Source organism: Paenibacillus aceti (assembly GCF_003614185.1).
In the GTDB taxonomy this organism is placed as follows: domain Bacteria; phylum Bacillota; class Bacilli; order Paenibacillales; family Paenibacillaceae; genus Fontibacillus; species Fontibacillus aceti.
Genome location: NZ_KZ987724.1, coordinates 3,340,662 through 3,398,332 on the forward strand (window position 1 = coordinate 3,340,662; position 57,671 = coordinate 3,398,332).

At 49.0% G+C, this 57,671-nt stretch carries 56 protein-coding genes, 1 pseudogene, 1 riboswitch and 1 other annotated feature (2 of these 59 cut by a window edge); of the genes and pseudogenes, 17 read left to right on the forward strand and 40 right to left on the reverse strand.

The genetic code is table 11. The features are described from left to right. Positions 1–127: the 5' portion of a carbohydrate ABC transporter substrate-binding protein gene (locus BFJ94_RS14890; protein WP_120463371.1), read on the reverse strand. 1,313 nt of this gene lie to the left of the window's left edge; 127 of the gene's 1,440 nt are visible here — the first part of the coding sequence; the start codon lies at positions 125–127; its stop codon lies off the left edge, out of view. A gap of 323 nt (positions 128–450) precedes the next feature. On the opposite strand from BFJ94_RS14890, the gene BFJ94_RS14895 reads away from it, so the two are divergent. The 5 genes from BFJ94_RS14895 to gnpA all read left to right on the forward strand — a co-directional run bounded on the left by BFJ94_RS14895 (position 451) and on the right by gnpA (position 6,083). After that, entirely contained in the window at positions 451–1,818 is a 1,368-nt protein-coding gene (locus BFJ94_RS14895) for a carbohydrate ABC transporter substrate-binding protein (RefSeq protein ID WP_120463372.1), read from the forward strand. A gap of 96 nt (positions 1,819–1,914) precedes the next feature. Further along, positions 1,915–2,808 (forward strand): carbohydrate ABC transporter permease, encoded by an 894-nt coding sequence (locus BFJ94_RS14900; RefSeq protein WP_120463373.1) that lies wholly within the window; start codon positions 1,915–1,917, stop codon positions 2,806–2,808. 12 nt (positions 2,809–2,820) lie between these two features. Next, the gene (locus tag BFJ94_RS14905) at positions 2,821–3,705 is read left to right on the forward strand and encodes a carbohydrate ABC transporter permease (protein WP_120463374.1); all 885 of its coding nucleotides are present in this window, start codon (positions 2,821–2,823) and stop codon (positions 3,703–3,705) included. 6 nt (positions 3,706–3,711) lie between these two features. Next, positions 3,712–3,894: a DUF6903 family protein gene (locus tag BFJ94_RS14910; protein WP_205571030.1), complete on the forward strand. Its 183-nt coding sequence runs from the start codon at positions 3,712–3,714 to the stop codon at positions 3,892–3,894. 14 nt (positions 3,895–3,908) lie between these two features. Further along, complete coding sequence (gene gnpA / locus BFJ94_RS14915) at positions 3,909–6,083, forward strand: 1,3-beta-galactosyl-N-acetylhexosamine phosphorylase (protein ID WP_120463375.1); 2,175 nt, start codon at positions 3,909–3,911, stop codon at positions 6,081–6,083. Positions 6,084–6,208: 125 nt separating this feature from the next. On the opposite strand, the gene BFJ94_RS14920 is transcribed toward gnpA, so the two are convergent. The 6 genes from BFJ94_RS14920 to BFJ94_RS14945 form a co-directional block, all read right to left on the reverse strand. Beyond that, entirely contained in the window at positions 6,209–7,069 is an 861-nt protein-coding gene (locus BFJ94_RS14920) for a MetQ/NlpA family ABC transporter substrate-binding protein (protein WP_120463376.1), read from the reverse strand. A gap of 63 nt (positions 7,070–7,132) precedes the next feature. After that, the gene (locus BFJ94_RS14925) at positions 7,133–7,801 is read right to left on the reverse strand and encodes a methionine ABC transporter permease (RefSeq protein ID WP_120463377.1); all 669 of its coding nucleotides are present in this window, start codon (positions 7,799–7,801) and stop codon (positions 7,133–7,135) included. Then, the gene (locus tag BFJ94_RS14930) at positions 7,801–8,814 is read right to left on the reverse strand and encodes a methionine ABC transporter ATP-binding protein (RefSeq protein ID WP_120463378.1); all 1,014 of its coding nucleotides are present in this window, start codon (positions 8,812–8,814) and stop codon (positions 7,801–7,803) included. Before BFJ94_RS14930 ends, BFJ94_RS14925 begins: the two co-directional genes overlap by 1 nt. 141 nt (positions 8,815–8,955) lie before the next feature. Continuing rightward, positions 8,956–9,109, reverse strand: a riboswitch (SAM riboswitch). Positions 9,110–9,226: 117 nt separating this feature from the next. Further along, entirely contained in the window at positions 9,227–9,943 is a 717-nt protein-coding gene (locus tag BFJ94_RS14935) for a Cthe_2314 family HEPN domain-containing protein (RefSeq protein ID WP_120463379.1), read from the reverse strand. A 455-nt stretch (positions 9,944–10,398) separates the two neighbouring features. Further along, on the reverse strand, positions 10,399–11,346 hold the full coding sequence (locus tag BFJ94_RS14940) for a COX15/CtaA family protein (RefSeq protein ID WP_120463380.1): 948 nt from the start codon (positions 11,344–11,346) through the stop codon (positions 10,399–10,401). Positions 11,347–11,523: 177 nt separating this feature from the next. Continuing rightward, the gene (locus tag BFJ94_RS14945) at positions 11,524–11,880 is read right to left on the reverse strand and encodes a thioredoxin family protein (protein ID WP_120463381.1); all 357 of its coding nucleotides are present in this window, start codon (positions 11,878–11,880) and stop codon (positions 11,524–11,526) included. A gap of 169 nt (positions 11,881–12,049) precedes the next feature. On the opposite strand from BFJ94_RS14945, the gene BFJ94_RS14950 reads away from it, so the two are divergent. Then, positions 12,050–13,387 carry a DUF2515 family protein gene (locus tag BFJ94_RS14950; RefSeq protein ID WP_120463382.1) on the forward strand — a complete coding sequence of 446 codons (1,338 nt, stop codon included), beginning with the start codon at positions 12,050–12,052 and terminating at the stop codon, positions 13,385–13,387. Positions 13,388–13,399: 12 nt separating this feature from the next. Here BFJ94_RS14950 and BFJ94_RS14955 read toward each other — a convergent pair whose 3' ends face one another. From BFJ94_RS14955 to BFJ94_RS15005, 11 genes and pseudogenes are all read right to left on the reverse strand, one after another. Continuing rightward, on the reverse strand, positions 13,400–15,043 hold the full coding sequence (locus BFJ94_RS14955) for a putative polysaccharide biosynthesis protein (protein ID WP_120463383.1): 1,644 nt from the start codon (positions 15,041–15,043) through the stop codon (positions 13,400–13,402). 99 nt (positions 15,044–15,142) lie between these two features. Then, complete coding sequence (locus tag BFJ94_RS14960) at positions 15,143–15,622, reverse strand: DUF456 domain-containing protein (protein ID WP_120463384.1); 480 nt, start codon at positions 15,620–15,622, stop codon at positions 15,143–15,145. A gap of 7 nt (positions 15,623–15,629) precedes the next feature. Beyond that, the gene (locus BFJ94_RS14965) at positions 15,630–16,373 is read right to left on the reverse strand and encodes a Cof-type HAD-IIB family hydrolase (protein WP_268238218.1); all 744 of its coding nucleotides are present in this window, start codon (positions 16,371–16,373) and stop codon (positions 15,630–15,632) included. A 359-nt stretch (positions 16,374–16,732) separates the two neighbouring features. Then, complete coding sequence (locus BFJ94_RS14970; protein ID WP_120463386.1) at positions 16,733–17,626, reverse strand: metal ABC transporter permease; 894 nt, start codon at positions 17,624–17,626, stop codon at positions 16,733–16,735. Further along, on the reverse strand, positions 17,626–18,576 hold the full coding sequence (locus tag BFJ94_RS14975) for a metal ABC transporter permease (RefSeq protein ID WP_438803695.1): 951 nt from the start codon (positions 18,574–18,576) through the stop codon (positions 17,626–17,628). Before BFJ94_RS14975 ends, BFJ94_RS14970 begins: the two co-directional genes overlap by 1 nt. A 176-nt stretch (positions 18,577–18,752) precedes the next feature. After that, a pseudogene (locus BFJ94_RS14980) lies at positions 18,753–19,493 on the reverse strand (metal ABC transporter ATP-binding protein); the annotation flags it as partial. A 46-nt stretch (positions 19,494–19,539) separates the two neighbouring features. Continuing rightward, a complete protein-coding gene (locus BFJ94_RS14985) occupies positions 19,540–20,514 on the reverse strand; it encodes a metal ABC transporter solute-binding protein, Zn/Mn family (protein WP_120463389.1) in 975 nt (324 codons plus the stop codon). Between the two features lie 179 nt (positions 20,515–20,693). Beyond that, positions 20,694–22,703 carry a peptidoglycan D,D-transpeptidase FtsI family protein gene (locus tag BFJ94_RS14990; RefSeq protein ID WP_120463390.1) on the reverse strand — a complete coding sequence of 670 codons (2,010 nt, stop codon included), beginning with the start codon at positions 22,701–22,703 and terminating at the stop codon, positions 20,694–20,696. A gap of 104 nt (positions 22,704–22,807) precedes the next feature. After that, positions 22,808–24,874, reverse strand: a complete 2,067-nt coding sequence (locus BFJ94_RS14995; protein ID WP_120463391.1) for a peptidoglycan D,D-transpeptidase FtsI family protein — start codon at positions 24,872–24,874, stop codon at positions 22,808–22,810. Positions 24,875–24,970: 96 nt separating this feature from the next. Next, positions 24,971–26,122 carry a transglutaminase domain-containing protein gene (locus tag BFJ94_RS15000; RefSeq protein WP_120463392.1) on the reverse strand — a complete coding sequence of 384 codons (1,152 nt, stop codon included), beginning with the start codon at positions 26,120–26,122 and terminating at the stop codon, positions 24,971–24,973. 55 nt (positions 26,123–26,177) lie between these two features. Continuing rightward, positions 26,178–26,621, reverse strand: coding sequence for a hypothetical protein (locus BFJ94_RS15005; protein WP_438803693.1), 444 nt, complete (start codon positions 26,619–26,621; stop codon positions 26,178–26,180). A 276-nt stretch (positions 26,622–26,897) separates the two neighbouring features. Between BFJ94_RS15005 and BFJ94_RS15010 the strand changes: the two genes are divergently transcribed. Both BFJ94_RS15010 and BFJ94_RS15015 read left to right on the forward strand, forming a co-directional pair. Continuing rightward, positions 26,898–28,049, forward strand: coding sequence for an MFS transporter (locus tag BFJ94_RS15010; protein WP_120463393.1), 1,152 nt, complete (start codon positions 26,898–26,900; stop codon positions 28,047–28,049). A 397-nt stretch (positions 28,050–28,446) separates the two neighbouring features. Continuing rightward, positions 28,447–28,794, forward strand: coding sequence for a toprim domain-containing protein (locus tag BFJ94_RS15015; protein ID WP_120463394.1), 348 nt, complete (start codon positions 28,447–28,449; stop codon positions 28,792–28,794). 45 nt (positions 28,795–28,839) lie between these two features. Here the strand turns inward: BFJ94_RS15015 and BFJ94_RS15020 are convergent, their stop codons facing one another. The 3 genes from BFJ94_RS15020 to trpS all read right to left on the reverse strand — a co-directional run bounded on the left by BFJ94_RS15020 (position 28,840) and on the right by trpS (position 31,613). Further along, on the reverse strand, positions 28,840–29,439 hold the full coding sequence (locus tag BFJ94_RS15020; protein ID WP_120463395.1) for an SCO family protein: 600 nt from the start codon (positions 29,437–29,439) through the stop codon (positions 28,840–28,842). Between the two features lie 13 nt (positions 29,440–29,452). After that, positions 29,453–30,388 (reverse strand): heme o synthase, encoded by a 936-nt coding sequence (gene cyoE, locus BFJ94_RS15025; protein ID WP_120463396.1) that lies wholly within the window; start codon positions 30,386–30,388, stop codon positions 29,453–29,455. Between the two features lie 244 nt (positions 30,389–30,632). Continuing rightward, complete coding sequence (gene trpS, locus BFJ94_RS15030; RefSeq protein ID WP_120463397.1) at positions 30,633–31,613, reverse strand: tryptophan--tRNA ligase; 981 nt, start codon at positions 31,611–31,613, stop codon at positions 30,633–30,635. 111 nt (positions 31,614–31,724) lie between these two features. After that, positions 31,725–31,970: a binding site (T-box leader), on the reverse strand. 148 nt (positions 31,971–32,118) lie between these two features. Here trpS and BFJ94_RS15035 point away from each other — a divergent pair. Together BFJ94_RS15035 and BFJ94_RS15040 are read left to right on the forward strand one after the other, a co-directional pair. Continuing rightward, positions 32,119–33,087, forward strand: coding sequence for an aldose 1-epimerase (locus tag BFJ94_RS15035; protein WP_120463398.1), 969 nt, complete (start codon positions 32,119–32,121; stop codon positions 33,085–33,087). Between the two features lie 206 nt (positions 33,088–33,293). Continuing rightward, a complete protein-coding gene (locus tag BFJ94_RS15040) occupies positions 33,294–33,530 on the forward strand; it encodes an alpha/beta-type small acid-soluble spore protein (RefSeq protein ID WP_120463399.1) in 237 nt (78 codons plus the stop codon). Between the two features lie 83 nt (positions 33,531–33,613). On the opposite strand, the gene BFJ94_RS15045 is transcribed toward BFJ94_RS15040, so the two are convergent. Beyond that, complete coding sequence (locus BFJ94_RS15045; protein WP_120463400.1) at positions 33,614–34,033, reverse strand: O-methyltransferase; 420 nt, start codon at positions 34,031–34,033, stop codon at positions 33,614–33,616. Between the two features lie 239 nt (positions 34,034–34,272). Next, complete coding sequence (locus BFJ94_RS15050) at positions 34,273–36,081, reverse strand: M3 family oligoendopeptidase (protein ID WP_120463401.1); 1,809 nt, start codon at positions 36,079–36,081, stop codon at positions 34,273–34,275. A gap of 109 nt (positions 36,082–36,190) precedes the next feature. Between BFJ94_RS15050 and BFJ94_RS15055 the strand changes: the two genes are divergently transcribed. Next, positions 36,191–36,364 carry a YycC family protein gene (locus BFJ94_RS15055; protein WP_120463402.1) on the forward strand — a complete coding sequence of 58 codons (174 nt, stop codon included), beginning with the start codon at positions 36,191–36,193 and terminating at the stop codon, positions 36,362–36,364. Continuing rightward, positions 36,361–36,600, forward strand: a complete 240-nt coding sequence (locus tag BFJ94_RS15060; RefSeq protein ID WP_120463403.1) for a hypothetical protein — start codon at positions 36,361–36,363, stop codon at positions 36,598–36,600. Before BFJ94_RS15055 ends, BFJ94_RS15060 begins: the two co-directional genes overlap by 4 nt. A 92-nt stretch (positions 36,601–36,692) precedes the next feature. Here BFJ94_RS15060 and BFJ94_RS15065 read toward each other — a convergent pair whose 3' ends face one another. After that, a complete protein-coding gene (locus BFJ94_RS15065) occupies positions 36,693–37,391 on the reverse strand; it encodes a DUF2225 domain-containing protein (RefSeq protein ID WP_120463404.1) in 699 nt (232 codons plus the stop codon). A 26-nt stretch (positions 37,392–37,417) separates the two neighbouring features. Beyond that, entirely contained in the window at positions 37,418–37,816 is a 399-nt protein-coding gene (locus tag BFJ94_RS15070; protein ID WP_120463405.1) for a globin domain-containing protein, read from the reverse strand. Positions 37,817–38,169: 353 nt separating this feature from the next. On the opposite strand from BFJ94_RS15070, the gene spoVV reads away from it, so the two are divergent. From spoVV to BFJ94_RS15085, 3 genes are all read left to right on the forward strand, one after another. Continuing rightward, entirely contained in the window at positions 38,170–39,414 is a 1,245-nt protein-coding gene (gene spoVV, locus BFJ94_RS15075) for a dipicolinic acid transporter SpoVV (RefSeq protein ID WP_308424687.1), read from the forward strand. Positions 39,415–39,489: 75 nt separating this feature from the next. After that, positions 39,490–40,296, forward strand: coding sequence for an NAD kinase (locus tag BFJ94_RS15080; protein WP_120463406.1), 807 nt, complete (start codon positions 39,490–39,492; stop codon positions 40,294–40,296). Between the two features lie 26 nt (positions 40,297–40,322). Then, on the forward strand, positions 40,323–41,765 hold the full coding sequence (locus tag BFJ94_RS15085; protein ID WP_120463407.1) for a S41 family peptidase: 1,443 nt from the start codon (positions 40,323–40,325) through the stop codon (positions 41,763–41,765). A 56-nt stretch (positions 41,766–41,821) separates the two neighbouring features. On the opposite strand, the gene BFJ94_RS15090 is transcribed toward BFJ94_RS15085, so the two are convergent. Both BFJ94_RS15090 and lipA read right to left on the reverse strand, forming a co-directional pair. Then, positions 41,822–42,151, reverse strand: a complete 330-nt coding sequence (locus BFJ94_RS15090) for a YutD family protein (protein ID WP_120463408.1) — start codon at positions 42,149–42,151, stop codon at positions 41,822–41,824. 28 nt (positions 42,152–42,179) lie between these two features. Further along, a complete protein-coding gene (gene lipA / locus BFJ94_RS15095; RefSeq protein ID WP_120463409.1) occupies positions 42,180–43,079 on the reverse strand; it encodes a lipoyl synthase in 900 nt (299 codons plus the stop codon). Positions 43,080–43,276: 197 nt separating this feature from the next. Here lipA and BFJ94_RS15100 point away from each other — a divergent pair, with 197 nt between their 5' ends. Beyond that, positions 43,277–44,347 carry a M23 family metallopeptidase gene (locus BFJ94_RS15100; RefSeq protein ID WP_438803692.1) on the forward strand — a complete coding sequence of 357 codons (1,071 nt, stop codon included), beginning with the start codon at positions 43,277–43,279 and terminating at the stop codon, positions 44,345–44,347. A 49-nt stretch (positions 44,348–44,396) separates the two neighbouring features. Here the strand turns inward: BFJ94_RS15100 and yunB are convergent, their stop codons facing one another. The 4 genes from yunB to BFJ94_RS15120 form a co-directional block, all read right to left on the reverse strand. Beyond that, positions 44,397–45,251 (reverse strand): sporulation protein YunB, encoded by an 855-nt coding sequence (gene yunB / locus BFJ94_RS15105; RefSeq protein ID WP_120463410.1) that lies wholly within the window; start codon positions 45,249–45,251, stop codon positions 44,397–44,399. A gap of 151 nt (positions 45,252–45,402) precedes the next feature. After that, complete coding sequence (locus tag BFJ94_RS15110) at positions 45,403–46,740, reverse strand: ABC transporter substrate-binding protein (RefSeq protein ID WP_162944293.1); 1,338 nt, start codon at positions 46,738–46,740, stop codon at positions 45,403–45,405. A 731-nt stretch (positions 46,741–47,471) separates the two neighbouring features. After that, positions 47,472–48,278: a TrmH family RNA methyltransferase gene (locus BFJ94_RS15115; RefSeq protein ID WP_120463412.1), complete on the reverse strand. Its 807-nt coding sequence runs from the start codon at positions 48,276–48,278 to the stop codon at positions 47,472–47,474. Further along, positions 48,265–48,939, reverse strand: a complete 675-nt coding sequence (locus tag BFJ94_RS15120) for a potassium channel family protein (protein WP_120463413.1) — start codon at positions 48,937–48,939, stop codon at positions 48,265–48,267. Before BFJ94_RS15120 ends, BFJ94_RS15115 begins: the two co-directional genes overlap by 14 nt. Positions 48,940–49,069: 130 nt before the next feature. Between BFJ94_RS15120 and sspI the strand changes: the two genes are divergently transcribed. Continuing rightward, on the forward strand, positions 49,070–49,303 hold the full coding sequence (gene sspI, locus BFJ94_RS15125) for a small acid-soluble spore protein SspI (protein WP_120463414.1): 234 nt from the start codon (positions 49,070–49,072) through the stop codon (positions 49,301–49,303). Positions 49,304–49,374: 71 nt separating this feature from the next. Here sspI and BFJ94_RS15130 read toward each other — a convergent pair whose 3' ends face one another. From BFJ94_RS15130 to BFJ94_RS15170, 9 genes are all read right to left on the reverse strand, one after another. Further along, complete coding sequence (locus tag BFJ94_RS15130; RefSeq protein ID WP_120463415.1) at positions 49,375–50,955, reverse strand: peptide chain release factor 3; 1,581 nt, start codon at positions 50,953–50,955, stop codon at positions 49,375–49,377. 159 nt (positions 50,956–51,114) lie between these two features. Beyond that, positions 51,115–52,668, reverse strand: coding sequence for a glucose-6-phosphate dehydrogenase (zwf, locus tag BFJ94_RS15135; protein ID WP_120463416.1), 1,554 nt, complete (start codon positions 52,666–52,668; stop codon positions 51,115–51,117). A 211-nt stretch (positions 52,669–52,879) separates the two neighbouring features. Next, positions 52,880–53,698, reverse strand: a complete 819-nt coding sequence (locus tag BFJ94_RS15140) for a YwmB family TATA-box binding protein (RefSeq protein ID WP_120463417.1) — start codon at positions 53,696–53,698, stop codon at positions 52,880–52,882. A 209-nt stretch (positions 53,699–53,907) separates the two neighbouring features. Beyond that, the gene (locus tag BFJ94_RS15145; RefSeq protein ID WP_162944294.1) at positions 53,908–54,570 is read right to left on the reverse strand and encodes a response regulator transcription factor; all 663 of its coding nucleotides are present in this window, start codon (positions 54,568–54,570) and stop codon (positions 53,908–53,910) included. Continuing rightward, positions 54,560–55,627 (reverse strand): sensor histidine kinase, encoded by a 1,068-nt coding sequence (locus tag BFJ94_RS15150; RefSeq protein ID WP_120463418.1) that lies wholly within the window; start codon positions 55,625–55,627, stop codon positions 54,560–54,562. Before BFJ94_RS15150 ends, BFJ94_RS15145 begins: the two co-directional genes overlap by 11 nt. Before the next feature lie 20 nt (positions 55,628–55,647). Beyond that, a complete protein-coding gene (liaF, locus tag BFJ94_RS15155; RefSeq protein WP_120463419.1) occupies positions 55,648–56,298 on the reverse strand; it encodes a cell wall-active antibiotics response protein LiaF in 651 nt (216 codons plus the stop codon). Between the two features lie 106 nt (positions 56,299–56,404). Next, positions 56,405–57,106, reverse strand: coding sequence for a PspA/IM30 family protein (locus BFJ94_RS15160; protein ID WP_120463420.1), 702 nt, complete (start codon positions 57,104–57,106; stop codon positions 56,405–56,407). 1 nt (position 57,107) lies between these two features. After that, positions 57,108–57,623 carry a PspC domain-containing protein gene (locus BFJ94_RS15165; RefSeq protein ID WP_120463421.1) on the reverse strand — a complete coding sequence of 172 codons (516 nt, stop codon included), beginning with the start codon at positions 57,621–57,623 and terminating at the stop codon, positions 57,108–57,110. Positions 57,624–57,627: 4 nt separating this feature from the next. Then, positions 57,628–57,671, reverse strand: partial view of a PspA/IM30 family protein gene (locus tag BFJ94_RS15170; protein ID WP_120463422.1) — the end only. 619 nt of this gene lie beyond the right edge of the window; only the last 44 of its 663 coding nucleotides appear in the window; its start codon lies beyond the right edge, outside the window — the gene reads right to left on this strand; it ends in the stop codon at positions 57,628–57,630.

The following is a 57,671-nucleotide window of genomic DNA, read 5'->3' on the forward strand; positions in this document are numbered from 1 at the left end:
CTCCATTCGGAGCAATAGAAGACGAAGGCTGCTCCGCCCCGCGGCTGGTTATTAAGTCACTGCTGATATAGACGATACCGAAGATACAGATCAAGACAATCGCGATCATGCTGACTACTTTTTTCATAACGTCGGCTCCTAATTTCCATTCTGTCCTCTCAATTCTACTATAACATTCGTCCACTCACGGTAAATGCAAAAAATAATAAATCCATGTACAAAATTATCTTTAATCTCAGGCTGCAAACCGGCGTTGTATCGCTCATGGATTCCAAGTATAGATTATCTTTGCAGATGCATGGACGATTCTCTTCACATCGCTTGAACCCATTGAAAGCATCGATCAGGATGAGCTAACTTGAATATGCCGGAGGTCATTCCGGTGTACGCTCCAAGTTTCGTAAGCGTATGCAAGCTTCGATAAGAAAGACATATACAGGAGGGTTAATCATGAAAAAGCTACTTAGCCTGGCACTGGCAGCAACACTGACTCTAAGCCTGGCAGCATGCGGCGGCAATAACAGCGGATCAGGCTCCGACTCTGCAAATGCACCTGCTGCGAACAATACTGAAGCAGCCAGCGGCTCCACGCGGACTTTAAAGGTTGCCGCTTTGGAAACCGCTTACGGTGCTGATGTATGGCAGGAAATCGCCACCGCCTATGAGAAGGTGAAACCGGAGGTCAAGATCGAGCTAACCATCGACAAAAACCTGGAGGATGTGATCGGCCCGGGCATGAAGTCCGGTGATTTCCCGGATGTCATTCACCTTGGGGTCGGCCAGCCAAAGGGCCTGACGGAGACCTTCGTCAAGGACAACAATCTCACCGATTTAACGGAAGTGCTCTATATGACCGTTCCAGGTGAAAGCGCCACCGTGCGCGAAAAGCTGATTCCAGGCTTCACCGATACAACCATCACCAACCCATATGGAGAGGGCAACACTTATCTGATGCCTATGTTCTACAGTCCTTGTGGCTTGTTCTTTAACGCTGGACTCTTCGAAGAGAAGGGCTGGACAGTACCGCAGACTTGGGATGAAATGTGGGCGCTGGGCGACAAAGCCAAAGCCGAAGGCATCGCTCTGTTCTCCTATCCGACCACTGGCTACTTCGATGCTTTCTTCTATGCGCTGCTGAACGAGGCAGGCGGTCCTGAATTCTTCACCAGAGCGATGAATTATACGGAAGGCATCTGGAAGACGGAGGAAGCAGCCAAGGCCTTTGATGTTGTCGACAAGTTGGCTAACTATACAGAAAAAACCGTTCCGGCTAATGGCAACAAGGATAACTTCGTGAAGAACCAGCAGCTGATTCTCGATAACAAGGCTCTATTCATGCCGAACGGGACCTGGGTTGTCGGCGAGATGAGCAAGGCCCCTCGCGCTGACGGGTTCAAGTGGGGCTTCACCGCATTGCCAGCTCTGACCGATGGCGGGGATCGTTACTCTTATACCTTCTTCGAACAAATCTGGGTTCCGGCCAAGGCAAAGAACGCCGATCTGGCCAAAGAATTTATCGCTTATTTGTATTCCGATGAAGCAGCGTCCATCTTCGCCAAGGTTGGCGCGGTTCAACCGATCAAGGGCATGTCGGATAAGCTGGAAGGCGATAACAAGCTGTTCTACAGCGTATATGATTCCGGTGCTAAGGCAGCTATGGGCGCATTCGCAACCACCGACCCGGTCGAAGGCGTTAGCATTTCGGATACAGTATTCGGCACCGTTGATTCATTAGTAACCAAGTCCAAGACGAAGGATCAATGGATCGAAGCCATTACGAAAGCAAGCGACTCCCTGCGCGGCGCCCTAAAAAAATAAATAAGCCCGCTAACAGCGTTTCGCCCGCAACATGTAAATAATGGTGGTCAGCCCGGCTGTCCACCGTTATTTTTACCCTAGGAAGGAGATGAACCCATGGATAACAGAAAAGGACGGGGGCGGTTCATATTTTTCTGTCTTGCACCTGCAGTCATTCTCTTTATCATCTTTCTGATTATTCCTACGATCGATGTATTCCGCATGTCTCTCTATAAATGGGGCGGCTATACGGATCATAAAACCTTTGTAGGATTGCAAAATTTCACCAAGCTGTTCCAGAGTGAGAAGTTTTACCAGACCTTTCAGAACAGCGTTCTGTTGATCGTCGTGGTGTCGATCGTTACCTTTGCCTTTGCACTTCTATTTGCCTCTATGCTGTCCCGTGAAAAATTGATCGGACAAAATTTCTTTCGGATCATCTTTTATATTCCAAATATCTTGTCCATCGTCGTCATCAGTGCGATCTTCTCTGCCATCTACGACCCGAACAACGGATTGCTGAATGCGTTCCTGAACCTCTTCCGTTCAGCCAGCTCAGACCCAATCCTCTGGCTCGGCGATCAGAAGATCGTCATCTACAGCTTATGCGGGGCCATGGTCTGGCAGGCGATCGGCTACTACATGGTGATGTATATGGCCAGTATGGCCAATATTCCCGAGAGCTTGTATGAATCGGCCGAGCTCGAAGGCGCAAGCCGCAGACATCAATTCTTCGCGATCACCATTCCGCTGATCTGGACGAATATTCGCACCACATTGACCTTTTTTATCATCAGTACGATTAATATGAGCTTCCTGTTCGTGATGGCTATGACGGGCGGCGGGCCGGACGGAGCTACCGAGGTTTTCCTGAGCTATATGTACAAGGAAGCCTACACCAACTCTTCGTATGGATACGGAATGGCGATCGGTGTCGTGGTATTTCTGTTCTCCTTCGCGCTGGCGGCGGTTCTGAACGCAGTCACCAGGCGAGAGCATTTGGAATATTAAGGAGGGGACAAAATGAATACAGATCATCAGCATAGCAGCAACAGATTCTATAAATTCATCATTTACATCCTGCTGATTGCACTTGCGATCATCATTATCGTCCCTGTCGGCTGGGCATTCCTGGCTTCGATCAAGCAGGATGCTGAATTCTATGGCAGTCCATGGGCTCTGCCGGAGGGAATACATCTACAGAACTTCACCGATGCCTGGCAGAAGGCCAAAATGGGCAGCTACATGCTCAACTCAGTCATTACTACAGCGATCGCCCTCAGCTTGCTGCTGGTCATCGCCTTGCCGGCCGCCTATGTGCTGGCCAGATATAAATTCAAAGGCAGCACCTTCTGGAACATGCTGTTCATGGCGGGCTTATTCATCAACATCAACTATATCGTCGTTCCGATCTTCCTCATGCTGAACAATGGGGACAAATCGATGCGCAGCATCCTGGGCCAGCCTATTTTCCTCAACAATCTGTTCATTCTGGCACTCGTCTATGCTGCGATGGCTCTGCCTTTTACGATTTATCTGCTATCGGGCTATTTCAAGACCCTGCCTAAGGAATATGAGGAGGCCGCTTCGGTTGACGGGGCCGGATATTTCCGCACGATGGTCCAGGTGATTATGCCGATGGCCAAGCCCAGCATCGTCACTGTCATCCTGTTCAATTTCCTCTCCTTCTGGAATGAGTACATCATCTCGATGACGCTACTCACCAAGCCGGGGCTGAGGACGCTTCCGGTCGGGCTGATGAACCTGATGGCAGCTCAGAAATCCGCTGTTCAGTACGGCCAGATGTATGCAGGTCTGGTGCTGGTGATGCTGCCGACCCTGCTGCTCTATATTCTAGTACAAAAAAAGCTGACCCAAGGCATGACGATGGGCGGGCTGAAAGGTTAGGTGCTCATGATGAACGATTCTTCGAGAACTCGGCTGCATCACTTACTCATGCTGATCGTTTTTGTGATTGCGATCGCGTTGGTGATTACCGGCCAGAAAAATATTGGAGCAACCGGGCTCGGGACGATGCTGATCGGCCTTGCCCTGCTCATCGGCTTGCTCTGGTTCTATAATCGACAATATAAATAGGAAGGAGCTTCACCATTGCTAATAAGCAAGGTCGTGTTACTATTCCAACGGATCTGGACGTGATCTCACAAACCCGGGAGATCATGGAGCGCTGGGGCGCAGATGCGATCCGGGACTGCGATGGCACCGATTTTCCAACGGAGCTGAGCCAGACCGATGCCAAAATCTATTCTACGTATTATACGACTCGCAAGGATAATGAATGGGCTCTGGCTCATCCAGATGAGATCCAGCAGATGTACCTGATGACCCCCTTCTATACAGCTACAGATACGAGGCTGACTATCCCATTGATGAAGGGCTTATATCCCGATATGCTCAAAGTCAATGAGCGTGATGATATAACGCGCTGGTGGGAAGTGATCGACCGCACGACAGGCGAGGTCGTGCCTACTGCGCAGTGGAGCTATGATCCGGCAACGGTGAGCGTTACGATCAAGGCCGTGCCGTACCATGACTATACTGTGAGCTTTCTCGCGTATATCATGTGGGACCCGGTGCATATGTATAATTCCGTCGTCAATGACTGGCAGGATGTCGAGCATCAGGTGACCTTCGATGTCAGGCAGCCTAAGACGCATCAATTCACGATGGAGCGAATCCGTAAATTTATTGCCGACCACCCTTATGTTAACGTGATAAGGTTCACAACCTTCTTCCATCAGTTTACGCTTATATTTGATGAACTGGCCCGGGAGAAGTATGTAGACTGGTACGGTTATTCAGCCTCGGTGAGCCCGTATATCCTGGAGCAATTCGAGCAGGAGGTCGGATACAAGTTCCGGCCAGAGTTTATCATCGATCAGGGTTATTTCAACAATACGTATCGAATTCCTTCGAAGGAGTTCCACGACTTCCAGGCTTTTCAGCGGCGTGAAGTCGCCAAGCTGGCCAAGGAAATCGTCGATATTGTCCATGAATGCGGCAAAGAAGCGATGATGTTCCTCGGCGATCACTGGATCGGGACCGAGCCGTTCATGGATGAATTCACCTCAATCGGTTTGGATGCGGTTGTCGGTAGTGTAGGCAATGGTTCAACCCTACGGCTGATCAGCGATATTCCCGGAGTTAAATATACAGAAGGACGTTTCCTGCCTTACTTCTTCCCGGACACCTTCCATGAAGGCGGAGATCCCGTCCGCGAAGCCAAGGTGAATTGGGTGACCGCCCGCCGGGCCATCCTGCGCAAACCGATCGACCGGATCGGCTATGGCGGGTATTTGAAGCTGGCGCTGGACTTTCCCGAGTTCGTCGATTATGTGGAGAGCGTCTGTGATGAATTCCGAACCCTGTATGACAATGTGCAAGGAACGACACCTTACTGTGTAAAAACGGTAGCTGTACTCAACTGCTGGGGTAAAATGAGAGCCTGGGGCAATCATATGGTTCACCATGCCCTCTATTACAAGCCCAACTATAGCTATGCCGGGATCATCGAAGCCCTCTCCGGGGCACCGTTCGATGTCAGATTCATCAGCTTCGATGATATTAAACAGGATGCCTCGATTCTCGAGGATATCGATGTGATCCTTAACATCGGAGATGCCGATACCGCATATACGGGGGGAGACTGGTGGCTGGACCCGGACATCATGACCGCGATCAAGCGCTTCGTCCATGAGGGCGGCGGCTTTATCGGCGTAGGCGAACCCGCGGCTCATCAGGCGAATGGACGCTATTTCCAACTGAGCTCGATCCTCGGGGTGGAGCTGGAACGAGGCTTCACGCTGGGCTACGATAAATACAATTGGACCGAGCATGATCATTTCATTACCGCTGATTGCAAGCTCGATGAACAAGGGCATAAGCGGATAGATTTTGGTGAGGGTAAGAAGAATGTGTTCGCCCTTGAAGGCACGACTGTCCTGCGCCAGATCGATAAGGAAGTACAGCTCGCCGTCCATGAGTTCGGCCAGGGCCGCGGGGTCTACATCAGCGGTCTGCCATACAGCTTCGAGAACAGCCGTCTGCTCTATCGCGCAATTGTATGGAGCGCCCATAGCGAGGATGAGCTACAGCGCTGGTTCAGCGACAACTATAATGTCGAGGTTCATGCTTACGTGAAGAATGGCAAATATTGCGTGGTCAACAATACCTATGAGCCACAGCAGACGACCGTCTACCGTGGCGACGGCACAAGCTTCGAGCTGCAGCTAGCAGCGAATGAAATCAGATGGTATGAAATCTGATAGAATCCCGCAATAAAAAAGAAACCAATCCCGGCGGACTTGGAACGTCCGCGTTGGGATTGGTTTCTTATATTTGACACCCTCTCCATAAATGAAGCGGTGGCATGGTATTACTTTATGGTTCCTTAGAACGCAGGTACTAACGCACCTTTGTAAGTATCCTCGATAAATGTCTTCACATCGTCGGAAGTCAGCGCCTTGGCCAGCTTCTGGATAGCATCGGACTCCTTGTTATCCGGGCGAGATACGAGAATATTCGTATAAGGGGAATCTTTATCCTCAATGAACAGAGCATCATTCATCGGATTCAAATCCGCTTTGAGCGCATAGTTCGTATTGATCAGAGCCAGATCCACCTCGTCCAATTGGCGCGGCAGCATAGCGGCATCCACTTCTTTAAATTTCAGGTTCTTTGGATTTTCCGTAATATCCTTAGCGGTAGCCGTAATACCTGCATCCGGGTTCAGCTTGATCAGGCCTTGCTTCTCCAGCAGGAGCAGCGCACGTCCGCCATTTGTCGCATCATTCGGGATCGCAATCGTAGCGCCATCGGCGATTTCATCCTTGGATGTATACTTGTTGGAGTAAGCGCCAAATGGTTCAACGTGTACGCCTACGACCGAGACCAGATCGAAGTTATTCTGCTCATTCTGTGCATCGAGATAAGGCTGATGTTGGAAATAGTTCGCATCCAGTTGCTTCTCATACACTTGAATATTAGGCTGCACATAATCAGAGAATTCCTTCACTTCCAGCTCAACTCCTTCTTCCTTCAGAGCTGGAGCAATATGCTTAAGAATATCTGCATGAGGCGATGTCGCCCCAACGACCAGCTTCACCGGCTTATCCGAGCTTGCCGTATTCTCAGTTCCAGCAGCATTGCTGCTTCCCGCCGTATTATTTGCCCCCTTGTCTCCGTTGCTTCCGCAAGCGGACACCACCAGCACCAATACAAGAGTTAACAGGGTAAGACTCCACTTTTTCATACAGTATGACCTCCTATTAATTAAATTTGAATAAGGATAGCAGCTTCTATATTTAGTAATTCCTTATTTCCGAGTAAAATAAATGACCAGCCGATCGCCCAGCATCTGCAGTACCTGCACCAGAATAACCATGAAAATAACCGAGACGATCATAACTTCCTTCTCATAACGGTAATAACCGTAACGGATCGCCAGGTCCCCCAGGCCTCCGCCGCCGATCATCCCCGACATCGCGGTATAGCTGACGAGAGTGACTACCGTAATCGTAACGCCCGCGATAAGTCCAGGCAGCGACTCCGGCAGCAGCACCTTGCGGATTACCTGGAAGGGCGTTGCCCCCATCGCTTGCGAAGCTTCGATCACTCCGCGATCCACTTCACGTAGCGCCGTCTCCACGAGACGGGCGAAGAATGGCGCAGCGGCGATGACAAGCGGAGGAATCGTCCCCTGTACACCGGAGGATACGCCGACGATGGCCCGGGTTAGCGGGATCAAAGCGACGATCAGAATAATGAATGGTACTGAACGAATAATATTAACGATAAATGACATTACTCTGTATACCCACTGCAATACCGCGGAATTGGACCGTGAGGAGACATACAACAGTACCCCCAACGGTAAGCCGATAACGAGAGTGAATAGCGTGGAGTACAGCATCATCTGCAATGTATCCACCGAAGCCGTTCCCATCTCGGTCCAATCAATCTTCGAGAAATCCAGACCTCCCATTATTTCACTACCTCCACATCTAGCTCACGCTGTCGTAACAGTTCAATCGTCCGCTTCACATCTTCATCCTTGCCCTCAAATGCTACTGTCAGCTTCCCGTAAGGCGTATCCTTGATTGTAGATATGGTGCCCTGCAGAATAGCAAAATTAACGCCTGTCTCCCGCACGACCTGGGACATGATCGATTCGTAGGTCTTCGTACCGAGGAACGTAATTCTCGCCAAGCGGGAGCCACTCGCCAGCGAAGCCGCCGCCAGATTGAAGCCTTCCTCCCCGCGCGCATCCCGCTCGATGAACTCCTTCGTCACCGGATGCTGCGGCTTCAGGAATACCTCCGTCACCGGTCCCTCTTCTACAATGCCGCCGGCATGAATGACAGCGACACGGTCACAGATGCTCTGGATCACATGCATCTCATGCGTGATCAGCATGATCGTCAGATTAAACCTGCGATTGATATCGAGTAGCAGCTTGAGAATGGAGTCGGTCGTCTGCGGATCGAGTGCAGAGGTCGCTTCATCACATAAGAGCACATCTGGATCACTCGCCAGCGCTCTAGCGATGCCAACCCGCTGCTTCTGACCGCCGGACAGCTGGGCCGGATATTTACTGCCATGCTCCTGCAGCCCGACCAGTTCGAGCAGATCATTCACCTTTTTCTCTATCTCCTGCTTCGGTGTATGAATCAACGTTAACGGAAAAGCGATATTATCAAATACCGTCGCCGAGGACAGCAAATTGAAATGCTGAAAGATCATGCCGATCTTCCGCCGCTTCTCCTGCAATTCCCGCTTGCCAAGCCGGGTCAGCTCTACACCACCAACCCACACCTCGCCTTCCGTCGGACGCTCCAGCAGATTAATGCAGCGGATCAAGGTGCTCTTCCCTGCCCCGGAATGACCGATTACACCGAATATTTCACCTTTGCCAACGGATAAATTAAGCCCGGATAAGGCGGTTGTTTTTTTCTTTTTGTCGCCGTAAGTCTTCGTCAGCTGTTTGAGTTCAATCAAGTCAATTGCCCCCTAAATGCAGTCATGTAATGCGGTACGCCCGCTCTTCACATCACTGTTATTCCTAGAATATCTACCAATTAATACAAGAAAAGAGCCCCTCACAGAATCAAAGGGCTCTCTTTACGTAAAGACAATGCCTTCTCATCTGCCAAAGTTGTCCGCCGGAAGCTGAACAAACTTTGAAGGAATTAGCACCATGACATTTATCTTGATCAAGGTATCATACCAAAGATTCAGATAAATCGGTTGCCGGGCTTCATCGGGCCTTTCCCTCCACCACTCTCGATAAGAAAAGTTATGAAATTATATACACGGGTTTCTGAAACTATCCTGAGTATAGTAACATTCTCACAGTTTGTCAAAGGAAATTTGACACAGTCGGCAAAAAGAGCGTCGCACGGGGGATTTATTACCCAGAAGCAATTTGCTTCCATCTTTGATTCGTGTACTCAAATACCGTCTCTAGCGTCTCGCACACCATCTGATAGCCCTGATCGAGATCACGGATATGCAGATCCAGATTTTCAAGCTCTATTTTGCCGAATAAAGCCTGATGCCGCTGCCACAGATCATCCCTCATCTCAGAGTTCATATAATGGATTTCTGTATTACGGCGGCGTCTTAGCTCCGATAGCGCTTCATGGTATTGACCCTTGATCACGGCCAGTCTCTGACCCAACTCGGCATACTTGGGCGCGGCTTGAAGCTGACGAAGCACCGTAAAGTAAGAGAAATGCGTCTTGACCTTGCCCATTTTCATATCGAACAGCTCATTAAGCACTGTACCGAGCTTGTCCAGCACAGCAAACACTCGAATGAATCCATCTTTATAGAAAAACACATACCTGGCATAGTTCTCGCGTTCCGCCGCATCCATATCTGTGACCGAATCATGGACGACCTTCCTGCGGAAGAAGCTTGAGGCGAAATAGCATTCCTCCAGCTCATCAAGCGAAGAGATCAAGCCGAGAATCCAGATTTCCAGCTTGCGGTAATCATGGGTCGGATCATGGTGAAGCTCAATTTCCTTACGGACATGGCGAACCGTCTCGTTCATCGCCTTTATCGCTTTTTCTAGTCTGTCCTCGGGTTGTCTGGGCGGCTCTCCAAGTAAGCTACGCAGCATTGTCATTCCTCATTTCCTGCAAGTGACTGGGTGTCTATGCTCTTGCTCTATTCGTGCAACCATTTATATATACAGAATAAGACTTCCAGCGTTCATTCACCAATTTCACGATATCCTCACGCGGGAATAATTCATCAGACTTCACTCTCCGGCTCGTCCTCATAGGATGCACCAGATCCGACAAGACATCCATCATGGGAGGCAGAAATTTGACTGATCTTCCCCCCTGAATTTGTAATGAACGTGGTATCGCTATTCGCCTCAAAAGGAGCGATTTCAAAATCTAACGAATCTGGGTATCGTTATTAGAGTAAATCAGGGCCTAAATAGCCGTTTTTTGCCTGAATAACGATATTTCGTTAGATTTGAGTTGATGCTGATTTCGCCGAAATAACGATATGGTGTTTCGTTACTGCTTACACATCCAGCTGCTCCCCGCCTGGCTTCTCACTTGGCTAGACGGTTAGCTGCAGCCTGCTGAGCTGCCAGGTTCTTACGCTCAGATAGCATAATACGCCGAACAGCGAGGCCAACACGACAATATGGGCAAGTGAGGTGAATAGGTAGACGTTGTAATTAGTCAAGGTAAGTGCAATCCCGGCTCCCGTGAACACCTGAATGATAATCAGGACCGTGGCGGCAATCCCCAATTTGCGAATCTCCTTATGATGCGGGTGCTTCCAATAAGCCAAATGCCCGACCAGCGCAATCAGCGCGAGCAGCAGCAAGGCTGCGATCCGGTGCATAAAGGCAATGCCCGTCCCCCCGCTCAGATCCGGGATCAGCTCATTGTTACAGAGCGGCCAGCCGCTACAGCCTCCCGCTGAATCCGTATGGCTGACATAGGCTCCTATGTATACGACGATATAAGTATAAATCGTGGCGAACCAAGTCAAATTGCGAAATCTGGCCGATACGGGATAAAGGGGGACCCCTGCCGACTGTGGTGTGGCATTCTTCTCCGCGATTTCTTCCTGCCGGACCCCTAGCGCGAGCATAATCGAACTGGCAAAAGCGACCAGCGAAAAACCGAAATGGAGCGCCATTACACCGGATGAAGTCGGGTAAATCACCGCCATCGCCCCCATGAAGGCCTGGACCATTACGAAAATAAGCGCCAGCAAAGCATAGAACTGCAAATCCTTGCGCTTCTTGCGGAACATCCAGAAGGCTACGAAGGCACCGACCGCCAGCAAGCCCGCAGCTCCGCTGATAGCCCGATGGGAATATTCAATCATCGAAGCCAGCGTATGAGCAGGGACGAACTTCCCGTGACATAGCGGCCATTCATTGCCGCAGCCCAGGCCCGACTCCGTCTTCGTCACCACACTCCCGCCCAAGGTTGCGAGAAACATAACAAAACAGGACAAGTAACTAAGCCATTTCAAATGCTTGGTCTTCAACGATTCTCACCTGCTATAACAAAGTGTTAAGAAATATTCACAATTCATACCACTTCATTATACCCGATATCCCCCATGCAATCATAGGGGAACATGACAAATTATTCAAAAAAACAAAAGCACGCCGGACTCCATCATTCTGGAGGCGGCGTGCTGTTCATCCAAGCTTTAATTGTCTTAGCCCTTCGCGGTATCCTGCAGAGCGGAATAAACATCTAACGCCTTATCCAGGAAAGCCTCGATCTCCTCACGGGATTTGCGGAGCTTATTAACAAAGCGAACCAGCTCCCTGCCTTTGGTATAAGCGATGAAGCTCGGGATTCCGAGAATATTCTGCTCCTGGCTGACATCTCCAACCTGATCCACGTCAACCTCCATCAAGGTCAGACGACCCTCATATTTCTGCTCCACCTCAGGCATGAACGGGTCGATGAATTTGCAATCTACACACCAGTCCGCTTTAAAGACGGCCACAACCAGATCGCCGGCTTGAATGCTAGTCTGGAATTCCTCTGCCGATGTAATTTTTCTCATAGCTTTTCATTCCTCTCTCATATCGTGTATTTCCCAAATCGATGTATCTCTAGTCAACCAAATTGAAGTGTGGAAGTCAAATGTTTCGAGCATACTTATAACATCAGAAATTATCGACATGATTTACTACTCCAGACCATTATTACGGTGACGAAAGTGAGGTTTACCAATGACGCAGCAGATTCCCCCTGATCCCGAGAGCACGAACAAAGACGGTCTGAAAAAATTGATCCTTCGTCTTCCAATAGTAATTGGCGAAGCTGTTAAAGACAAAGCTGCACAATGGTCGGATTCCAGCAAATTAAGGGAAGAGCGGGTCGCACTCGAGTGGAACGAAGCCACAGTTAATGCCGTTAAAACGGAAATTGAGGATTTGCTGCGCCGTAAATTCGCACATGGAGGCCTCGCGGAGACATGGACGGAGGACGAACTGCAGCTTGCCGAAGAGATTGCTAATGCTACCCGCAAGTCGGAAATCAGCAATATCACCCGCACCGAAGCCTACTGGACGATATATGAGCAATACCCTGAGCTACATTGGGCTTTCCTAGCTCATATGGTATCGCGCAATGCTGGCTGGTGGATGACCGACCTCAAGGGGAGCAGGTTGCAAAATGTACTCGATGAAGAAGAGAAAAAATCCATCTATCGTTTTTTTGAGCGCAGTAATGCGCTTATTTTCCAAGATGCCTACCCGCAGCTCCTACTATACTCCAAGAGCCGCGAAATTGGCCGAAGCTTGTTCCACCTGCTTCCTTACTTCCATGTTTCCCGCTTCATGGAGCCATTTTGGCAGAGGTTCTGGATCGACCGCAGCAGTCCGCTGCTGACCGTCGGGCTTATTATAAATGAGCAGAACTATATAGATAAACAGGTATTTCGTCATCCGCATTATCAAATATCCTTGGATGAGATCCATGAATCATTTCTGATTCAATTGCTTAGTATGAATCATATAATATTCCCGCTGCTCGAGAACAGCGGGAATATATACGGACTCAAGCAACAGGAGTCTGCAGCCAGCGGGCGAGACTGCCCTGAATCTTACGCTGCGCACCGTTTGGCCGGTCGCAGCGTCATCAACCCGGTCAGTCTGCCCGCCCGCATCGCGCTAGGCAAGAGCCTATACGCGATGCTGTTCGGGCTGCGCGCCGTGCACAGCGGCGCGCAGCGCTTCGCCGCGTGCGTGCCGCACACCGGCTCGCGCGCGGACTATTGGCCGGACCTGTTCACGGCCAATAAAGCAGAAGCTCTGACCCCTGTACGTGAGGGGTCAGAGCTTCCACAGGGCGAGACGCTGCCCGCAGGCCAGCGTCTCTATAGCCCCAAGCTGCTGGACGCTTGGGGCGATGCCCCCTATGAACCAATCCTACGCGAGGATTGGTTCAAGGACCACAGCGCGCTGGATGGCATCAGCGCGCCGCAGCCGCCATACCTGTGCGACGTCAGTCGCGAGCACAGGTATGGCGTCATGCGGTCGGCGTTCCCGGAGGGCGCCGCCGACTAAAGCCGCTCGCATTTACATCGTTCCGCCAGTGCCAGTACGCGCCGAACCGCGCTGCAAACGCATGAGCGGGCGGAACACTTTTTGCAGCGCTCGCGGATAATTCCCTAGCTCGTCCTTCCGGACCACTCGCAGCACGACCAGCAGCACCGGATAGAGCGCTACGACAGCTGTGCCGACGATACAGCAGGTCAGGAAGAAGGCGATCCGGCCAGGCATGAAGGCTTCCATGCCGATGCCGAGCTGATTCAGTCCATAACCAACTCCCGCTAACAACACGACGGTAAGCAGAAATCCGCCCCAGCGTCCTTCCATGATCGAGAACGGAACAATCAGTTTCATCGAACGCAGATTAAGCAAAGTGATCACGAGGAAGCACAACGCTGTAGCGATTATAATTCCGTAGATGCCCAGCAGCGGAGCCAGCGCATAGCTGGCCACCAGCTTGACGATGATCCCGATAATTACATGCACCATCGAGAGCGTGGCCTTGTTGATGCCCAGCAGGATCGAATTACTGGTCATCATCGTAATTTGAAAGATCGTCGCAAAAGTAAGCATAGCCACAATACCGCTGCCATCACGAGTACTGAACAGCAAGCCGTTCACGGAGTAAGCCGCTGTTCCGAGCGCGAGGATGATCGGCATGCCCGTAAGCACAGCAACCTGCATCGCCAGCGTAACTTGGCGCTTCAAATGCGCCTGATCCCCGCGAGCGAAGGCCGCGGAAATGATCGGCACCAACGACTGGCTTAGCGCAATCGCCAGGATCGGCGGTATCCCGGCGATCATTTGCGCCCGGTTGCCGAGAATCCCCAGTACATAAGTCGCCTCAACCGGACCGATCTGTCCTGACAAAAGCGGCTTCAGAATCGAATTATCGATGAAATTCACCGCCGACACCGTCATCGAGGAGACGACGATCGGGATCGATAGCTTGAAGATCTCCGCATAGATGTGGCCATAGGATATCTTGGCCTGTCCCTCCTGAACTTGCAGCTGCAGCTCCATCCGGTCCTTGCGGCGCACCTTCATATTGTAATAGAGCATGACCAGCAAGGCAGCCACCCCGCCGATAACCGCGCCGAAGGTAGCCCCGGCGGCGATTTTCTCGCCAGAATATCCCCAATGATAGAACAGGAAAGCCAGAACCAGTCCCGTCCCGACGCGGACGATTTGTTCAATCACCTGCGAGATCCCGCCGGCGATCATAATGTTGCGCCCCTGCAAGTAACCGCGGATAATCGCAATCAACGGGAACAGCAGCAAGGCAGGCGCCAGCGCCCGGATCGTCACCGCTGTCTCAGGAATCCCTGAAGCACGGGCATACGCCGGTGCAAACATATACAGCAGCACAAACATCACGATGCCGGACACAGCTGCGAACATCAGCCCGGCATGATAGATTCGTCTCGCTTCCATAGGACGGTTCAGCGCATGCCGCTCGGATACCATTTTACTTAATGTACTAGGAATCCCTGCCGTCGCAATGGTCAGCAGCATGAAATAAGCGGCATTTGCCTGGGAGTAGGAGGCGTTCCCGATATCCCCCAGAATATGCTCCAGAGGGACGCGCTGGAACAAGCCCAACACTCTGGCGATCAATGCCGCTCCGGCAAGAATTAACGTGCCTTTAATGAAAGATTCTTTCTTAGACAAAAATGATTCCTTCTTTCCAGGATTACTGCAAGAGTAATGCGCGTTAAGATAAATAGTGCGAAATAGAGCGCGGATGCGCTCTACGCTATAATCTGTGACTTATATAATCCAGATAATGAATAGAATGATCATGACGAGCTGGAGGATAATTTTCACGACAAAACTGCTGAATAAGCCTACTACAGAGCCAATTCCTACCTTAAAGGCTCTCTCGATGCTCTCCCCGCGGATCAGTTCCCCGATCATTGCGCCGAGCAGAGGACCGAGCACCAGACCAAAGGCAGGGATCACGAACGGGCCGACAATAATACCGATGGTACTAAGCCAAATCGACAGCTTGCTGCCGCCGAACTTCTTGACACCCCAGGCTCCAACCGCATAATCGGCCACCATCAGCACGACGACAATCAGCGTCTGGATGGTCCAGAACACCCAGCCAAAGGCTTCGAATGAGAAGAACCAACCATATACGAAGAAGGCAAAATAAACGGCAAGTACCCCCGGCAGCACGGGATAAACTGCCCCTGCCATCCCTACAGCAAATAAAAGGATGACCAATATCCAGCCCAGCACCGTCATTAGACGCTCACTCCTCCGTCAAAATATAATCGCGGATAATCAGCGCAATCCCATCATCATTATTGGAAGCGGTGACGACATCCGCATTTTCCTGTACTGCCATTTGCGCATTACCCATCGCAACGCCCAAACCAGCAGCCTGAATGACAGCGAGGTCATTTAAGCTGTCGCCAATCGCCACAACCTCTGACATCTGTATGCCGAGAAGCTCGCAGACATGTTGAATTCCACTCGCTTTATTAATACCAGGAGGATTGATCTCCAAATTATAAGGGGATGAGTTCGTAATCTCAAGTCCGCCGATATTTTGCAGGCTCAGCATTATCTCATGCCGGATATCATGATCTTCCGTATGATAGCCGAACTTCAGCCATTGATTCCGCTCCGGCAGCCCTGGCTCCCAATTCTTCTCATTATATTTTCCTTCCACCGCATCGGCCCAGAACCAGACATTCTTATCCCGGGACAGCCGATACATTTGTGAGACGACAGCCGGATCAAGTAATTCACGCCGATACAGCTGATAAGGAGAACGCCAGACTTCACTTCCGTTCACCGTTACCATAGGCGTCTCCAGTCCAAGCTGCTCGCCAAAGGGTACGGCCTCCGTGTACATGCGTCCTGTTGACAGGCACACATGGATTCCGGCATCCATCGCTTTGCGAATCCATTTTTCCGTCTCCGGGGAGATCTGGTGTTGGTCCGTAAGTAACGTCCCATCCATATCTAACGCTAGTAATTTATACCTCAACAGTAGTCCCCCATTCTGTAGATAATATTCTAGGCACACATATCGTCATTTTATCATAATCCTACCCGATCACCTAGCTACCACTCACAGCCGCAAAATTTACGGAGCGCAGCCAAAAAAGAGGATCTCCCCCCAAAGGGAAATCCTCCTGATCATTTTATATATCGAATACCAATTCAAATAAAAGTTCAAAAAGTCCGGTTTTCAGCACCGAGAAGGTTGGATGAAGCCGGGACTGAGGAGCGCAGCGTACGTAGTGGGTACGTGAGCACCGGAAGGCCCGGGTGAATTCAAGATTCGATGCCGAGTTAGCCTCCTGAGTTAACTACGTGATCAAAAGCGGACTCTTTGAACTACCTCTATATGACTTGGTTTAGATTGCCGCCGCGCATCTGCTGCCGCTTCGTCCAGCGGGAGATCAGCCCATGGGAAGGCGAGAACAGGAATGTCAGTACGAACAGAATTCCACATACCGTGATCATCGAGCCGGCGATCGAAGCGTCGAACAGTTTCGCCATATAGTAGCCGCCGGTAGAACTGATAGCTCCGATAATGACGCTGTATAGCAGCATCAGACCGAGACGGTCTGTCAGCAAGTACGCTGTCGCTGCGGGAACAATCAGCATCCCGACTACGAGAATAGCTCCTACGCTCTCGAATGAAGCGACCGTTGACAAGGAGACTAATCCCATCAATAGATAGTGGAACAAGGCTACCGGTATGCCCAAGGCTGCGGCAAGCGCAGGGTCGAAGGCACAAATCTTGAATTGCTTATAAAATAACGCGATCGTAATCAGCACAATGAGGAAGGTTCCTCCTAACATCCAGATAGCGACAGGACCCAGATTGTAGCCATTCCAGATCAAAGAATCCCATGGCACATAGGCTATTTCACCGAACAACACACAATCCAGATCCAGGTCAATATGCTGGGCATTTCGGCTGATCAGAATGACTCCGATCGCGAATAATGCCGTAAATACGATGCCGATCGAGGCATCCGATTGCAATCCGCTACGTTGCAGCAGCTGGATTAGCACCACTGTAATCAGCCCTAGCACCGCCGCTCCGAACAGCATCAGAACGGAGTCCCGAGAACCGCCGAGCAGAAAGGCTATGGCAATGCCGGGAAGCACCGAGTGACTGATCGCATCGCCGACCATCGCCATTTTCCGTAGAACGAGGAAGCAGCCCAATATTCCACAAGTCGCCGCTACCAAGGTTCCGGTAAGAATAATCCAGAAATCCATCATCAGTCGAGCCCTCCTTCTACAGTTCGTGAACGCTGCTGGGCCATTTCAAGCGATTGGCTCTGCTGAATCTGTTGTCTGGTGCGGGCTCTGCGCCATACCTTGGCCACCAGGCCGCGATTAGGGGCGAAGATCGCCGAGACCAAGAATAAAGAGGTCGCCGCCAATACCGTAACTGGCCCTGTAGGCAGGTTGGATAACGTACCGCTGATCAGCGTTCCGGTCACACCGGAGAAAGCGCCGATGAAGCCAGCCAGCACCACCATTACCCCAAGCGAATCTGTCCAATATCTGGCCGATACAGCCGGAGTGATCAGCAACGCCGCTACCAGTACGACACCCACTGCCTGAATGCCTACAACAACAGCTACCACCGTCATGAATAACAGAAGCTGCTCCAATAGCCCAACCTTCATTCCCATCCCTCTGGCGAAGCCGGGATCGAAGCTGACGAGCTTGAACTCTTTGAATAAAATAAAGCAAACTATAATCAAAAGCAGCGAGACAACTCCCATCATATATACGTCCGATTTCATCATGGAAGCCGCTTGCCCGAACATATATTTGTCGAGACCGCTCTGATTGCCGTTCCCGCTGTGCTGTATCTTCGTCATCAGCACAACCCCGATTCCAAAGAAAACAGATAAAATGATCCCGAGTGCCGCATCCTGTTTAATACGGGAATAGCGGGTAATCGCATGTATACCGAAGGTAGCGATCATCCCCGAGATGATCGAACCGAGCATGAATAATCCGATCGACTTCACGCCCATGAGCATAAAGGCGATACAAATTCCGGGCAATGCGGCATGGGCGAGCGCGTCCCCCATCAGGCTCTGCTTACGTAAATAAGTGAACGAGCCGATAACTCCACTGCCGATGCCGAGCAATAAAGACCCCATCAAGATCCATTGCATGTTAGGATCGGCAAACCAGCCTAGCAAAGATGACATCATGTGCGGCTCACCGCCCCAAGCGGTACATCCGCCCCTTCCGCTTCATCCGGGATATCCACCCCATCCGCTGCGTTCGTCATGCTGGACTTTCCAGCCTTTCCAGCTCTCCTGGCTGTCTTCGATCGTCTCGGCGACGATTCACCGCTTACTTCTGCCTCATCTGACCGATCGGATGCATTAGTCACATCCTGCAGCATAGCGATCCGTCCTCCGTAAGTCTTCTGCAGATTAGCAGTCGTGAACGTCTCCTCGGTCGAGCCAGCGGCGACCAGCTTGCCGTTAAGCAGCACTACTTCATCGAAATACTCTTTGACCGTCGAGAGGTCATGGTGAACGACCAGCACTGTCTTGCCTTGCTCTCTCAGCTCATGCAGCAGGCTGATGATCGCTTTCTCAGTGGTCGCATCGACCCCGGCAAACGGTTCGTCCATGAAATATAAGGTAGCATTCTGCGCCAAGGCCCGAGCCAGGAACACCCGCTGCTGCTGGCCTCCCGATAATTGGCTGATCTGCCTGCCGGCGAAATCCGCCATGCCAACCTTAGCCAAGCATTCCATTGCGATCCGGCGTTCCTTGGCCCCCGGGCGACGAAACCAGCCCAAATGTCCATATCTGCCCATCATCACCACATCCAGCGCATTGGTCGGGAAATCCCAATCGACCGATTCACGTTGCGGCACATAGCCGACTTTTTTACGACTTTCCTTATAGCTTTGACCGAAAATTTTGACCGATCCGCCCACCGTCGGAATCAGACCGAGAACGGCTTTGAGCATCGTCGATTTACCAGCACCGTTCGGGCCTAGCACACCGATCAGCTTCCCTGAAGGAATCCGAAAGGATACCGAACTTAGCACCGGCTTCTTCTGGTAGGCTACCGTTAAATTATCTACTTCAAGCGGGTATATCCCCATGATTATCGCGCTCCTTATCTCCCTGGCGTCCCTTATCGCCTACATTTTATTTCAAGGCATTTACAATCGTGCTTACGTTATGCCGCACCATTTTGATATAAGTATCCGCATCAGATCCCGGTTCCCCCAAAGAATCAGAATACAACTCCCCTCCGATTTCAACAGCATGCCCCTTCTCTTTCGCTCCGGCGATGACAGCTTCCATCGATTTCGTCGGAATACTCGATTCCACGAAGACCGCCTTGATCTTATTCTCGACCAAGTAATCACGCAGCTCGCTGACATCCTTGGAGCCATACTCGGCAGCGGTACTGATTCCTTGTAGCCCCATAACTTTGATCCCATAGGCTTCGCCAAAATATCCAAAAGCATCATGCGCCGTTACAAGCACACGACCGGCTTCGGGAATCTCGGTAATGGCCGTCCGTACTTCTTCATCCAGCTCCTCAAGCTGTTTAATATATTTATCCGCATTCGCCTTGTAGAGATCCGCATTCGCCTGATCATAGCTGACCAGCGCATCACGAATCGTCTCCGTCGCCGAGATCCAATGCTTCACATTGAACCAAATATGGGGATCGTATTGCGTTCCCCCAGCATCTTCCCCAGAGCGGAGCGCCGAGGTATCGATATCCCTGGATACGGCAACCGTCGGTTTCTTACGCTCCAGCTTCTCAAAGATCTCCGTCATTTTACCTTCCAGATGCAGACCGCCGTAGAAGATCATATCGGCTTGATCCATTCTGGTCATATCCCCTTGTGAAGCCTTGTATAAATGCGGGTCTACCCCCGGTCCCATCAGACCGATGGCCTCTACCTCATCCCCGCCAACCTCCTGAACGACATCGGTAATCATCCCGATCGTGGAGACAACTTGAATTTTGCTACCATCCTGAGCTCTGGTAAGCTGAGATGGTTCCCCTTCCACCTTCGAGCAGGCTGCAACGATGATCAATACCAGCACGCTCAGTGTAATTTTCGCCCTTTGCAAGGGGCTTTTCTTAACCCGAATTTGTTCCATAGATTATTCCTCCCCAATATACCGAGCAGCTTGCCCTAGTTTTTGCATATAAGAATAAATGTTTCTCCCTTATATATATTTTGAACTACATTAAAAATGTTTCCCTAATGCAAATTTTAAACGATAACAGGGCAAAAAGGCAAGTGGAATTTTCAATCTAGCTTCCACTTGCCTCCCTATTATTGATTTGTCCCTTTCGGTACGCCGTCCAAGCCATACTCCTGGTCATAGGCATCGAAGATTTTCCGCGCCACGGGAGCAGCGCTCCAGGCCCCGAAGCCACCCTCCGGAATCACCACAGCGACGGCCAGCTTCGGGTTCTCGCGCGGGGCAAAAGCAATAAATACACCGTTCTCCAGCCTCTGGCCTCTATAGTCCTGCTCAGAGGTGCCTGTCTTACGGGCATAATCATAGGGAAATCCCTCAAATGAACTCACATTTGTCTTCATCCCGCTGATCACTTTGTCCCAATAAGCGTCATTTAGCTTGACTTCATTCAGTACGGTCGGCTCGAATTGCTTGACCATATTCCCGGATGAATCCGTAATCTTACTTACGAGGTGTGGCTCCATACGCTTGCCTCGATTGGCAAGCGTAGCCGTATACTGTGCCAGCTGCATAACTGTATATCTACCTTGCTGTCCAAACGATGCATACGCCAGTCGCGAAAGAACACTTTCTGATTCCGAAGTGTATTCCAGCTTGCCCAAAAATTCATCCGGCAGATCAATACCTGTCGAGGTTCCAAGCCCGAATTCCTTCATATATCGATCCCAGACCTCAATCCCTTTGGCATTATATTTGTAATACAGCTTCTTCCCAACCATATCCACCATAAAAGCGTTGGAGGAATTTTTGATCGCCATAGCAGGATCGATTCGCCCATAGACACTATTCCCTGAATTTCTGACTCTCGAAGAATTATTCTTGCCGAAATAGGCCGCTCCCCGGTCAACATAATAATCGGTGGTCTTAAACAGGCCTTCATTTAATCCGATCAGCACCGACAGCGGTTTGATAGTCGAGCCGAGCAACACCGTTGAATCGAGGTCATGTCCAGAACGACCGGAGCTAAACGGGTTGATCGTTCCATTTCTATAATTATCCTCAACCTTGCGAAATTGCTCGGAATCCATCCTGCCCGTCGGCCAGAGGTTCGTATCATAATCCGGCATACTCGCCATTGCGACGATATAGCCGGTGTCTACCTCGATCGCCACTGCATAACCAGTCTTGGCATGGGGATGTAATTTGCCGGCTACCGGGTGAGTATGCAGCCAATCGATTTGATCCAGAATGGCACGCTGGGCGGTCAATTGCACTCTTTTGTCGATCGTGGTATGCAGGTCATAGCCTTTCTCCGGTGGGGTAATTTCCGTTATCCCATCAGCCATATTCCTCGGGTCGATCGATACGCTTTTGAACCCGTTCTTACCACGCAGCTCATTCTGATAGTACAATTCCAGACCATCAAAGCCGACGAATTCCTCCTCCGTATATTGCAGAGCAGGATCATTGCCTTGCGATTCCCGAATCGGCTTGTACCTTGGCAAATCATAAGTGGATCTGTATTTTTTCAGATAGCCGACCGTCTGCACCGCGACTCTATCCTTGTCGTAATGCCGAACACCCTCCTCCACAATATCGATACCTGAAAATTCGCTCCTCCGTTCCAGGAAATAAGCCACCTCTTCAGAGGTCAGACCTGTCTTGATCCGCCGCGGGGTGAACCCTCCATTAATCCGGAAGCCAAGATCCATACTATCTATAATTTCCTGTTCAGACATCGTCTTGTCGGAGCTTCCATACTTATCAAAGGCTTGCTTCAACTCCCGGGCCAGTCTGACGGCTTCCTCATAATTCTGTCTGCCAGAATCGGATGACGGATCATAATTACTTTTTTGTAAAGTCAAATACAAGGATTGAACCGGGATCGAATACGCCAATTTCTCTCCTTTGGCGGCAAGGATCGCTCCTCGCATCGGAGGCATCGGCACATCCCTCACTCTTAACTTGGTCTCGACCAAGGACAAACTCGGCCCCTCCACGAATTGCACGATGGCCAAACGAATAATAATCACTGTAAAAATGGCAAAGGCACTGAAGAAAAACAAATTCAGCCTTACATTGGAATGCCTTGGTTCTAGCTTGTCCCGCTCGTTCAAGCCCGTGATATAGAGCTTCTTCACATCACACCCTCCTTTCTAATAATCCACCCTACAAAAAAAGCGATCTTCCGCAGGCTCTGCTGTGAAAGATCGCTGATGTGAATCCATTATGATTTTTAACTTACTTATTCCGTTGTATTATCCTGATTAGCTGACTGTCCATCCGTTTGCTGATTTTTGGCTTTCTTCGGGATTCCGTCCAGTCCATATTCCTGATCATAGGCATCGAAGATCTTACGAGCTACAGGCGCTGCACTCCAGGCCCCGAAGCCGCCTTCTGGAACAATAACCGCTACCGCAAGCTTCGGATTTTTGCGTGGAGCAAAGGCGATGAACACCCCGTTATCCCGGTTGGCCCCAGCCCCCCATTGCTCCGAAGTCCCTGTCTTCCGGGCGAAATCATAAGGGAATCCGGAAAATGCTGCTTGCACGCTCGTCTCCATACCACTGATGACTTCATCCCAATAGGCATCCTTGAATTCAACCTTATTGAGAACCTTCGGTTTGAATTCCTTAACTATATTGCCATTCTCGTCGGTAATCTTGTTGACGACATGAGGCTCCATTCGCGAACCGCGGTTCGCCAGCGTCGCCGTATATTGAGCCAATTGCATCGCCGTATAACCAGCCTGCTGACCAAAAGAAGCGTACACCAGCCGTGATAAGGACGTTTCACGTTCCGCATTGATATAGTTAAGATTACCTAAAAATTCCTTAGGGAGATCGACTCCAGTCGATACGCCCAAGCCAAATTCCTTCATGTACTTATCCCAGACGTCGATCCCCTTATCCCCGTATTTTTTCCACAACTTCTCACCAACCATATCGACCATAAACGCATTGGAGGAATGGCGGATCGCTCCGGAAGGTCTCAGAGGACCATAAGCATGCCTGCCTGAGTTACGCACACTGGAAGAATTATTTTTACCGAAATAAGCAATACCCGAATCAGAGTAATAATCCGTAGTCTTGAACAAGCCTTCATTAAGCCCAATCAATACGGACAGAGGCTTGATCGTAGACCCCAATAGTACCGTCGAGTCAAAATTATGCCCGGAACGGCCCGAGCTGATCGGAGTTATAGTCCCGTTCTGATAGTTGGTCATGATCTTATTCCAATCGTCCGAGTTAATCCCCCCGGATTGCCATACATTCGTGTCATAATCCGGCATGCTAGCCATCGCTACCACATTGCCCGTGTCCACTTCCATCGCTACAGCATATCCTGTCTTCGCATTGGGATGAACCTTGCCGGATACCGGATTCTTATGCACCCAATCGAGCTGATCCATAATGGCCTGCTCCGCAATGAGTTGAATATTCTTGTTAATATTCGTGTGCAGATCATAGCCCTTCTCCGGCGGTATGATCTCCGAAACTCCGGTAGCCATATTCCGCGGATCAATCGGAACCTTCTTGTAACCATTCTTGCCCCGTAAATACTCCTGATAGTACATCTCGAGCCCGTCAGCACCGACAAGCTCCGAAGCTGTATAATCCAGAGCAGGGTCCTTATCCGCAGAGTTATTCGCCTCCCGGATGGGATCATACCACTTCACATCATCCATCGACTGGAATTTCTTGAGATATCCAACTGTCTGCACAGCTACCGTATCCGTATCATAGTGCCGGACGCTATCCTCAACGATATCAATTCCCGGGAACTCCGATTTGCGCTCCAGGAAATAAGCGATTTCCTTCTCATTTAACCCTGACTTGATCAATCTTGGCGAATAACCGTTGCCCTTGTTATAATCCAGGTCCATCGCCTTAATAATGTCTTCCTCCGTCATCGGCTCACTGACCTTATCCCCATACTTATCGAATACCTCTTTCAGCTTCTTGGCGATTTCCAGCGCTTCAGGCCGATTCTTCTTGCCCCGTTCCGACTTGCTATAGTCCTTCTGCAGAGTAATATAGAGAGACTGCACCGAGGTCGAGTAAGCGAGCTTCTCGCCGCCTGCTGCTAATATAGAGCCGCGCACCGGCGCCAGTGGAACATCCTTCACCCGCATGCTCGTTTCCTGCTGGGATAGGCTCGGTCCCTCTACGAATTGCAATATAGCCAGACGGACAATAATCACCGTAAAAATTATAAATGTGCTGAAAAAGAACAAATTCAAGCGAATATTAAAATGACGCTTCAGCTGGGCTTCCTGTTCACGAGGATCGTCATTGTATGAATTTTTCATGGGCGTTTCTCCTCTTTTAACCTTCCATATTTCATAATTATATTAACATAACGATGCGATGAGATGCGAGGTTACACCCCCGTGCCAACTTGCCACTCAAGTCATTTTATCGGGAATATGAGTGTCATCGAAGGCTGGCGGATTGAACCAGTTGCCGCTGCGCGCCCATGTTGAATCAAGTGGAATCCACTTGTCCTTCTCCGTTAAATACACTTCATTCCAGGCATGAGGCCCATATCCGCCCCGCCCGTCATAGCCCAGTCCGGTAACTACCTTGACCTTCAGCCCCTGAGATCGGGCCATGACCGCATACAGACGTGAATAATCAATACATACCCCAAGCTTCGTATCAAAGGTCATCTGCGGCGTCTGTTCATGCCAAATCCCCCGCTCTTCATAATCCTTGACTTTGTCATAGTCATAGCTAACCCGGGACCCGATCCAGTCATACAGACGCTTTGCCTTCTCCTCATCGCTACTCGCTCCTTCGGTCACCTTGGCAGCCGCTTGTTCAATATCCCGAGGAATATTAGCATCGATTACCTCATATTTCCGCTGCAGGATCCCATTGAGCTCCGCCTCGACGCTGCGCGTAAATACCGGCAGCTTCTCCTTGATCAGATCACCAGTCAACGGCTCGATCACCGTCCGCGCCCCCTGCTGGTATACTGTGGAAGCCTGCACGTACTGGCTGAAGCTGCTGCTTGGAAACAGCGTCACCACAATGAACAGAATGACGATGACCATCAAGCATCTGACGCTCCCAATCACGGAACCGATGCAAGCACCCGCAATTCTGCTCAGGAAGGATGCCCTGCGGCCTCCGCCGAACGGAACCCGCTCAGACGTTGATCCTCCACCCAGCACAAATGCCGAGGCAAGCCCTAAAACAGTACGAACCAGCCAATAGCTGACAATAAAGAGCACAGCAAAACGCATCAGCGGAAAATCGCGGATGGCAGTAACCAACGTATAATAGACCTGCTCCCATTTCGCCATATCATGCTCCGGATAAGCAATTCCAGACAGCCAATCCTGCACCTTCGGCGATAACCAGACCGTCAGGGGGATCGCACCGATGATACTTACCACGGATAAGATCCCCCCACTGAGGAGCGTGAACAATCTTCCTGCTGAGCGCGAAGCCCCACGCGCCCATCCCTGCAGCACAGAAATAACGAGAATACATATCAGCAATGCGTTTATCCAATTGATTTGTTGTATATTTTGAATCCAGACCGTCGTCATGCTTGCCCCCTATCTCGATGACTTATGGCCATATTCGTTCGACAGACCTATCATGCTATTTATTGCGCTTCGCTTCTTGAATAAATGCCTCTATCGTATCATTTATCTTCCATTCCCCTAGAGCAACGCCGTGGAACTTGACCTTCACCTTACCATCCCCATCATTGCCTGTGACTTCAAGATTAGGGGTCTTAATGGTAAATGTCCCGTCGCCATTCTGGGTAATTTCAGCTTCTGTCGCTTCCTTCTTCATCATTTCCAGGGCTTCCGATTTGGTAATATCGACAGCCTGATCCGTCACCGTTGTAACCGCATCTCCAATATCCTTAAGTGATATCCCGCTGTATATGATAATAAATGCTGCGATCACGGCTACTAATGCCCATTTAATCACCGTCTTCACAAAATTAAGCACCAGAAGCAAGACAACCAGGGCCACGACAATCACAAGCCAGTTCTGTTTCAGAAATTCAAACCACACATCTACATTCAAATCCATAAATTAACACCTACCTCTGATAGTTCAGATTATATTAGAGCTGCCCGATGAAAACGGACGCCTCCTTATTATACATGATGGCCCTGTTCAATGACAGCTTAACCCCAATTTAACAAGAAATCTCAGAAACATACTGCCCTGTTCAAAAAAGCAAGACTTTCAACACCGAGAAGTTTGGGGGAAGCGAACTTTTTGAACTTCCGCTAAAAGGGGTATAAGTTCGTCCATAACAACGTACAAGTATAGCAATAATGAATTTTAGAGGAGGGCAAGGCAGTGAAAATCGCTTTCTGGCTTTATTTCTTTATGTTCCTCGCTTTCTTCGACCTGCATGCGCAATACCCGATTCTGACCCCCTTTGCACTGTCGCTCGGGGCAGCCCCCGCCTTCATCGGCTGGATGATGGGGATTTATGCGCTGACACATCTGCCAGGCAATCTTATCGCCGGACAGGGTGTAGACCGCCATGGAAGCCGCGGCTATATGATATTCAGCCTGCTCTCAGCCGGGGTAATTCTGCTGCTGCAGGCCCATGTTACCGAGCCATGGCAGCTGTTAGTGCTGCGCTCGATCAGCGGATTCGTGCTCGCCTTCCTGTCGCCAGCCTGTCTAGCCCTGCTGGCATCTCTGGCGACCGACGCCGTGAAGCAAGGGAAACTAATGGCTGGACACGGCGTAATGCACACTCTGGCTTCCGTGGTCTCCCCGGCTGCCGGTGCCTTTCTCGTGGCGCGAACGGGCTTTACCCTCACCTTCCAGGCGCTCGGCTGGCTGATGATCGCTACGGGCGTTATCGCGATGTTCACGATCAAAGAGCCGCCAAAATTAAAAACAGCCCTGCAGCAGCAACCCACGCAGAAGGTGCCTGTAAAGCTCAATGTCATTCCCGTTTATTTCTATCTGCTACCTTTTGCCGTCTCCTGTGCTCAAGGGATTCTATACTTTGAACTTCCGCTCCAAGCCGGAGGGGTATCCGGAATAATGCATACCGGGCTCTATTTCTCGATCATCAGCCTCGGCGCCCTGGCGACGCTATCGCTATTGTTCCTGAATCATTTCTCCCCTTATATCAGAACCTATCTGGGGATACTCGGCATCGCCCTGTCATTCTTCTCGCTGGCTGCGCTCGATTCCGTCCCTATTATCGTCTCGCTGTTCGCGCTGGGGATGGCTAAAGGCGTGATCTTCCCGGCCATGGCCTCCGTCTTCATCGATCTTTGCGGTGGTCAACGGCTCGGCACGGTGTTCTCCCTGCAATCTATCGCGATGTCGATCGGCTCTTTTCTCGGCCCGATTATCGCCGGAACGATGCATAACACCTACTCGCCATACTTTTTCGCCTTCGTGATCCTGATGCTGGTGATCATCATCGTCCCTGCATGGAAACGGAATATTCCGACCGCATATACGATCCCGACGGAGAGATAAAGAGCTAAGACATAGCATAGCGCTCACTTATTTTTCAGACAGTTAGGCCATTGCACAGGGCAATGGCGTAGATTGAACATAGTATATTTTGTAGTTACCGACCCAACCGATAAAGGGAGGTGAGCAATCATGGGTCATATCGATCCTTGTGGACCATGTGGACCGGGCCCTATCGGCCCAGGAGTAGGCGGTTTCTGGACGACAACAGGGACCATCCTTGTACTTTATATCTTGCTGGTGATCATTCTTCGTGCCCCTCTCTGTTAGGTTTGAATTCATGGCTGCGGTCTGCCACCCTCCCGGCAGGCCGTTTTGCTGTGACTTTGCATGGTAGACCCGTCCGATATACACTATAAGATATGCGATATTGCAAGCATTGTAATCGAGGTGAATTCCCATGTCTGTCAGTATGATCGTCGAAGGCAAGAATGACCGCAGTAAGCTGCGCAGGCTGCTTCATGAGGACATACATATCCTCTGTACCTTCGGAACCTTGAACAACACCAAGCTGGAATCGCTCCGCAAGCAGGCCGGAGATGATGATGTCTACCTGTTCATGGACAATGACGCTTCAGGCAAAAAAATTCGTGGCATCTTACGAGATACCTTCCCGGACGCCATCCATATCTATACGAGAAGAGGCTATGCCGGTGTGGAGGGGACGCCTGATGAATATTTAATCGCCCAATTAGAAAAAGCCGGGCTAGAAGAATATATAATATATCCTCCCCCCGGCTTTGCCTGATCCTAAGACAAGCCCTGACTCTTCAGCAGAAGAGCAGAAAAGCAGTTATTCCTTCGCCAGATCCATAACCCCTTGAGCGATTTCCTGGGCAGTGACTTCGGGGCGGTATATTTCCCGCAGATTGCCATCCCGGTCAACCAGGCCAATGAGATCCATATGGACGAAATTGTTATTCTGATCTTTGTTAATTAATATTTTGAAAGAGTTCATCGCCAGATCAATCGTCTTCTGCTGATCCCCTCTCAGGAAATACCAGCCTGAATAATCCGCCTTGAATTTATCTCCAAATGCCTTGATCGCTTCCCGAGAGTCCCGTTCCGGATCGAAGGAAATCGAGATAATCTCTGCATCACTGGTGAACAGTCCCTTATCCTTCAACAGATCCTGCACCTGACTCAGGCGAAAAGTCGTTACTGGACATACATCCGGACAATTGGAGAAGAAAAAGTAAAATAGCCTAACCTTACCATTAGTATCCTCTAAAGTAATATTACGTCCATCCACATTCTCCATGCTGAAGCTCGCCACTGGCCGGATCACCGGCAGCTTAGGCTTGGCGTAGGTAGTCCATAGCAGATAACCTGCTAAGATGATGCACACTGCAAGCAAAATCCAGGTCCACTTATATTTCTTAAGCAGAGTCATTCTCCGACCTCCATTACAACCATACTGTATCGAGTATCATGACGATCATGCTGACAGTTAAATAATTGATTGAGAACAGGAATACCTTCTTCGCCCAAGCCTCATTCTCCTGAGATTTGAAGCCCATGAGCGCCATCAGCAGCCAGGATAAAGACAGAAGCTCGCCGATGACAAGAAACCATAGTCCGGTATAGCCATATACATACATTAAAACAGGAATGGGTAGCAGCAGCACCAAATAAGGAATCATCTGCACCTTGGTTCTCGGAATGCCCTTCACCACAGGCAACAACGGGAATCCCGCTGCCCGGTACTCCTCCACGCGACGGATACCCAGCGCCCAGAAATGAGGCGGCTGCCACAGGAACAACATCGCGAATAAGAGAATCGCCCCGAGATCAACCTTGCCTGCAGCGGCTACATACCCAATCACCGGAGGCATCGCTCCCGAAATCGCTCCGATGGACGTGCTCCATGTTGAACTGCGTTTCAGCCAGAGCGTATAGACTACTACATACACAAGCATCCCTAAAGCACCGAAGGCTCCAGCCAGCCAGCCATTGCCGATAAATAGTACAGATAGGCCCAATATGCCTAAAATAATGGCGTACCAAAGCACGGTTTTCGGTGACATTTTCCCGGTTGGAAGCACGCGGTTCTGCGTCCGGGACATCTTCATGTCCATATCACGGTCAAAGTAGTTGTTGAACACGCAGGAGGATGCCATAACCAGCACGGTTCCTAATAACATTAAAATCAGTTTGCCGTATTGTAGATGCCACTGAGAAGCCACCCAAAAGCCAGCAAAAGCCGCGATGAGATTTGAACGCAAAATCCCTGGTTTGGTTAGAGCGATAAAATCCTTCCAAGTCGCTGTTTTTCCTGGAGGAGTAGGTCTCACGGACAATGCTGCCGATTCTGTAGGTGCAGAGTAAGAAATTCTGTCCATGTTGAATAATTCCCCCTATCTTTGTCATTGTTTTCCTATATAAAGAAATTCACAGATAATTCAATGATTTCATATTACACTATAAACTTTATCATACCAAGAAGCAGAAATGTTTGACAATCGTCCGATAAAAAGGGGATTATGTGACAAAATGATGACAAAGCACTCTGCGGTTTCGTTCGGAATACAAACAGCAAAAAGGCCCGAGCATGAGTCATGCCCGGGCCATACTTTGGCTTATATCTTAAATAACAAATCCCATCATCCGCTGTACATCCTGTAGAACCTTCTCCGCTTCTTCGGAAGCGTTCAAGGCACCTTGACGCAAAATATCATGAATTTCTCCAGAATTGCGGATTTCATGATAGCGATTTTGGAGCGGTTCAAGCACGCTGACGACAACTTCAGCCAGCTCCTTCTTGAACGGCCCATACATTTGGCCTTCATATTTCTGCTCCACCTCGGCCACAGACAACCCGGATAGCTGACTATAAATCGTAATAAGGTTGCTGACCTCCGGCTTCGTCTCAGCATCAAATCTGACCTCACGTCCCGAGTCTGTCGTCGCCCGGCTGATCTTCTTGCGAATTTCATCCGGCGAATCCAATAGCGAGATATAGCTTCCTGGATTCGGATTACTCTTACTCATCTTCTTCGAGGCATCATCCAAGGACATAATTCTGGCGCCAGACTTCGGAATATAAGGCTCTGGAAGCGTGAAATATTCGCCGAAGCGGCTGTTGAAGCGCCCTGCCAAATCCCGGGTTAACTCAAGATGCTGCTTCTGATCCTCGCCCACCGGGACAAGATCAGCATTATAAATCAGAATGTCTGCAGCCATCAAGGACGGATAGACGAATAATCCTGCGCCAACAGATTCTTTACCTGCCGCTTTATCCTTGAACTGGGTCATCCGTTCTAGTTCACCCATCGATGTCAAGGTCGTCATCAGCCATCCCAATTGTGCATGCTGACGGACATGGGACTGCATATACACGTTCGCTTTGCTCGGATCGATGCCTGCGGCCACAAACAGAGCAGCTACGGACTCGGATTGCTCACGCAGATTAGCAGGATCCTGAGGAACTGTAATTGCGTGAAGGTCAGCCACCATAAAATTACATGAATACTCGTCTTGCAGCGAGACGAAATTTTTCAAAGCTCCAATATAGTTACCTAGCGTCAGCTTTCCGCTTGACTGGATACCTGAAAGAACTTTTTTCATAAAAAACTGCCTCCTCCATATATTTAGATTTAAGTTTAAAGCAGGGTTTCGAAGGCCGATTCACAGCACTTGTTCACTTCACGCGAATAACGCAAAAAAGCCCCACATCCCCAAAGGGACGTGAGACCGTGGTGCCACCCTTATTCGTATAGAACCCTACTGCTATGAACTATACCTTTACTCCCCGTAACGTGGAAACTGCCGTCCGGTAATACTTACATAAGGCTTCATTTCCTTACGGGTTCATCCGGAACTCCGGGGTCCATTCGTCAAGGCTGTTTCCACCGGTTCGCATCAACCACCGGCTTTCTGGAGGAATCAGAAGCATTGATTACTTGTCCCCATCATCGTGTTCATTTATGATATTCTAAGTTATACTCATCATAATTGGCTTATTCTACAATGTCAAATCTATTTTTCGTCCCCGAAAAAAAGTGTTATGATAGTGCTAAGCTTTTTGAAAACCGATTATTTCAGATGAATATGTGGGAAAAGGAGCAACGATATGAAAAAAGTGACCAAAGGACAATGGAACGGTTATGATACGTATATCCTAAATAGCCGTGAACTTGAAGTCACACTGCTACCCCGCCTTGGTAATAATGTAATCAGCATTTGGGATCATATTGAGCAGCGCCATGTGCTTCGCCGTCCCGAGGAGAGCGAGCTTGATTTCTACTTGCAGAAGCCGTACCATTTTGGCATTCCCATGCTCATTCCGCCGGGCCGGATCCGCAAGGGACATTTCACTTATGCCGGACAGGAGTATCAATTTGACCGCAATACGGCCAATGACAATCATATTCACGGACTTCACCGTACTCAGAGCTGGTGCGTTAGCGATATCGAGGAGGACGATGAAGGCTGTGCCGTAACAACTGAATTTATAACCTCAGACGATCCGAACTGGATGCGCCAGTTCCCGGTTCCGCTTAAATTAGAGATGACTTTACGTCTCCAAGGCAGTTCTTTGAAGCAGACGTTCAAAGTAACCCATCTGGGTGACAAGCCTGCCCCGTTCGGTCTTGGCTTGCACACCTGGTTCTTGCTGGATGGCAAGCCTGAAGATTGGACGCTTAAACTGCCGGTATCCGCCATCTATTCCTCGAATGAGGAACTGATCACTACCGGAGACATCGTGCCACTAGGCGAGCTTGATCAGCTGAATACAGGGATGAATCTACAGGGAACCAACTTCGATACGATGCTGCAAATTGGAGATAAACCTGTATCGGCCGAGCTGCTCCGCAAGGATGGTTACGGACTGCACTATTCCGCTGATCCCGCCTATTTCAAGCATTGGGTTCTGTATACGAAAGGTGATGCGGATCAATTTCTATGTATCGAGCCGTATACCTGGCTGCCGGATGCCCCGAATTCCAAGCACCCTGCGTCAGTCACCGGACTGATCGATCTTCAGCCTGAACAGACCGTCGAATTCTATGTGAACCTGGATATGATTTATCCTTCCTGATGAAGACTGTCTGATATTTTCAAGAGCCCTTCCCGTGTAGGGCTCTTCGTATTATTAGGCCAACCAGACATTTCTGGCTGGCTTTTTTCTGCTTGATCACGCTAGACTTTTCAAATAATTACCACTTTGCAAATTAGCAGCTATACTGAATATTTTATTCTGCAAAAACCATACTAACATCACAAAGGCCAAAGGAGGTGACAAACATGGCAGGTCAAAACCAAAGCCGCGGAAGCCGTTCCAACAACCTTGTTGTTCCTCAAGCAAATGCTGCATTGCAACAATTGAAGATGGAAGCTGCACAAGAGTTGGGCGTAACGATCCCACAAGACGGTTACATGGGGAACCATACTTCTCGTGAAACTGGCTCCTTAGGAGGATACATTACAAAACGTCTGGTTCAAATGGCAGAGCAGCAATTGTCGGGTCGTTCTAACCTGTAATTCACTCTCTCCTGTTTCAAACCTATAAAAAGACAGGTGATCTGCATTCGCAGGTCGCCTGTCTTTCACTATGATCTATAAATTTATGACGATAAATCTGATTCATTGTATGTATTTGCTGCATTCATTCTTGGGTATCTCTGTATCATTAAATTCGCCATATTATAATTGGACTCTAATATAGCGTCCACCATAATAGTGCTCTGCTTCAATGCAAACTCATAGCTGATTTCCCCATGAGTCCAGTAACGCTTATGCTTCAATGCTTCAAGTGCCATTGAACGAAAAGTATGAATCTGTTCGGAGGATAAGCCTCGTCCTTCTTCCTCTAACCGGCCATTTCGACCCGCAATCGGGTTATGACGTATGCCAAATTTACCAATCGTATTATTGCGTATTTGGATGAATACGGTGCCCGATGTCATACCGCCAAGTTCTACAGCCAGTTCCTTAAATACGATATCGACTTGTCTTGCCAGAGAGAGCTGATCGGCAGTCAGCATATTCACCCTCCCTTCCTCTATAATTTCCCTAGAACTAGGGCTTATGTCTCATTATATGACAACTGACGACGGGGTACAACATTTTAAAACAAAAATGGTTATATATGACTATACAAATAACGACTTTATACCCTGTTTTACCACTTACAATACATAATTTGTAGATTAATTACAATGTTTAGGCGGAGAAAAAAGCCCTCCTTCGGTAGCAAACTACCTCAGGAAGGCTATGAACTGTTCTATTTCGTCAGATCGAGGAACATTTGTGCGTCCGCAACAGCCAGTGCCATCGCCTCACGCCAGAAATCAGGCTTCGTCAAATCTGCATTCAGATGCTTGGCCGCCAATTCTTCTACCGTCATACGTCCGGTATCGCGAAGCAGCGCATCATATTTCGCTGCAAAGCCTTCCCCTTCCTTCAGCGCCCGCGCATAGATGCCGGTGCTGAACATATAGCCGAAGGTATACGGGAAGTTATAGAATGGCACATCTGTAATGTAGAAGTGCAGCTTGGAGGTCCAGAAGAGCGGATGATAACTTCCCAACGCTCCATGATAGGCCTCGCGCTGCGCTTCCTCCATTAGAGTCGATAGCTCGGAGACATCCAGCATCCCGGATTTCCGCTTCTCGTAGAAGCGGGTCTCGAACAAGAATCTGGCATGAATATTCATGAAGAAGGAGACGCTGTTCTGCACCTTCTCTGCCAGCAGGGCCAGCTTCTCTTCCTCGCTTCCCGCATTCTTCAGCAGAGCATCCGCCAGAATCATCTCGGCAAAGGTCGAAGCCGTCTCGGCCACATTCATCGCGTAATCCTGATTGAACTGCGGCAGTCCATCCATCAAATGCTGATGATACGCATGCCCCAGCTCATGAGCCAGCGTAGAAACATTGGAGTAGTTGCCGCCGAAGGTCATGAAAATCCGCGTCTGCTTGCTGACCGGAAGAGGGGTACAGAAGCCGCCAGGACGCTTCCCTGGACGGTCCTCGGCTTCAATCCAGCTACGATTGAATGCCTCAGTTGCGAAGTCGGCCATCTTCGGGCTGAATTTGCTGAATTGCTGTACGATATCCTCCGCCGCAGCTTGATAGCTTATCTTCGTCTCTGACTTGGCCAGCGGCGCATCTACGTCGCTCCAGCTAAGCTGGTCCACGCCGAGCAGCTTAGCTTTACGCTCCAAATAGGAGACGAAGATCGGCTTATTCTCTTCAATGACCTGCCACATCATATTCAATGTCTCGCTAGACATACGGTTAATCTGCAGCGGCTCCTTCAACGCATCTTCCCAACCGCGCTTCTCGTACAGCTTCAGGCGGAAGCCGGCCAGTCTGTTGAGTGTATCCGCGCTATAATCAGCCACTTGGGCCCAGGCCTTCTCCCACTCTATGAAGGTTCTCTCCCGCACCTCACGATCCGAGTCGCTCAGCTTATTAGCCGCCTGACCGACGGATAGCGTAGATTTCTTCCCATCCTCATCGGTAAATGCCACACCAACCTTGGAGACGATCGTATCATAATGCTGTCCCCAGCCATGATATCCGTCCACCGCCAAATCTGCAGCCAGACTCTCCAATTCCGGAGACAGCTTCTCCCGCGCAGAATCACGCTTCTCATTCATGATGAAGGCGATTGGAGCGATCTCATCACGAGCGATCCATTCCTGCCACACCTGATCATCTGTATCCCGCAGCAAACTGTCGAACAAGGTCATCACATTATCCATCGCTGCACGCAGCGTAGTAACCCGGCCCGTCAGCTGAACCGCCTTCTTATCATGTTGATCCTGGGCGGTCAGGCATTCGACGAAGGCACTGGCTTCAAGCGCTCTCGCCCGCGCACTTTGTAGACCCTGGATCGTCTGGTCCAGAGCTATCGTTTCCTTCAAATTTTGGGGTGCTGACGTTTGCTCTAATACTGAATGTAGCTCGGCAATATTAGCTTTCAATTCATCCAGGAACTTGGCAAATTGCTCCGAGGAAGAACCTCCGGGAAAGATAGAATCCAGATCCCAAGTCTCTACAAGCTGGTCATTTACTGATACCTGTTTCATCGAAATATCATCCTTTCTTTATTTTAAACTGTCCCGCAGGAACTGTGGAACTGATCCGATTTAAAGTGTATAACTATAAGTATACTCTTGATAGGAGGCATGTTCCATTATGAAACCATTGCAAATCTCGCCGGAGACGGCCGTGAAGCTAGCCGCAGAGCTAAAAGTACCGATCGAGCACCTGATGCATATGCCGCAGCATATTCTGCTGCAGAAGCTCGCCGAATTGGCCAGGAAAGACAACGGGAACAGCCCTTCCGAAGGTAAGGATGAACCGAAATGATCCCTTTTAATAAAGCACTGCCTTATGACATCATCATGGGTGATGTTTATGTCCCGCTATGTCCTTTCTGCCAAAGCGACAATGTGCTGATTGCGAAGTTAAAGCCGACCGATATTATTCGGGCGCGGGAGGGCAAGAAGAAGATGCTGGTCTTCCCTTGCTGCGGTAATAAAATTACTGTGCTGGATAGCGACAATGATTATTTATTAACCGACACGATCGTTCGCAAAAATTAAATAAACCAACGGTTAATTCATATGCAAAAAAATAGGGGCTATTCAATTCCTGTTCAATGAACGATCCAAGGATCGATATGCCCCTATTTCAGTTAATCTTGCATTTCCTCTGGCAGCTCATGCCCGCCGTTCAGCATCTCTTCGCGTAATAAAGCCCATTGTTCCCGCGAAGCCCGGATCATGGCAGCATCCATAATCCTCTTGTCATTGATCACTCTGGAGAACCATTTCACCGCTTCATTCAAATTCCCCGTACGGCGATTCAATTCTCCGATCAGATACATCAATCTGGCGTCATTGCCTAAATCGCTCTCCGTCTCGAATACTCGTATGTACGATTCCAAAGAATACTGCAAGAACCGCTTTTCCTGCTCGCGATCCTCTTTGTATCTATACAACCATGCGATATGATGCAGAAGACTGGCAATAATCCGTTCTTTCTCATTGATCGTCTGGGCGCATAACAACCCTAGCTTATAAGTCTCAAGAGCCGCTTCCCAGTCCCGTTCGCCTCCGTAATCCCGCTTGATCAGGCGTGCTTCAATTTCTTCGTGGAAACGGGCTTTCTGACGATCATTCAGCCGTTCGGTCGAATTCTCCGTAGAGGCAAATCCACAGGAAGGGCAGACCCGCACGACGTAATAATCAGGGTTCTCATTTCGGTAATATCCACAAAAATCGGTATCCGTCTTTATCGCTCTTTTGAAGCTGGGACGAACTCGCGAAGTCGTGAATTCTTGATCACAATAATGACAGTTCACTTTAATCGTAAAGAGAGGTTCTAGTTCCAAGCTGCATACTTCCTTTCCATCTCTCGTTAAAGATCATTGTTATCGCTGCTTGCCGTGTTCACAAAGTGATGGGCAGGACCTGACAGCCGCTTAATAACAACGCTGCGTAACGGCTCATCCACTCCGATCTCCTCAAGCGCCGCCTGCATACAAGCTAACCAAGCTTCCGCCCTCTCCGGGGTCACTTGAAAACCCATATGACGCGCCCGCATCATCGGATGTCCATACGCATCGGAATACAGGGAGGGCCCTCCGAAGAATTGCGACAGGAACATGTACTGCTTCTCCATCACCGGATTAATATCCGCAGGGAAAAGAGGACCGATTAGCGGATCGACGACAACACGCGGATAGAAAGCCTCTACCAGGCGTCTAAGCGTCTTGGCCCCGCCAAGATTATCGTAAATGCTCAGATTAGGGTTCACCCTGCATTCATCTCCTAACTTGTTGGCACTAAGATAAATTATACCAAAAAAAAATAAAAGCTCCTATCGGAGCTTATTGCAAGATGGAAATTTAGTTCATTAGTAGCTACGCCAGTCCTCTTCACCCGGATGGACGAGAGAGGCGCGAATAACGTATACAAAGGCGCATACGAGAAGCCCGGCAACAAAACTCATATTCAACCACCCCATCCAAAAATGAATTTTATAGTGCTATTTTACCATACGCATATAAAAAAAACAGCACCTTATGTAATCGTTTTCTTATTTTTTTGGTGATGTTTGTCCTGCCGATTTCATACACTTCATTATGACCCAAGTGGAGGCGTTGATTCATGAACAAGATCTGGACCACCGCTATGGTTCCTCTAATCGCTCTAATCCTCGCCGTCATGATGCTGATTTATCCGTTGGCCTCATGGGAAGCCGGTGTCCGAGGCTTGGCGATTTGGTGGGACGTACTGTTTCCGTCTTTGTTTCCCTTCTTTGTAATATCCGAGCTGATGCTCGGTTTTGGTATTGTTCATTTTATAGGCAAGCTGCTGGACCCGTTAATGCAGCCTTTATTTCGCATTCCCGGGACAGGCGGCTTTGTCGCGGCCATGAGCTTCGCTTCCGGTTATCCCGTCAGTGCCAAGCTGACAACCCAGCTGCGCAGACAATTATTGATAGGACGGGAGGAAGGAGAACGGCTGGTTGCCTTCACTACGACTTCAGATCCGATCTTCTTGATCGGAGCCGTATCGGTCGGCTTCTTCGGGAACCAGAGACTCGCGGGTGCTCTTGCCCTCGTTCACTATGGCAGCGCAATTATCGTCGGCTTAATCATGAGATTTTACGGCAGAAAGCAGGAAATCCATGCTCCTCGAACGACCTCTTCTTCCCCGACTGAAGCGCGATTCAGCCTTAAGCAGGCCGTTAAAGCGATGCATCAGGCCCGGATGATGGATGGCCGGAGTTTAGGAGAACTGATGCGCCAGTCTATCCTCTCTTCATTACAGCTTATGATGGTTGTCGGAGGACTGGTCGTATTTTTTTCCGTTATATTAGAGGTCCTGACATCCGCAAATGTCATGAGCTTTTTCTATAGCGCTGTAGAAGCACTGTTGACCTTCTTCCATCTGCCGTCTGACCTGGCCCAAGCCTTCGTCGGAGGGACTTTCGAAGTGACGCTTGGGGCAAAAGCCTCAGCGGCCCCGACCGATGTTCCGTTTATGTTCAGAGCGGCGGCAGCAGCCTTTATTCTCTCCTGGGGTGGTCTGTCCGTACATGCCCAGGTGGCGAGCATTTTGAATGACGCGGATCTGCGTTACCTTCCCTTCTTATTCGCCCGACTATTGCACGCATTTCTGGCCACAGCACTCATGCTGCTTGTCTGGAAGCCGCTCATGCATACGAGTCCATCATTCAAGGGTCTGGAGCAGCCGGAAAATCTGCTGCAGAGATGGAATGAGGTACCGGGACTTTTCATCCTGTTTGTGAAGATCGTGCTGACACTGCTTATTTTATCTCTTTTAGCGCGAATCATTCAGCAGCTTCTCAGTTCCCTCCCCTGGCAAAAAGATAAAACGAAAAAATGAGACATTGTGTTATTTTTCATAATTGATTATGATCTTTACAGGTATTATATAAAGTTTGCAAAGGAGCCCATCAACTTGAGATATTACGTTCTGGACCGCGGAGATCAGCTATCCCAGGATCTCAGCAGGTCCTTTCACGAATTGGCGGGGGCGCAAGGATTGAAGCTTGATGCCGAGTCCCCCGATATTGTTGTGTCTATTGGCGGGGATGGTACGATGCTCCACGCATTTCATACATTCATTGACCGTGCCTCTTCCATCGCCTTCGTCGGAGTACATACCGGTCATCTCGGCTTCTATGCCGACTGGAAGGCGGATGAAATTCCTGAGCTTGTCCAGCTGATGAGCGGACAAAAAGACAGACGGCAATTAAACCCAAGGATTGTCCATTATCCCCTGCTGGAAGTAGAGGTGATCAAGAAATCCGGTACTTCCTCCTTCATCTGCCTCAATGAATTTACTCTAAAAAGTGTGGATGGCGGCACGATCGTGGCCCAGGTAGACATTAACGACCAAATGTTCGAGATGTTCAGAGGTGACGGGATCTGCGTATCTACTCCTTCAGGAAGTACAGCTTACAACAAGAGCCTTGGCGGTGCTATGGTCCATCCGTCCATAGAAGCCATGCAGATTTCCGAGATCGCTTCGATTAATAATCGGGTCTTCCGTACAATGGGTTCAGCCCTTGTGCTGCCCAAGCATCACCATTGCGATATCTACTCGCGTAAAGAGCAGAATCTGATGCTCACGATCGATCATATCAATACACCTGTAAATGATCTTATCTCGGTCCGATGCCAGGTAGCCGAGCAGAAGATCAGCTTTGTGCGCTACCGTCCTTTTCCTTTCTGGAATCGGGTTCGCAATGCATTTCTAGGTTAATTCTACTTTGCAAAGGATGGACGAAGATGAAGTATAATAAGTTAGGCAAGAAATTTCTGATCCCGCTGCTGGCCCTGCTGCTCACCTTCCCGCAAGCCGCAGGCGCGGCCGCGGAAAGCACGGAACAGACGGCGGATTCAGAGCTGAAGGTATTGCAGGAGGTTCTTGATTATCTGGATGCCTATAATATCGAAGGGACACAGCGACAGGAGTTCATCAACAACGCGATTCGCGGCATGGTCTACACCCTCGATGATCCCTATAGCGATTACTTGACTCCTGAGGAGATGGAAGAATTCGCAGGCAGCATCAATCAGGAATATGTAGGCATCGGCGTTACTCTCAGATATGCCAAGGATAAGCTGTATATCACTGGTATAGCCGAGGGATCTCCGGCCAAGAGTACGGGGTTGAAGCAAGGCGATATCATCACCAAAATTAACGGCGTCTCCGTTAGTGAATTGGAAGAGCTCGACCTTGGAGGACAAGCTGGTACGATCGTCCGCATCACCGTCAAACGTGGGACCAACAGCTTAACCTTCCCTGTCAAGCGTACTGAATTCTCACTCAGAACAGTGACAGGCAAGCTCATCCCATCCAGTAAGATCGGATATATCTCTATCTCCTCCTTCTCCGACACGGCCGACGAGGAATTCAGTAAAGTATTGAATACACTGGAGAGTCAGGGGATGAAATCGCTGGTGCTGGACCTACGCGACAATCTGGGCGGATATGTGGAGGCAGCACAGAATATTGCCAGTCAATTCATGAAGAGCGGCACCTTGATGTATACGGCAAATCAGAGCAATAAGCTGGAAAAGGTCAGCATCACAGGGGGCAAGGACATCGGAATGCCGGTCATAATTCTGACTAACGAATGGACAGCCAGCGCTTCTGAGATTCTTACCGGCGCACTTCGCGATAACGGAATTGCCAAGGTCGTCGGTGCTCAGACTTATGGCAAAGCGCGGATTCAGAATGTGTTCCAGCTCTCTGACGGCGGCTATCTCAAAATGACGATTGAACGATACTTAACTCCAAGCAAGGAAGACTTCAATTACGTCGGCCTTGCACCTGATATCGAAATCGATAGTAGCCCGGCAGCCCAGCTGATTACAGGACTCTATCAAGCAGGCTTACGGCATATGGAACTGAGCGGCAGCGCCTACTCGCTGAAGGTCAATGGTGCCGAGATAAACAGCTATATCGACACGATCCAGAGTGGAGATAAAGTCTATGCTCCGGCCCGGGTACTCGCCGCACTCACCCATGGCAGCACCACATGGAACCAGGCCGCTAAGAAACTGGTTGTTACCGATCAGAACGGCAAGAAGACAGGCTTTACCCTCGCATCCAAGAGCATCAAGATGTTTAATGATGAAGCGTATATCGAACTGCATGATTTCCAGAAGAAATTTCCTGAACTGAAATGGAGCTATCAACAAGGAATCATTCATCTTTCTTATTAAGGATTATGAGATCAAAAGCGGGCTTTGTGGACAACCACTAAAAAACGGCTGCCGAGTTACTCGGCAGCCGTTTTCTCTTCATGGACTGTTTTATTAGAAGATTCTTTCGGGACATCCTTCAGCTTCTGCAGAACAAAGTAAGCACATCCAAAATTGCAATACTCGTTAATGTATTCAGTGATGCCGGAATATGCCGTATCACGAGTCACCTTCGGGTGGTTATCACGTAGAAAGCCCTTTAGCCGAAGCTTCTCATAGCCCCAATCCCCGATAATGTAATCGTATCGATCAAGCACTTCACTATACCTTTGCTTGAATGCTTCCTGATTCCAAGCATTCTTATGATTGTATATCAGTTCATATGCTCTGCTGCCAATCTGAATCATCAATGGCTCTCCCTCCTCTTACACAGCCTTAGGACAACGCTGCTGCACCGTCCTTATGATCTTTAGCCGATTTAACCTGTTCATGCGCATGATAAGAGCTGCGAACGAGCGGGCCTGATTCCACATGACTGAAGCCGCGCTTCATTCCCTCTTCCTTCAGTGCTGCGAATTGCTCAGGCGTATAATACTTCTCAACACGCAGATGCTTCGGAGACGGCTGCAAATATTGACCGATCGTCAGAATATCGCAGTCTACCGCACGCAGATCATCCATCGCCTGCAGAATCTCATCCCACTCCTCACCTACACCGAGCATGATGCTTGATTTGGTAGGAATATCAGGCTGCATCTGTTTCGCTCTTTGCAGCAATTCCAGAGAACGATGGTATTTCGCCTTGGCACGAACACGGTCAGACATACGCTCTACGGTCTCAATATTATGATTAAGAATGTCAGGCTTCGCATCCATGACGATACGAAGTGAATCTTCATCCCCCATGAAATCAGGAATCAGCACTTCAACCGAACAGAATGGCAGACGCTTGCGGATAGCCTTGATGCTTCCAGCGAAGATGGAGGCTCCCCCATCCTTCAGATCATCCCGCGCTACACTTGTAATTACGCAATGACGAAGATTCATATTCTCAGCGGCTTCGGCAACACGTTCCGGCTCCTGCAGATCGAGCTCCGTCGGCATTCCCGTATTAACCGCACAGAAACGACAGGCGCGTGTACAGATATCGCCTAAAATCATAAAAGTTGCTGTGCGATTCGCCCAGCACTCATATATATTCGGACAGCGTGCCTCTTCACATACGGTATGTAAAGTTTTGGAACGCATCATTTTTTTTATGTCCTGGTAATTATCGCCGGTCGTCATTTTGATTCTTATCCAGTCCGGTTTCGGTTCATTTGCGAGTTTCGACAAGATAGAAACCTTCCTTCTTTAATTGGTTTAGGTTTGTATTGAAGAGAATTGTAATCTCACAATGACATTTATTATACCATGAATCCACTGGGAATACCTACTTAATATATTGGAATAAAAACACAAGATTTGTTCCAACCTAAAGGTGGATCTGCGTCTATGGACTGCAACCTCTAACCAAAGGAGGAGACGATACCTTGAGAATATCTTTTTCATCGATATGCAGCAAAACGGTCAGCTGTTTGATCGCCATTTCCTTAACGACAGCTGCTTGTCCTGACGGGGTGGCAATGATACCTATAGCCTCAGCCGCCGCATCTTCGGATAAACCGGACGCAGCGAGCAGCAGCCTGAGCATATATGAGCAAAGGCGGGATCTATACGAGAAGATCGGCATTCAGACGCAAATTCCGTGGTATTGGCTTGCCGCCATCGACCAATATGAACGTACAATAACTCCACGCTCACGCAAAAAGGCGAAAAAAGAAATCAAAACGGATCGCTTAACGAGTATCCGCTTCAAAGAAGGCATCTGGTCCGGCCCGATCAATCCTGATCCTGCCGATACGAACCTGACCACGATCGCCTTGTTCGGCGGCATTGGCAAGGATGCTTCGGCCGACGGGGCTGCCGATCCGACGAATGATGATGATTCTTTGTACACCATGGCCTCCTATCTGATCAGTCTCGGTTATGAAGAAGAGGACTTCCAGATTGCCCTATGGCGTTATTATCAGAATGATTCCGCCGTTAGACGCATTCGACAATTTGCGAAAATCTATAAAACCTTTGGCCCTATCGATCCTAGCGCCAGCGCATTTCCGCTACCGCTCCACAGCATATACACCTATCGCGACACATGGGGAGACAGACGCGGATGGGGAGGTCTTCGCACCCATGAAGGAACGGATCTGTTCGCCCCTTACGGCGTAACAGTACGTAGTGTGTGCTATGGAATTATAGAGACCAAAGGCTGGAACCCTTATGGCGGCTGGCGTATCGGTATCCGTGATTTGCATAATCGCTACCACTACTATGCTCATTTGCAGGGGTTCGAGAAGAAGATTGAAGTCGGAGATATGGTAACACCTGGGCAGACGATAGGCTGGGTCGGCAGCAGTGGATACGGCCCGCCAGGTACGCAAGGCAGATTCCCGCCCCATCTTCACTACGGTATCTACCGGGATACAGGGACGACCGAATGGGCCTTCAATCCCTATCCTTTGCTCAAGCAATGGGAAAAGGCTGAGCGCGCCCGCAGCAGATGAGAACCGGCTTACGGATCACTCATCTGTCGCAGACTAGCCTCAGCCCTTGCTATTCATGCTCTGGCGGCGGTGGTATCACCTCCTGCCCGATCTCCTGCTCCCCCCCATTCTGCGGGGCCTCTTCAGGCGAGTTGCTGCCCTCATGGGGCGGTGGCTCGCCTGCTTTATTGCGTTCGCTAGGCTGTGCGGGCAGCGCTATGCTCGGCGCGCCAGCCTGATTGCCTACCGGATTGCCTTTACTGTCATAGTAATACATCGGCACATCTCCCACGACCAGCAAATAAGAGACAGGGATCTCCGTTTCTACAGATTGCGGCTCCATATCGAACGGAACGACGACCGCCAGCTCCGCTTTGACCCGCAAATATACCTCCACCAGAATCATATTGATTCCGGCGTCCTGCTTACGAGTGCTCAGATCGACCTTCACATCCCCCTGCGGCTCGATCTTAATCGGAATTCTCGGGCCGAAGGAAGCCAGAATCGGACTGCCTAACGCTTGCCCGAGCGGGATCGTCTCCGATAAATGAGATACCTCTTCTAATGTATTACGCACCGTCGCAATCGTATCCGAAGTAATCTTCATATGGGAAGAGTAGTTCAGCATGAAGCCTGATACTTTTCCATTGCTATCGGTCTTCCAATCGATCAGTCGATCGACCTGATCCGTATTCGCCACCTGCGAAGTAATCGCCTCATTGATCGACTCTGTTGCGATTTGCTTGACACGTATGCTGGCCAGGTGCATAATTGGCCCCTTCATATGCCTTTCAACATAGCTATAGAATTGGAAGAATCCAAATATAACGAGCACCGTCATAATCAGCCATAACCAACGTCTGCTCCCAGACCGTCTCCTCGGCCTTCTCCTCCGGCTATGCCATCCTCGTCTGAACCGCAGCATCTCTCCCCCTCCCCGCCAGCAGACAAACCTCTATAGACTCTTCAACAACACTTCTATACAAGTTATGCTGAACCTGGCCAAAAAAGAAGGACTGCCCAGATAGCTTGCTTAGGGATTTAGAGAGAACGATTCATGCAACCCATCGATAGTATTATTCCCCTTCCATCTTCAATGTTTTTAATGCAATCTCACTTTCTTCTTGTATCGCCGCCAGCGCATTGTCTAATGTTTTCAGACCTGAGATTACCTCATATAGTTCCCTATTAGCAATTTCTGATATAGAACTATATAAGCCTCCCGGCATCTCTTGTGAGTTCTGATACATATAATCACCAGGTTTTAATTCATAAAAGGCTTCTATGTTTTTATTATTTATGTTCTCAATATATCTCGTTCTAGAAACTAGTTCATTTGATGATTTCCCTAATCTTTTCGCAAAATTATTTCCATTCACGAACTCTACAAGCTTCTTTGATAACTCAAGATTGCTTGTTTTTCGATTAATAGAGAATATCTGAGAAACATAGAAACCATTAGTTGTATTAGGATTCTTCTCATCAATAGGTAACGTTACAACATCCCAATTGACTGGCTTTGATGCTTTATCGATCATAGCAATCAGATAATAATTATCCACAGTTATTGCAGATTCACCTAATAAAAAAATATTCTGTTGTCTTAAAATTTCTTCCTGTGTAATCTCTCGTTTCTCTGTTTCATGTTTTGGATCATATATCACCCCATTTTTGTATGCGTTAACAACTAATTCGAATATCTGTTTCCACTCCGTACTATTCAAAAGAATTAAATCTCTTTTGGAGTCGTATAGACTCACCCCTTTGTAATAAGCAAGATTTTTTGCAAAATTAAAGGGATCGTTTTGAAAAGACTGCGAAATTCCATGAATATTTATTCCGGCGTCAACAAATCTCTGTGCTAGATTCATCACTTCATCCCATGTCATTTTATTAGTAGGATATGGAACTCCAAGCGAGTCGAAAAGATCTTTATTATAGAACAATGCAGTACTGTAAAATGTAGGGGCAACACCGTATAGTTTTCCATTTCCTTTGATTTTTAAATATTCCAAGACCGAAGGAAGTATTCCATCACTATCGAACCCTTGTCCATACACAAAATCAGTTAAATCATATAAGCAATTGTCTTCATTGAGCCACACATATTCAGTTGTATTTAATACAAGGACATCTGGATTTTCTTCATCAATATATTTCTTTAAGGCTTCTTTAGAGTACGTTCCAGAGGCTTGTAAAGACTTAGTTGATACAACCTCGATATCCACTTTGGGATACTTTGTTGTAAACAACATTCCATATCTCTGTTGAAACCATTCTTCTCCCCCACTATACAATACTGTAAGGGTACCCTTTTCAATGTCTTCAGGTTTTTCCGTGCAACCCATCAAAGTAGACAAAAAAACGATTATTACCAAGATAGAGATGGATAAAAATTTTATTTTTTTGCGCATAAGCCACTCCATTCAAATTTTATATATTTGGAAGCAAGCCTGTTGTAATTTTTATGAAATCGAGTATGTATATTCAACTTCCATTTTATCCAATTTATAAGATTAACTGATTTTATTATGCATTTAGGTACTATATTTGTAAATAGAAAAGCAGTTTTTGTTGAAATATATCAAATTTCTTCTAAATATTCCCTGTTTTATGTCTTCATATCAAGTTATTAGTCGGAAACTCAAAGATAGCAATAAATAGGTGGAGAATTATACCAATATCAAATAGCATCTTTATGTTATTTATTTCATAGTCCCAGCCAGACTAAGTCATCTCGTTCAGGGTGTATTTAAGTTAATATTTTATACATGGATTGGGGAAATTATCCTGCAAATAATTGAATATTTTCTTATGACTCATATCTTGACCCAATACTCAACATGATTATTCAATGTCGGATAGACTTGTATATTGAACAGAAAACAAGCTTCAGAAAGGTTATTGAAATCATTCATCTCTGTAGGGTTTTAGGAGTAAAAACTGATTCAATCATGGAATGAGATAAAACCACTGGCCGGAAGGATAATTAAATGATAACGAAAAGTTGAGGTCATTTGTAAAAGGATGAAAAAAGACTGGAAAAATGCTTGGGGAATTGCCCGTGCATTTCCAGTCTTTAGTCTTTCTTGGACACTAATTTTTATTCAGACACTTATTTAGAGTCGTGGACAGGAATTATTGTTTAGTTAAAATACCGCTGCCGCAGCCCTTCATACAGCAGGACAGACGCAGCCATCGCCACATTCAGCGATTCCGCCTGGCCGCGCATCGGGATGATTAATCCATCATCCATCAGCGCCCGGACTTCTTCGCTCAGCCCGCCGCCTTCACTGCCGAATAGCAGCCAGACCGGGCCGGTGAAGTCATATTCATAGCAGTTCGCTGCCGCCTGCAGACTGGTGCCGGCCAGCCTGATGCCGCGCTGCTTGGCCTGCTGGAGAATTTCCGGCAGCCGCTGATGCACGACAGGCAAATGGAATATAGAGCCCATCGTCGAGCGGATCACCTTAGGGCTATAAATATCAGCAGAGCCCGGCCCGACAATGATCCCGTCAGCCCCCACCGCATCCGCGCTGCGGATGATCGTACCGACATTGCCTGGGTCCTGAACTCCATCGAGCACGACGACGAAGCTATTCGGCTTGTTCAGCAGCGTATCGACCTGCACCTGTTCATTCGCCTTGCGCAGAATAGCAAATACCGGCTGCGGCGTCTTCGTATCGCTGCACTTAGCGATAACAGCGGCGGATACCGCGACCCAGCTCACGTCGAGACGAGCTGCAGCCGCAGCGGATAACTCCGCAGGAATGCCCCTATCTATCTCGTAGCAGACGCATTCGATATCCGCATCCGAGCGCAGCGCTTCCTGTACTAAGTGAATGCCTTCAATCATAAATTTATGCTGCTTGTCCCGATGCTTCTTCTCAAGCAGCAATGCCCATTCCTTCACCCGAGGATTCTGTGGTGATAAAATTTCAAGATTCCGCATATGCCAGCTCCAGCTTAGTCAAGTCATTCCGCTGACCTACGATGATCAAAATATCGCCTTCCTCCAGACGATCATCCGCCGTCGGCGAAATATTCATCCTCGTCCCACGCTTGATAGCCATAACGTTACAGCCGAATTTGGCGCGAACGTCAAGCTCCTTCAGGTTCTTGCCAAGCATGGCAGAGGTCGCTCGCATCTCGGCAATGCTGTATTCATCCGACAATTCGATATAATCGAGAATATTGGGCGAGGTCAAATGATGCGCCACTCTCAAGCCCATATCTCTTTCCGGGTAAATAACTTTATCGGCCCCTATTTTGTTCAACACTTTACCATGCAGCTCATTCTGAGCCTTAACAACGATAAGAGGCCCTCCGAGATCTTTCAGTATGAGGGTTGTTAGAATGCTAGCCTGAATATCCTGGCCGATCGCCACAACGACAACATCGAAATTTCGGATGCCCAGCGCCCGCAGCGCTTCCTCATCGGTCGAGTCAGCCGACACCGCATGGGTCACTATATTGGATACAGCCTGGGTCCTCTGCTCATTGGCATCGATCGCCAATACGTCGAAGCCCATGCCGCTAAGCGCACTCGCAACACTAAGGCCAAACCTTCCCATTCCTATTACAGCAAATTGTTTCTTCTCTGTGCGTGCCATAAACCTAATCACCCCATACAAAATGGATTCGACCTAGTATACCATATTCGACTGAAAACTTGAATTTATGCAGGCCAGATCGGGAACATTAACGACTGGGCCTATACACTATTTCAAGGAGGGTTTCTCCATGTCAATTTTGCTTGATTTGCGCCAAGCTGTTATCCACAAGGTACATGGCAAGGACAAGGACGGGCTGCGGGAAATGATCGAGGGCTCTATCGACGCGCAGGAAGCTGCGCTTCCGGGTCTGGGCGTCATCTTCGAGATCCTGTGGAAGAACATCGACCATACCAAGCAGGATGAACTGCTGACTATCCTCGATCAACAGCTGGCCCAGATCGAAATGAAGCCATTGAAATAAGTGGCTGTCCCATGTATAAAATAAGCCTTTACTCACCGATCTCGGCTAAGTAAAGGCTTGTTTTATATAGCTTAAGGCGCTGTTTCCAGGAACTTGGCATCCGGATTTTTATCCATCGCCGTCCGCATCGCGTATTCATTCTCGAACAAGACTACATAATTGTCCTTCTTGTCTTTCACGAGCGTTGAATTGATACGGAACTTGGATGGATCGATATTGTCGCCGACAATCCAGCGCGCGAATTGATATGGCATACGCTGCAATTGCACGTCTACGCCATATTCAAACTTCATTCTGTATTCGAACACCTCAAATTGGAGCTGACCGACAACGCCTAACAGCGTATCCTCAAAGCCGACCGTTGTGAAGACCTGGATCGTGCCTTCCTCAGTCAATTGGTCAATCCCTTTCTGATATTGCTTATGCTTAAGCGCATTCTTCACCGTTACCTTAGCGAATATTTCCGGAGAAAAGGTAGGCAGTTCATCAAAGGTCACATTGCCGCCCTGACTCAGGGAATCTCCGATACGGAAAATACCCGGATCGAATAAACCGATAATGTCCCCTGGATAAGCCACGCTGACGATATCCCGATCCTGAGCTAGAAATTGCTGAGGCTGAGCCAGCTTAATATCCTTGCCGGTTCTCATTTGCTTCACTGACATACCGCGTTCAAATTTCCCAGATACAATTCGCAGGAACGCGATCCGATCACGATGGGCCGGGTTCATATTCGCCTGAATCTTGAACACATAGCCTGAGAATTTCTCATTCGTAGGCGCAATCGCTCCATCGGTGCTATGCCGCGGTTCCGGCTTCGGAGCGAGCTTCAGGAAGTTCTCCAGGAAGGTCTGAACTCCGAAATTATTCACTGCACTGCCGAAAAATACCGGAGTAAGCTGACCATTCTTCACTTTCTCCAGATCGAAGGGGTCTCCAGCCACATCAAGCAGCTCCAAATCCTGACATAGCTGATCATGCAAATATTCGCCAGCCATCTCACGGATCAGCGGATCCGTATAGCCTTCAACCTTCTTCACTTCAATTTCGTCCTCATCGTCTCCCTGGAACAGCTCTACCTGATTATTCATTCGGTCATAGATACCGCATAGCTCACGGCCAGAGCCAATCGGCCAATTCATCGGCACGGAACGGATGCCCAGCACCTGTTCAAGCTCCTCCATCAGATCGAATGGGCTACGCCCTTCGCGATCCAGCTTGTTAATGAACGTGAAGATCGGTATCCCACGCTTCGCACAAACCTGGAACAGCTTGATGGTCTGTGCTTCGACCCCTTTGGCTACGTCAATCAGCATCACCGCGCTATCCGCTGCCGTCAATGTACGATAGGTGTCCTCACTGAAATCCTGGTGACCCGGCGTATCCAGAATATTGATCCGATGTCCTTTATAATCAAATTGCATTACGGAAGAGGTTACGGAAATCCCCCGTTGCTTCTCAATTTCCATCCAGTCGCTGGTTGCATGCTTGCTAGCCTTACGGGCTTTAACCGAGCCTGCAAGACGGATGGCTCCGCCGAACAGCAGCAATTTCTCAGTTAAGGTCGTCTTCCCGGCATCCGGGTGAGAAATGATTGCAAACGTACGGCGTTTCTCCACTTCCTGCTGCAGCTCTTGTTCCAATTTGCTCATGCTCACTTTCCTCTCGATTCACGAATTCATGCCTTTTATTGTAACATATTTTTTCTTCAAGTACGCATAATAGCTTGAGGACTTTCCGCAAAAAAAGACGCACCAAACGATTCAGTTTGGCGCGACCTTCAACATATACATTTATAGTATCAACTATTCTTATTTTTTAATCCAGATTACATTATCTTCTTTCTGCCCATTAACAGGCCACCAGTGGAATCCATCCTCGGCAAGCAGCTCATCCGCTTGCTCTGGTCCCCAAGAACCGGCAGGATACATTTGAATATCAGATGAGTCCTTGGCCCAAGCAGAAGCAATCCGGTCAACAAAGGCCCAAGCTGCCGCAACTTCATCCCAACGGGTGAAATAAGTCGAGTCGCCATTCGCAGCATCGTAGATCAGACGTTCATAAGCTTCCGGCGAGTTGATCCCCACTTGACTGCTTTGGCAGAATTCCATTGCGAACGGTTCAATCTTCGATTCAGATCCTGGCTTCTTCGCGTTGATCTTAATATAGATCCCTTCCACCGGATTGACGCGAATAACTAGCAGATTCGGCTCGAGATTATGCTTCTGACCGAGATATACATTCGTCGGCATTTGCTTGAACTCTACCACAACCTCCGTCGTCTTCACCGGCAGACGCTTACCTGTCCGGATGTAGAATGGAACTCCGGCCCAACGGAAGTTATCTACGAACACCTTAGCTGCAAAATAAGTCTCCGTGTTGGAGTTCGGATCTACCTTGTCCTCCTGACGATAGCCTGGCATCGCTTTGCCTTGGCTCTCACCAGCTGTATATTGGCCACGGACCACATTTGCCTTCACTTCGTCTTCAGACTCATATGGACGCAGTGAACGGAGTACCTTCACCTTCTCATCCCGGATATCCTCAGGATGCAAGCGGCTAGGCGCCTCCATGGCGATCATCGTCAGCATCTGCAGCATATGGTTCTGCCCCATATCCCGCAATGCCCCGGCATGATCATAGTAGCCGCCGCGCTCTTCAACGCCGACCGTCTCGCTCAGCGTAATTTGCACGTTAGCGATATGTTTATTATTCCACAACGGCTCGAAGAATGAGTTGCCGAAGCGGATCACTTCAATATTCTGCACCATCTCTTTGCCAAGATAATGGTCGATACGGAATATCTCTTCTTCCTTGAACACCTGGCTTAATTCTTCATTCAGCTTCCGAGCTGAGCTCAGATCATAGCCAAACGGCTTCTCGATAACAAGGCGATACCAGCCTCGCGTATCAAGCATACCGCCCTTCTTGAGGTTGAAGGATACACTACCGAACAGTTCTGGGGCGAGCGCCAGATAGAACAGACGATTCCCTGGAATGTCAAAACGGGCTTCCACCGATTCCGTCAAATCGCGAAGCTCGTGATACCCGTCGATATTGTGGATATCCAACGATTTATATGAGAAATGCTCCGCAAACTTCGCCCAATGCTCAAGATCAGCCTCGTCTACCTTGTAACGGCAGAACTCTTGAATGGAATGGTACAAGTCATCCCGAAATTCTTCGTGAGTGCGCGGTCTCCGGGCAACGCCGATAACTGCAAAATCCTCAGCCAGCTTCCCTTCGCGATATAGCGAATAGATAGCAGGAAAGAGCTTACGACGCGCCAAGTCCCCAGTTGCACCAAAAATAAAGAATACGGCCCCTGGTGTCTGAAGTGATTCTAGATTTTGATTTTCAGTCATGGCTCCTCATTTCTTTCTATATATTATAGTGTATTTTCATTTAATCCCCATCAATACCATCACCTTACAAAGGTATCACTAGGCAGTGAAGTAATTTTAGCACATTAACGCGAAGGTTGCCATCATATTCATATCAAAACTTGTAGGCTTTTAGGAAATTTCATCTAATATTAATCTAACATTAATTGAATGTTCATTTCACATCGAATTTCTAATATTCTACCGTGAGAAGCGGGGAACCCATGGAGATTTCCCGCTCGCCGCTATCTTCATTATAATGAACTGCCATTTGCAGGGCGATTTGATGCTCGCCGCTGTTCACATATATTGGCATTTCATGAGCTTCATAAGAACGGCTAACCGTCTGCGATTCCTCATCCACATATTCATCCGCGCTATATAACTGCAACTGCAGTGTCGATGCCGCTTGCTGTTCAAGCTTATTCAATAGCTCCTGAAGCGACGCGCCCTCGACCTCTAATCCGCCAGACAGACCGGATGCCACAGAACCTTGCAGAGCCGTATTCCAGTTCACATCAACGCCCTCATCCTGAAGCGAGTATCCATAAGTGGTTTGCAGTTCACTGAAATGAGCTGCATTCACACGGGCATCTCCTTCCATGAGCAGGATGACGTAATAGGAGGTCCCCCCCTCTTCAGGCATAACAGATAGTTTGGCGTTAATCCCCCCGTTAGAGCCTTGAGCAATATAGACACTATGCCCCTGAACTGCATTCTCCGTCGGGCTGGACAGGCCAAGCCTTGTAGAGAGGACATCAGCCGCCTCCCCCGGGTCCAGCAATGATTCCCAAGATCCCTGCCATTTCACGGTAGCATGAAGCCTTCCTTCCGATGCACGCTCCGCCAAGGCTAGAACACTCTGCCACTGTTTATCTGCCGCAGCTACCTTATCCAATTTACTTCCATGTAACTTTGAAAATCCAATCATCACCATAATAAGTGCAATTCCCATAATAACAAAGCTACAGCGTTTCAATATACGAAGCCATCCTAATTCTCTGCCCGGCATGCGAATTCCCCCGCTTCTTGGAATCTAGTAATCTATGAATCTAGGATTCCCTGACGGACAGCACTTTATACTTATCTCCTGCACTCAAAACGGCAAATACACAAGCTTTCCAGAATACGTCCATTCAAAATCACCACAAAAAAACTTGGCTATCCGCCAAGTCCTAAATCCGCATTATTCATTCCAGGCCTATTCCTTCCAGTGTCCTCTTATTCCGCCAACCCATTCTTATAAGCATAGATCGCTGCTTGAGTCCGATCATCTACGCCCAGCTTGGCCAGTATATTCGTCACATGGAATTTGACCGTCTTCACACCGATGATCAGATCATCCGCGATCTCTTGATTGGACTTGCCTTGGGCAAGCAGACGGAGCACGTCCATTTCCCGATCCGTAAGCTCCTCGTGGGCAGGCGTCTCCGGCTTCGGCTGTCTCAACCGGTTCATCATCTTCGAGGCGACCTGTGATTCTAGTACAGACTGTCCTCTGGCCGCCGCCCGAATCGCTTCGGCGATTTCTGAAGCGCGGGATGTCTTAAGCAGGTAGCTGAACGCGCCCGCCTCAATCACGGGATACATCTTCTCATCGTCCAGATAGCTCGTCAGCACGATAACCTTGCAGTCTGGATACAATTTCAGCAGCTGCCTCGTCGCTTCAATGCCGTCCATCCCCTCCATCACCAGGTCCATCAGGACTACATCGGGTTTATATTCCTGGGCAAGTCGTATCCCTTCTTCACCGCTGCTCGCTTCCCCAACGACCTCTATTCCTTCCTCAGTTCCGAGTACAGCGGCTAGACCAATCCGCACCATCTCGTGATCATCGACTAGCAGCACCTTGATCTCCATTTCATTCTCTATCTCATTCTCCATGATGATCATCCTCCCCGTTCTCTTCGTTCATTAACGGTATAGTAATTTCTATCCTCGTCCCTTTGCCGGGAGCGGTAATAATCTGGATGGAGCCGCCGACCTCAAGCACACGCTCCTGCATCGTCGACATTCCATAAGAGGCCTGCTTCTTCTCATCAAGCTCGAACCCAATCCCATTATCACGTAAGGTCACCTTGACGACATCTCCGCGTTTATGAATGCGAATTTCCATTTTATCCGCCTTAGCATGGCGCATCGTATTCGACATCGCCTCCTGGATGATGCGGAATAGATGGTTCTCGATGCCTTTGCCGAGATTCAGCCCCTCGTCCATCTCTAGCACCAATTCGATCGGAACCTTCACTCTAAGCTCGCCCACTAACTCCAACAGGCCTTGAGATAATTCCTTGCCCTCCAGATATACCGGACGAAGATGCAGCAGCAACGCCCTCATCTCTGACTGAGCTACCGAGGCCATCTCCTCAATCAATTCGACCTGTCGCCGCGCCTTCTCGAAATCCCGATCCATCGTTCTTCCGACCGCCGTCGCCGTCATCGAAATAGCGAAGAGCTGCTGGGATACGGCATCATGCAGCTCACGGGCCAGACGCTGCCGTTCCTCGACAATCGCCGATACCCGCGCCTGTTCAGCAAGCTGAGCATTATGCGTCGAGAGGCGCTGCAGAGAGCTGACCTGCTCTTCCCAGCGCTTGCCGATCCGCTCAAGCTGCTCGCCCAGCTGTCCGATCTCATCCTCGCCAAGCTCTGGAACCGAGCCGGTCTGATTGCCCTTCTCCCACTGCAGCAGCGCGCCGCGCATCAAGTCTACTTTCTTCTTATATTTATAACCCTGCCAGAAGCCATACACCGAACCCAAACTGATCAGGAGCGTCAGCAGCGTCAGACCTGCCATAACTCCCTTCTTCCAGGACGTCGTCGGCTGAAAATAACCATATGTATATAGGACGTACGAAATAACCGCCAGTAAAATAAAGCAAAAGAGGATCCCCCCGCGCATACTGCGTGAGACCATACTTACAGGTTTCTTTCTCTTCATGCGGCGCAGATCCTCCTCTTTTAAGATAGATGTATATCAATGTCTCCAACAATGTAGGAGATGATTATTTTCACTTTTTGCTCACAAGTATCATAATTCGGCGATTTCCAGTTCACCTTGTTCAATATGCCCGTTCTACGCTCTTGTCCCAATTCGATTTGACCGAATAAGACAAAAGCTTCAATCTCAATTCCATAGCCTTCAAATAAAGACATATCGATATCCCCGACAATGCCCTGGAACATCATAACATTATGGGAACCTTCCACAATAGCCAGTGATAAATCAATATCCAATTCACCTAAAATATGCCACATGCTCGTATTCTGCAGCACCCAGGGATCACGATCCCAATGTACGGAGGAAGTAATATTCTGCCTTTGCGTATAATTGCCTTGGGGCTGGATCTTACGTACCTTCGCAAAATATAAACCAAGAGAAATCATCAGGATAGCGACGACCAGCATGAAATGACTCACCAATATCAAGCCGCCACCCACAGCGAGCAGGGTATATCCTGTCTTTGTCTCCTCTCCTTGGCGAACCTTGTAAACTCCATAGGCCAACAAGAGAAGCGCAACAATGGTAAAGAAGCTTAGCCCTTTCCCGAATATCATCATTACACCGAGCGCAATCAACCCTGCGGCTAAGAGCCTTTTTCGCTTATCCATGTCGCACCTCCAGCCGTTCTAAGAGTTGGAAAAGCCATAACGGTATATTCTACCGTATGGCTTCACCACGTCTAGCATAACATATTGTCCATGAGACTTGTAGCCATTATTCTACGCTGTCATCAGGTGTTTCGGAAGAATTAAGCTTCGCTTTCAGAGCTTCCAGTTGAGCATCCACCTTCAATTGCTTCTCAGCTTCAGCCGGGTTGGTATAGGTCGAGGAAGGATCTCTGCGATATACTACACCTGCCACCTCTGCTTCAGCTTCCAGCTGCATAATCTTCTCTTCCATGCGTTGGAAGCCTAACGATGCGTTGCTGCTATCGATCGAATGCATGCTGCTCACTTGAGACATTTGCTTTCTCGCCTTGGCCATTTGAGCACGGCTAACGAGTTCATTACGTTTATTGCGCAGCTTGTAGAACTCATCCTTCATTTCATGGAGCTGATCCTTCAACTCAGCGGCATGAGCTTCTGAGCTGGCATGTAATTGTCTGAATTCCTCCTGCTTCTGATCGTAGTGGAGCTTCTCTTCCAGCAATCGGCGAGCAACTTCCTCCTGACCGTTCTTCAGAGCAGCTTCAGCTTGTGCTTCTCTTTGTACGGAAATGCGTACAGCTTCGTCCAGGCGCTGCTTCATTCTGCGCTCATCGGCCATTTGCTTAGCTACTGTTACCTCTGCATCACGAATTTCCTTCTCCATGTCACGCAAGTATTGATTGAGCATAACAATTGGATCTTCCACCTTATCGAGCATATCATTAACCGACGCCTTAGTAATATCCTTTATTCTTTTAAAAACTCCCATTTTACACTTCTCCCTTCTCATATTTGGAGACCTTCTTGCGAAGCTCCTCGATTTCTTTTTTCATTGCTTTCTTCTCGATATCTTGCATCATTGAATCCAGATCTGAACTTCCTTGGTTAGCGGAGTTTACTCCATTATTGCCAAATTGTCCTGACGGACCGTTATTGAACGTGCCGCCGTAAGAGCGTCCATTCCCGCCAAAGTTACCTGCGCCAAATCCTCCTGGAGCCCCAGGAGCTCCGCCACCAGCACCACCGAACCCACCGTTTCCACCATTGTAACCACCGCGGTTCTGGTTCTGCCATCCATTGAAATACGGATCATATGGAATATGCGGCTCCTTGGAAATGACGAGAGATGCAATCAAGTAAATCATGATCGTCGTTCCGCCCGTGAAGAATACACTGAAGATCATTAGTACCCTGAGTAATGAAGGGCTAATTCCGAATTTTTCACCTAATCCACCAAGTAGACCGGTGAACCATCTGTCGCGTCTTGAGCGGTACAATCTGTCCATATCCTCACTCCTCTCCCTTATCTTGCAGCTTCTGCTTCAGACGGGAGA

Excerpts from the sequence above, each read along its gene's own strand:
- BFJ94_RS14895 (WP_120463372.1), top strand. The coding sequence starts at position 451 with ATGAAAAAGCTACTTAGCCTGGCACTGGCAGCAACACTGACTCTAAGC.
- BFJ94_RS14900 (WP_120463373.1), top strand. The coding sequence starts at position 1,915 with ATGGATAACAGAAAAGGACGGGGGCGGTTCATATTTTTCTGTCTTGCA.
- BFJ94_RS14905 (WP_120463374.1), top strand. The coding sequence starts at position 2,821 with ATGAATACAGATCATCAGCATAGCAGCAACAGATTCTATAAATTCATC.
- BFJ94_RS14910 (WP_205571030.1), top strand. The coding sequence starts at position 3,712 with ATGATGAACGATTCTTCGAGAACTCGGCTGCATCACTTACTCATGCTG.
- BFJ94_RS14920 (WP_120463376.1), bottom strand. The coding sequence starts at position 7,069 with ATGAAAAAGTGGAGTCTTACCCTGTTAACTCTTGTATTGGTGCTGGTG.
- BFJ94_RS14925 (WP_120463377.1), bottom strand. The coding sequence starts at position 7,801 with ATGGGAGGTCTGGATTTCTCGAAGATTGATTGGACCGAGATGGGAACG.
- BFJ94_RS14935 (WP_120463379.1), bottom strand. The coding sequence starts at position 9,943 with ATGCTGCGTAGCTTACTTGGAGAGCCGCCCAGACAACCCGAGGACAGA.
- BFJ94_RS14945 (WP_120463381.1), bottom strand. The coding sequence starts at position 11,880 with ATGAGAAAAATTACATCGGCAGAGGAATTCCAGACTAGCATTCAAGCC.
- BFJ94_RS14950 (WP_120463382.1), top strand. The coding sequence starts at position 12,050 with ATGACGCAGCAGATTCCCCCTGATCCCGAGAGCACGAACAAAGACGGT.
- BFJ94_RS14960 (WP_120463384.1), bottom strand. The coding sequence starts at position 15,622 with ATGACGGTGCTGGGCTGGATATTGGTCATCCTTTTATTTGCTGTAGGG.
- BFJ94_RS14970 (WP_120463386.1), bottom strand. The coding sequence starts at position 17,626 with ATGATGGATTTCTGGATTATTCTTACCGGAACCTTGGTAGCGGCGACT.
- BFJ94_RS14975 (WP_438803695.1), bottom strand. The coding sequence starts at position 18,576 with ATGTCATCTTTGCTAGGCTGGTTTGCCGATCCTAACATGCAATGGATC.
- BFJ94_RS14985 (WP_120463389.1), bottom strand. The coding sequence starts at position 20,514 with ATGGAACAAATTCGGGTTAAGAAAAGCCCCTTGCAAAGGGCGAAAATT.
- BFJ94_RS14995 (WP_120463391.1), bottom strand. The coding sequence starts at position 24,874 with ATGAAAAATTCATACAATGACGATCCTCGTGAACAGGAAGCCCAGCTG.
- BFJ94_RS15000 (WP_120463392.1), bottom strand. The coding sequence starts at position 26,122 with ATGACGACGGTCTGGATTCAAAATATACAACAAATCAATTGGATAAAC.
- BFJ94_RS15005 (WP_438803693.1), bottom strand. The coding sequence starts at position 26,621 with ATGGATTTGAATGTAGATGTGTGGTTTGAATTTCTGAAACAGAACTGG.
- BFJ94_RS15015 (WP_120463394.1), top strand. The coding sequence starts at position 28,447 with ATGTCTGTCAGTATGATCGTCGAAGGCAAGAATGACCGCAGTAAGCTG.
- BFJ94_RS15020 (WP_120463395.1), bottom strand. The coding sequence starts at position 29,439 with ATGACTCTGCTTAAGAAATATAAGTGGACCTGGATTTTGCTTGCAGTG.
- cyoE (WP_120463396.1), bottom strand. The coding sequence starts at position 30,388 with ATGGACAGAATTTCTTACTCTGCACCTACAGAATCGGCAGCATTGTCC.
- trpS (WP_120463397.1), bottom strand. The coding sequence starts at position 31,613 with ATGAAAAAAGTTCTTTCAGGTATCCAGTCAAGCGGAAAGCTGACGCTA.
- BFJ94_RS15035 (WP_120463398.1), top strand. The coding sequence starts at position 32,119 with ATGAAAAAAGTGACCAAAGGACAATGGAACGGTTATGATACGTATATC.
- BFJ94_RS15040 (WP_120463399.1), top strand. The coding sequence starts at position 33,294 with ATGGCAGGTCAAAACCAAAGCCGCGGAAGCCGTTCCAACAACCTTGTT.
- BFJ94_RS15045 (WP_120463400.1), bottom strand. The coding sequence starts at position 34,033 with ATGCTGACTGCCGATCAGCTCTCTCTGGCAAGACAAGTCGATATCGTA.
- BFJ94_RS15050 (WP_120463401.1), bottom strand. The coding sequence starts at position 36,081 with ATGAAACAGGTATCAGTAAATGACCAGCTTGTAGAGACTTGGGATCTG.
- BFJ94_RS15055 (WP_120463402.1), top strand. The coding sequence starts at position 36,191 with ATGAAACCATTGCAAATCTCGCCGGAGACGGCCGTGAAGCTAGCCGCA.
- BFJ94_RS15060 (WP_120463403.1), top strand. The coding sequence starts at position 36,361 with ATGATCCCTTTTAATAAAGCACTGCCTTATGACATCATCATGGGTGAT.
- spoVV (WP_308424687.1), top strand. The coding sequence starts at position 38,170 with ATGAACAAGATCTGGACCACCGCTATGGTTCCTCTAATCGCTCTAATC.
- BFJ94_RS15085 (WP_120463407.1), top strand. The coding sequence starts at position 40,323 with ATGAAGTATAATAAGTTAGGCAAGAAATTTCTGATCCCGCTGCTGGCC.
- BFJ94_RS15090 (WP_120463408.1), bottom strand. The coding sequence starts at position 42,151 with ATGATTCAGATTGGCAGCAGAGCATATGAACTGATATACAATCATAAG.
- yunB (WP_120463410.1), bottom strand. The coding sequence starts at position 45,251 with ATGCTGCGGTTCAGACGAGGATGGCATAGCCGGAGGAGAAGGCCGAGG.
- BFJ94_RS15110 (WP_162944293.1), bottom strand. The coding sequence starts at position 46,740 with ATGCGCAAAAAAATAAAATTTTTATCCATCTCTATCTTGGTAATAATC.
- BFJ94_RS15115 (WP_120463412.1), bottom strand. The coding sequence starts at position 48,278 with ATGCGGAATCTTGAAATTTTATCACCACAGAATCCTCGGGTGAAGGAA.
- BFJ94_RS15120 (WP_120463413.1), bottom strand. The coding sequence starts at position 48,939 with ATGGCACGCACAGAGAAGAAACAATTTGCTGTAATAGGAATGGGAAGG.
- sspI (WP_120463414.1), top strand. The coding sequence starts at position 49,070 with ATGTCAATTTTGCTTGATTTGCGCCAAGCTGTTATCCACAAGGTACAT.
- BFJ94_RS15130 (WP_120463415.1), bottom strand. The coding sequence starts at position 50,955 with ATGAGCAAATTGGAACAAGAGCTGCAGCAGGAAGTGGAGAAACGCCGT.
- zwf (WP_120463416.1), bottom strand. The coding sequence starts at position 52,668 with ATGACTGAAAATCAAAATCTAGAATCACTTCAGACACCAGGGGCCGTA.
- BFJ94_RS15140 (WP_120463417.1), bottom strand. The coding sequence starts at position 53,698 with ATGCCGGGCAGAGAATTAGGATGGCTTCGTATATTGAAACGCTGTAGC.
- BFJ94_RS15145 (WP_162944294.1), bottom strand. The coding sequence starts at position 54,570 with ATGGAGAATGAGATAGAGAATGAAATGGAGATCAAGGTGCTGCTAGTC.
- BFJ94_RS15150 (WP_120463418.1), bottom strand. The coding sequence starts at position 55,627 with ATGAAGAGAAAGAAACCTGTAAGTATGGTCTCACGCAGTATGCGCGGG.
- liaF (WP_120463419.1), bottom strand. The coding sequence starts at position 56,298 with ATGGATAAGCGAAAAAGGCTCTTAGCCGCAGGGTTGATTGCGCTCGGT.
- BFJ94_RS15160 (WP_120463420.1), bottom strand. The coding sequence starts at position 57,106 with ATGGGAGTTTTTAAAAGAATAAAGGATATTACTAAGGCGTCGGTTAAT.
- BFJ94_RS15165 (WP_120463421.1), bottom strand. The coding sequence starts at position 57,623 with ATGGACAGATTGTACCGCTCAAGACGCGACAGATGGTTCACCGGTCTA.